Raw genomic sequence first — 57,671 nt, forward strand, 5'->3', positions numbered from 1 at the left:
GGGGGGGGGGGGCGTCACCGAGCCCTGTGTGTGTGCTTTACCCAGTGCCGCGCTACCGCGTACCTAGTCTTAGTGCGCCGGGTTCGATGTGCCGAACCAGGCCGCTGAGGCGAGGGGGTTTTAGCCCAGTGCCTCAGCCAGCTGGATGCCCTGTGCCACGCCACCGAGGGTTGCAGCAATACGGATCAGGTCGTTGACCTGCTCCTTGGTTGCGCCCTCTTCACGCAGGGTGTGCTCGTGAGCCTCAACGCAGTGGGAGCAGCCGTTGACTGCGGACACTGCCAGAGCGAACATTTCGAAGTCCAGCTTCTCAATGCCACCGTTCTTACCGATGATCTGCATACGCAGGTTTGCGCGCTGGTCATCGTATGCACCGTTCAGGAAGCCACGGGTGCGGTAGAAGATGTTGTTCATGCCCATGATGGATGCAGCGCCCAGAGCAGCCTCGTAAGCGGTGTCGCTCAGGTGCTCCTTAGCCTCTGCAGCAATCTCAACAACAACAGAGTCAACCTTGGTTGCTGCTGCGGTTGCGAGGATCGCGCCCCAGAGCTGCTGCTCGGACAGGGAGGTGATGCGGGGCAGGGAGGACAGGTTGAGGTTCATGTCCTTCGCGTAGGAAGGCAGAGCCGAACGCAGGTTATCGATGCTCATGGATTACTTCATCTCCTTGAATGCGTCGATGGTTGCTGCACCCTTCTTCCAGTTGCATGCGCACAGCTCGTCGGACTGCAGTGCGTCCAGCTGGCGGAGCACCTCGTCGGTGTTACGGCCGACGGAGTCAGCAGTAATGGAGACCGACTGGATGGTGTTGTGGGGGTCGATGATGAAGGTTGCGCGGTCTGCAACGCCATCCTTGTTCAGGATGCCCAGTGCGCTAACCAGCTCACGCTTGAGGTCGGATGCCATGACGATGGGCAGGTCCACGAGCTCTTCGTGGGAGCGGCGCCATGCGTAGTGGGTGTACTCGTTGTCAACGGAAACACCGATCACCTGGGTGTCGCGTGCCTCGAACTCGTCAGCGAGCTTGCCGAATGCTGCAATCTCGGTGGGGCAAACGAAGGTGAAGTCCTTCGGCCAGAAGAAGACGACGCGCCAGGTGTCTTCGTCCAGACCCTCGGAGGAGACGGTGGTGAAGTAGTCTTCGGGCTTGGTTGCTTCGATGTCAGCCAGCTTACCGGGGACAACGCCGGTGAGCTCGTATGCGGGGAACTGGTCGCCGATGGTCAGAACTGCCATGGTGTTCTTCTTTCTGTTTTGTGCCGCGCGGGTGTGTGCACTGCGCGTGACGATTTCAGTGTGCTGCCCGGAATCCCGGACTTGCCTCCATACTATTATGAATTACTCATAATAATCAACCCTAAACATGCACCCATCACTATGATTTAGCTCACCATTTGGGGGTGGTGTAGGGTGAAACCATGAACCTTGACCCTGCCGTGCCCAGCCAGCCCGACCAGCCCAGCCAGCCCGAACTCATCACCGAACGGCTCACCCTGCGCCACCTACGCGAAGCGGACATCCCCGACATCGTGGAATCCTGCCGCGACCCGCAGATGATTCGCTACACCCGCGTACCGCTGAACTACACGCGCGCCGACGCCGAAGACTCCCTACTCACCACCGCCCGCCAGATTGCCGCCGGGCAGATTCAACGCTGGGCGATTGACGCCTCCGGAATGTTTGCGGGGAGCATTGAACTGCGCCTGCCCGAGGGCACCCCCGAAGGCCCCGGAACCCGCGCCGAACTGGGGTTCTACACCGCCCCGAAAGCGCGCGGCAGGGGCTACATGACCGAGGCACTGCGAGCCGTCCTCGGCTACGCCTTCGACCCGCTCGGACTGGGCCTCGAACGCGTGCGCTGGACCGCCCTGGCGGGTAACGAGCCCTCAGAGCGTGTGGCGGTCAAGGCGGGTTTCACCGGCATCTACGACGATATTGACCCAAACTCCGGCCGCCCCGACGAGAACGGCCACCCGGTGCAGCACCGGGTGCGCCGCGCCGATATGACCCGCGCCCAATTCGCGGCGCTCTGGGCTAACTAAACTGCGCTAACTAAACCGCGCTCTGGACGTAACGTGCACGGGGTTGAGCGGGAGCCCATGAGAAAGCCCCGCAATCTAGCTACTTGATGCCGAAGCCGCGGAACGAGCCGGACGGCTCCTCCCACTCGACGAGCACCTCATCCACGCGGCCCGCGGTGTCATCACCCCGCAGCACATCCACCAGGCGAGCGCAGGAGGCGGCCGTCCCCTCCGCAATCACCTTGACGCGCCCGTCGTCGAGGTTCTCGGCGTACCCGGTCAGGCCCAGCGGCTTGGCGGTGCCGGCGCACCACCAGCGGAAGCCCACGCCCTGCACCTTGCCGCTCACGAAAGCGACGAGGCGGATTTCGGCGGGCTCTGCCGGGGTTCGGTCGGTGAAGAAATCAAAGAAACCCATGGGTCCTCCCGGGGTCATCTCATTGTGGGTGGTCTGATGGGGGCGAGCGCCGGTGGTGGCGCTCTGATAGCTTCTATAGCTTCAGTCTAGAGGGTGCGGGGGGCATCCGCCTGGTTGCCGCGCGCACGTGCCGTGAAGAGCTGAATAAGGGTAAAGCAACCGAAGCCGCGCCCACAAGGGGAGTAAGATGGGGTGATATTTATCAGCGGCAACGCTGAACACACAGACTGTACCCGCAACGCTCATCCGCTGGAGGATCATTGAGTTCACGTCCTAAGAAAGCGCCTCTCGTCGGTAACCCGGCGAAGACACCCTACAAGCCCTGGCCTGCTCTCTGGTCCCTGGTTGTTGGCTTCTTCATGATCCTGGTGGATGGCAATATCGTCACCATCGCCCTGCCGCACATGCTGCAGGATCTGGAGGCGTCCCTGTCGGCGGGCATGTGGGTGACGAGCGCCTACCTGCTTGCGTATGCGGTGCCGCTGCTCATTACCGGTCGTATGGGTGATCGCTTCGGTCAGAAGAACCTGTACATGATCGGTATGGGTATTTTTACGCTTGCTTCCCTGTGGTGTGGTCTGGCACCGAACGTTGAATCGCTGATTACTGCCCGCGTGGTGCAGGGTTTGGGCGCGTCGCTGATGACCCCGCAGACCATGTCTCTGATTACGCTGATGTTCCCGCCGAATGCGCGCGGTGTTGCGATGAGTATTTGGGGTGCGACGGCGGGTGTCGCCTCGCTGGTTGGCCCGATTCTGGGCGGCGTGCTCGTGGATGCCCTGAATTGGAGCTGGATTTTCTTCGTGAACATTCCGGTGGGTTTGGTCGGTCTGTTCTTGGCGTGGCGTAATGTGCCGGTGTTTGAGCAGAAGAAGCACAGCTTCGACTGGTTGGGTGTGGTGCTTTCGGCGGTCGGTCTGTTCCTGCTGGTTTTCGGTATTCAGGAAGGTGCCACCTACGACTGGGGCACTATCACTGACTCGTTTATGGGTACCGGTATTGCGGTGAGCGTGTGGGGCCTGATTATTGCCGGCATTCTGGTGCTGGGCCTGTTCATTGGGTGGCAGGCTATTAACCCGCGTGAGCCGCTGGTTCCGCTGAGCCTGTTCAGTGACCGTAACTTCTCCGTGTCGAATGTGGCTATTTCGGCTATGGGCGTGGTCGCTATTAGTATGGCGTTCCCGCTGACCCTGTACCTGCAGCAGGTGGAGGGTCTAGACCCGACCCAGGCCGCGCTGATGACCGCTCCGATGGCGTTGTTCTCGGGTGCGTTGGCGCCGGTGGTGGGCGCGCGCCTGAACCGTAACGACCCGAAGTGGATTGCGGTGATTGGCTTTACGCTGCTGGTGATTGGTTTTGCTCTGCTCCGCCCGACGATGGTTGCGGACGGCAACTTGTGGCTGATGGTTGGCCCGATGATTATTCTGGGTGCGGCGAATGCCTGCATTTGGGGTCCGCTGTCGGTGTCTGCGACCCGTAACCTGCCGCCGCAGCGTGCCGGTGCCGGTTCGGGCGTGTACAACGAGACCCGCCAGATGGCGTCGGTGCTCGGATCGGCTGCGATTACGACCATCATGGCTTCTGCGATTACCTCGCACCTGTCCGCGTTGGGCCCGGCTGCCGCAGCGGGCGGTGGCTCTCACGACGGTGCTGCTGGAGGCGTGCTTCCGCAGATTCTACGTGAACCCTACGCGGTGGCAATGGCTGATTCCATGATGCTACCCCTGGTCGCCGCGGCGGTGGGCGCCGTCGTGTGTCTGTTCTACGCCTCCATGAAGACCTCCGAGGCGAAGGGTGCCGCACGGAACGCTGAGGCAGAGCCTGAGTCAGAAAACACTAAATAGAAGGCTTATCAAAACGTTTTACGTCATAAACGGTGCATAACCTGAGATACGGTGCGAATACCGGGACAAACTAGATGCACTCTGTGTATGATGAGGCGGGTCACCGTCGAACAGAAGAGAACCAAGAACGGCTCCTTTTCCTCCATCGGAGGGTTCGGCAGTGACCCGCTGTCTTTTAAATGCCGCGCTCACTCGCGGCACGCCGGCTACATGTCGGCGGCAGCGACACACATGACCACTAAACCACGCGGTAGTCGCCTGATACTTCTACTCACCATAGAACCGGACCCGTACAACCCATACCGTGCGCAATGCCAGATGATGCAACCTCCCGCGTGGTCAAGATACGAAGAGAGATACTTTATGGCTTTCTCCCTGTCCCCCCGCCTGGTGCGTACCGCGCTCGCTTCGGCGGCCCTGCTGGTACTCGGCACGGTCGCGGCGCCCGCGGCTAACGCCTACAACCCCGACATCGACGGCGACGGCATCCCCAACACCTGGGAGATGAAGGGCTACGACGCCGACGGCGACGGCAAAATCGACGTGGACTACCCCGGCATGGGCGCCAACCCGCTGAAAAAATAGGCTATCTACCAGAAGTAGATAGCCTATTTTTTATGAGATGCTTGGGTGCTTACGCTTTCAATTTGTCAAACTTTGCTTTGACATTCGCCTTGAATTCTTCAAGCTTAGCCTTGCGTTCGGCTTTACGTTCAGCCTTCATCTGTGCACGCGCCTGGTTGTAGAGGTCTTCTTGGACTTGCAGAGCTGCTTCGATTTCGGCTACGACGGTTGCTACATCCCAACGCACGATTTGGGTGTCGTACTTGGTGAAGTAAGCATCGATGACTGCTTCGTTGTCTTCTTGCACCAAGGCAACAACGGCTGTTTCACCGTTAGTCAATTTTTGAGAAACAACGTCAATCAGGCCAGCTTCTGCCGTATCAACGGTAGCACCAGCAACCAAACCATTGAGGCTACCAATACCATAACCAAACAAGACGCCGATAGGACCACCCAAAAGCCCGATAACTGCACCGAGCAAGCCACCTTCTAGGGTTGCATCCGTCGTTGAATCTTCAAAATCATAGCGTTCTTTTTCAACGATATGACCGTTTTCATTTTTGACCAGGGCGATTTGAGCAACCTTGGTCGTCTGAGTTTGGCGGAAAGCCTTCAAATCTGCAAAGGACTGATAAGCTTCGCTTTCGGTGTTAAAGACTGAAATTACTAGGTTTTCCATAGTTGGTACCTCGTTCCTAAAGACTATATATACATTGTAATACAGTTCTCTTTTTTGGGAACTACTTTTTGCGACAATTTACCTCGGCGGCAGCCGGTAGGCTGAGTCCTAAAGCAAAGGGGCCCGGCATCCAATATGGATGCCGGGCCCCTTTCTGCCTACTGTGGCGGCCGCGCTATCGGGTAATGGTTGCGGAGGCGCTTGCACCCGCCAGATCCCGGTAGGTGTACTCGCCGTCATCGGTCAGCTGCATCGCAACGGTGCCGCTGGTGAGCTGAACGGTCGTGGTCAGGGTGTAGCTGGAGGTCACCTCGGTGAAGTACACCGGAACCTGCGAGGCCAGCACCTGTGCGTAGCGCACGGGGCCGTTGGCGGTCGCGGTCAGGAAGTCCGAGGTGCGGATATCCAGCACGCCGGTCCAGGTGTTGCCCTCGATGACCGGCTCGTAGAACTTCGCCGCGTAGGCCACGCCGTTGAAGGCGCTCACTGCCGGGTTATTGGTCTTGGCGCCGCCCTCGCTCTTGTCCAGCGCGGCCACCTCGGCGTCGTTGTCGGTGTCCCACAGCAGCGGCGCGGTGACGTCTTCGGCGGTGGGGAAAGTGAACTCGAAGGTCACCTGCAGGTGCGCCGAGCCGTACAGGTAGGTGCTGCCCTGGAACTCGCCCTTGGAATTGATGGGGGCGGAAATCCACAGGCCGGCACCGCCGTACAGGCCCGCACCGACGCTACCGCCGGGGGTGAAGGTGCCGCCGCCTGCGCTCTTCGGGCTCGTGGAGGTTGCGGTCACGTTGGGCACCTGCACGGTGTAGGAGTCCAGACCGTAGCGGGTGTCGAAATCGTTGGAGGGGTTGGAGTTGAACGCCTGAGTGAAGACACCGAACTTCAGGGTCGGGGTCTCCGGCACGTCGGTGGAGGCCGCGTAGGCGGGTACGGTTGCGGCGGTTGCGACGACCGGGGCGCTCCAGAGTGCACCCTTGACGAGGGAGCGGCGGTTTACGCCGCGCTTGCCGGAAGCGGGGGTGCTGTGACTGGTCTGCTGTTGAGACATGTAATTATTCTTTCTTCCACGGGTGAATACGGTGATGCACGTGATACGAATTACTGATACTGTAGTGTAATTCAGCTCAACTTCAAAATTGTCTCAACTTTAAAGCAGGTTTTCTGCAATCTTCGGCTAAAGCTCACGAAGTGATGCGGCGGTAGCTCACGAGGCGCCCCGCCGGCCTGCAAACGACTCGCTACCCGCACGGGTGCGAACACCGAAGAACGAACACTGCCGTCCATCCCGCGTGCCCGTCACGGGTATCGCATCCTCACACCATCACATCAAAGGACAGATTCATGGCCTCTCTGAAGCGCGCACGTATCGCGTTTGCCTCCCTGGCGGTCCTCTGCCTGGGCGCGGTCGCCGCCCCGGCAGCCAACGCCTACAACCCCGACATCGACGGTGACGGCATCCCCAACACCTGGGAGATGAAGGGTTACGACGCCGATGGCGACGGCAAGATCGACGTCGACTTCCCCGCACTGGGCGCCGACCCCAACCACAAGGACATCTTCGTCGAGATGGACTACATGCCCGGCCTGCTCCCCAGCGAAGAGGAGCTGGACCGCATCACTAAGATTTACGCCGACCTGCCCATGCGCAACCCCGACGGCACCACCGGCGTGAATATTCACCTGGACGCCGGTAGCGCCCGCAGCGCCAAGTACAACCTCGGCGGCGGTAACGAAATCACCCACCAGGAGCTCGACAGCGAGTTCAACGCCCTCAACAGGATTAAGGCCTCCGAAGGTAAGTTCAACCCCGCCCGCGAAGGCACCTTCCACTACGTCATCTGGGGCGACTACTACGACAACAGCACCTCCTCCGGCATCGCTATTTTCGGTGGCCGTAACCTCATGGTCACCGTGGGCCCGCACTTCTGGGGTAAGGCAACCAGCGATATCCGCGTGGCGGTGTTCGTGCACGAGCTCGGCCACAACCTGGCGCTGAGCCACGGCGGCTGGGACGAAATCAACTACAAGCCCAACTACCTGAGCGTCATGAACTACCAGTACACCCTCACCGGCGTGCCCATGGCCGACGGTAGCCGCTACTTTGGCTACTCCACCGCCGAGTACCGCATGCTGAACGAGGCGAAGCTCTACGAGGCGCGCGGCTTCGGTCCCCGCGCGGCCGGCTTCCTGTACAAGGGCAAGCCCGCTGACGGTCCCATCGACTTCAACGGTAACGGAAAGATTGATGCCGAGCCGGTCTCGGTGGACCTGAACGGTGACGGCATGATCTCGAACCTGGGCGCGGCGAACGACCTGAAGATGATCCGCTTCCAGGCGACCGAGCACCCCGAGCTCGAGAAGGGCCCCAAGCAGATTGAGCCGAGCGGTATTACCGCCGAGTACGCTCGTTCCCTGGGCCTGATTAACTAGGCGGTCGCCGGGGCGAAAGTCCTCGTCAGTACCGATAAACAACAGGGTGCGGATACCGAATCATCGTTCGGTATCCGCACCCTTGTTATGTATCGCGACTCCTATGCAGGGGCCGCGCCGGGGCTGTGCCGGAGTCTTGTAGGGGCCGCGCCGGCAGGGGAGGGGAGGCTAGGCCGCCTCGCGCTCCTCTTCTTGCTGCACGCGGCCGGTCTCCACCAGCACCTGCGCGATGTGGCCCAGCGCCTCCTCGTTCTGCAGCGAGGAAACGTCACCCAGGGGACGGCCCTGGTACAGCTCGCCGAGCAGACGGCGGGTAATCTTACCCGAACGGGTCTTCGGGATATCGGCAACTGCCACAACATCCTTGGGCTTGGCAATCGGGCCGATGTGCTCACGCACGTGAGCCGTCAGAGCCGCCTTCAGCTCATCCTCAGTCAGGTCCTTACCCTCATCGGTGAGCGTTACGTAGGCGACCGCCTGGTGGCCGGTCAGGTCGTCCTCCACGGGGCAGACGCCGGCCTCCACCACAGCCGGGTGGGTGACCAGGGCCGACTCAATCTCAATCGTGGACAGGCGGTGACCCGAAATGTTGATCACGTCGTCGATACGGCCGAGGATGTACACGTTGCCTTCCTCGTCTTCCTTTGCGCCGTCACCGGCCAGGAACCAGCCGCGCTCGCCGTAGTGGCGCCAGTAGGAGTCCAGGAATCGCTGCGGGTTCTTCCACACGGTGCGGGCCATGGAGGGGCCAATCTTATCGACCACGATGAAGCCCTGCTTGCCCGGCTCCACCGGGTTGCCGTGCTCATCCACCACGCGGGTGGACACGCCCGGAACGGCGCGGGTAGCGCAACCGGGCAGGGGGGTGCAGTGCGGGGTGCCCACCGGGTAGGTGCCGGCGGAGGCGAAAGCCGGGTCGTGCGGGCGCGGGGAGCACACGGTCGAGCCGGTCTCCGACTGCCACCAGGTGTCGATGAAGGATGCGGTGCCGCCGCCCACGTGCTTGCGCAGCCAGCGCCACGCCTCCGGGTTGATGGACTCACCCACCGAACCGAGCAGGCGCACGGTCGAGAAGTCGTACTTGCCGGGCTCGGGGCCGTCGGGGAACGCGCCCATGAGGGAACGAATCAGGGTGGGGGCGGTGTAGTAGTTGGTCACGCCGTAGCGTTCGATGACCTCGAAGTGGCGACCGTAGTGCGGGGTGTTCGGGGTACCCTCGTAAATCACCTCGGATACGCCGTTAACCAGCGGGCCGTAGATTTCGTAAGTGTGCGCGGTCACCCAAGCGAGGTCGGCGGTGCACCAGTGAACGGTGGACTCCACCTTCTCGGGGTCGTTGACGGCCGACAGCTCGTCGGGGCGCAGCACGCCGTTCTCATCCACGTAATCCGGCAGCAGATCGTAGAGCAAAGCGTGGGTGTACGCGGTCTGCACCAGGTAGCCGCCCATCGTGTGCACCAGGCCCTTGGGCTTGCCGGTCGTGCCGGAGGTGTAGATGATGAACAGCGGATCCTCGGCGTCGTGCAGCTCGTAGGCGTGGGTGTCGGGCTGGTCGTCCACCAGGTCGTGGTACCAGACGTCGCGGCCCTCGGTCCAGGGAACCTCAGCGTGCGCTACGGGGTCGGAGGCGCTGGTGCGGTCCACCACGATGACGTGCTCGATGTTGTTCTCGCCCGAGCAGGCCTCGTCGGCGTTGACCTTCACGGGAACAACCTTGCCGCGGCGGTTCTGGCCGTCGGTGGTGACGAGCACCTTCGCACCGGTGTCCTCAACACGGAATTTCAGTGCCTCGGCGGAGAAACCGCCGAACACGAGGGAGTGGATCGCGCCAATACGCGCGCAGGCCAGGGTAAAAATAATGGTTTCGGGAATGACGGGCAGGTAGATGACCACGCGGTCACCCTTGCGCACGCCCAGGGACAGCAGACCGTTGGCGGCCTTCGCGATGCGGCGCTGCAGCTCGGCGTAGGTGATGGCCTCGCGGTCGCCGGGCTCACCCTCGAAGTAGAGGGCGACCTTGTCGCCGCGACCCGCCTCCACGTGGCGGTCCACGCAGTTGTAAGCGACGTTGAGCTTGCCGCCCTCGAACCACTTAATCTCGGGAACAGTGAACTGCTCGATGCCGTCCTCGTCGAAGCCGAGGGACTTCGGCTTCTCGAAACGGTGCGCGGTGTGCCAGGGCTCAGCCCAGGTGAGTCGCTGCGCCTGCTTCTCCCAGAACGCAACGCGCGCCTCGTCAGATTCGAGGGCGGGGTTCGGGGTGGGGTTCAGCGGGTCGGTGAACGAGTAGGGGGTGGGCAGTCCCATTATTCTCCCATCGGTTGCTGGCATTAGCACCCTTGCTTGCCGTGCCGCTGTCTGTGTGACCGTGGGGTCTGTGTGTGCGTTGGCGAGGGGGTTGCTGCGACGTCACGGAGCCAGGTCTCTCGGTCGCTCTGGATGGTTTGCCTTCTTAGTAAAGCGCGCCGCGGGGCCCGATGCAAAGGTTCCCGTCATAAAAGGCACACTGTGTAGCGCTTCGTAATATAACGACACATTAAGAACCCCGCCCCGCGCTCACTACTGTGGGGCGCGGGGCGGGGCACATCATCATCATTCAGTAGGCGACAGGTTTCCCCGCCGACTTCTTTTTCCGGCGCGTCACGATGACTGACGCGCGGACATCTCTCCTGAAAACTCAGCGCGTGCTGAGTGTTGCGTTTAGCTGTGGTGCTAATTGCTGGTGGCGTTAGTTGCTGGGGTACTTTGCCTTGACCCAGCGCTCAAACAGGCCGACGAGGGCGTCCGTAATCTTGCCCAGGACGGCCAGCGCCACGATGGCGAGCAGCAGGCGGTCGGTGCGGCCGTTGTTCTGCGAGTCGGTCAGCAGGTAACCCAGGCCCATGGAGGCGCCCAGCAGCTCGGCGGCGACCAGGAACAGCCACGCCTGAGCGAGCGCGAGGCGCAGACCCGAGATGACGGCGGGCAGAACCGCGGGAAGCTGAACCGTGGTGAACAGGCGCAGGCCCTTCAGGCCGAAGGCGCGGGCCATCTCCACGAGCTTGGGGTCCACGTGGGCGAGGGCTGCGGAAACCGTGGTGTACACGGGGAAGAACGCGCCGATGGCCACGAGGGTCACCTTCGAGTTCTCGCCGATGCCAATCCACAGCAGAAGCAGCGGGACCCACGCGAGCGAGGGGACCGCGCGCAGAGCGCCGATAGTCGGGGCGACGAACACGCGCACCGGGGCCGACAAGCCAATCAGCGATCCCAGCACCAGTCCGAGTACCGCGCCGATGCCGAAGCCAATCAGCACGCGCTGGGTCGAAATCGCGACGTGCTTGGCCAGCTCACCGCGCTGCGCCAGCTCGATACCGGCGCCCACCACACGGTCGGGGGAGGGCAGCTGGACCTGCGTGAACACGCCGTTGGTGCTCAGAATATACCAGAGCGCAATGAGCGCCAGGGGCAGGATCAGGCCCAGGTACTGCTTGCCGGCGAAGGGGTTCGAGGGAAGCTTCGGCGTCGGGAGCTTGGCCGCGCTCTCCTGCGCGGGGGCAATGGTTGCGGCGGTCATTACTTCTCCACCGCCTTGGCAATCTTCTCGACTGCGGCGCTGTCAGCCTTCTTCGCGAACTGGTCGTCCACGATGCTGTTCAGGGCCTTGTCCACGTCGGACTGGGAGGGGACGTCGCCGGACTCGACCAGAATCGGGCCAACGCCCTTGAGTACCTCAACCTGCTTGGCGCCCGGAACCGGGTCGATGTCCAGGTGGGTGCGGTCCATGACGACCTGGGCGGTCTCGTGCTTAATGCCGGACTCTTCCTCCACGATCTTCACGGCCTCTTCGGGGTTCTTCTTGGCCCAGGCGCGAGCGTACTCGTACACGTCCACGATGACCTGCGCGGCGGTCGGGTTGGACTGAATGAACTTCTCGGTGGCGTTCAGGAAGCCGTAGGTGTTGAAGTCCAGGTTGCGGTAGAAGAGCACGTCGCCGCTCTCCACCTCGGCGGCAGCCATAATCGGGTCCAGACCGCTCCACGCGTTGACCTGGCCGTTGTCCAGGGCGGTGCGGCCGTCGGCGTGCTGCAGGTTCTGAATGTTCACGTCGGAGGCGGAAACGCCGGCCTGCTTGAGGGCCTGCAGGAGCAGGAAGTAGGGGTCGGTACCCTTGGTGACGGCCACGCTCTTACCCTTCAGGTCGGTGACCTTGGTGATGCCCGAGTCCTTGCGGGTGACGAGCGCCGACCACTCGGGCTGCGAGTAGAGGCTGATGACCTTGATGGGGGAGCCGTTCGCGCGGGCCAGCAGCGCCGCCGAGCCCGCGGTGGAGCCGACGTCGATGTTGCCGCTGCGCAGCGCCTCGTTGGCCTTGTTCGAGCCGGCGGACTTGACCCACTCAACCTTCTTGCCCTCGGCGGACAGGGCGGTCTCGAGCCAGCCCTTCTTGCGGATAATCAGCGAGAGTGGGTTGTAGGTGGCGTAGTCAATGGTCACGGTGTCCTTGCCGCCGCCGGCCGCACCGGAGGCGTTGGAGGAGCCGGAACCCTCACCGGCGCAACCGCTGAGCAGGGTTGCGAAGGCGGCGGCTGCGGCCAGGGACTTGAGGGCGGTACGGCGAGACGGAGAGAAAGTCATGATGGTTCTTTTCGCTTCTGAAGATGATGATGTGATGAGATGGGGAGCGCGGCCCGCAGGGTATAGCTAATTGGCTATATACCCTAGACAGCGCTAATACCGAGAGGGCTTGGGGCGGCTTAGGCCGCGATTTCCTCCACGCCGAGCTCGGCGAGCAGTTCGCTGCGTAACGCGGTGATTTCTGCATCCGCGCGGTCGCGGGGGTGGGCACGGTCAACGGTCACGATGCGCTGAATGGTCGCGGGGCCCTCCGGGGTGTCCTTGCCGAGCACGATGACCCGGTCGGAGAGGTAGAGCGCCTCCTCCACGTCGTGGGTGACCAGCAGGATCGTGGTCGGATCCTGACGGTGCACGTCCAGCAGCAGGTCCTGCATGTTGATGCGGGTCAGCGCGTCGAGGGCGCCGAAGGGCTCGTCGAGCAGCAGCACGCCGGGGGTGCGGGCGAGCGCTCGCGCCAGAGAGACGCGCTGCGCCATGCCGCCCGAAATTTCCTTGGGGCGGTGGTCGGCGTACTCGCTCAGGCCGACCAGGCTCAGCAGGCGGGTCACGGTCGCCTCGCCCTCGGCCTTCTTGGTGCCCTGCGGCAGGCCGAGCGCCACGTTGTCGGCGACGGTGCGCCAGGGGAGCAGACGCGGTTCCTGAAAACCAATGGCCACGCGGGGATCGAGTCCGGTCACGGCCTTCTCACCGATGCGCACGGTGCCGGCGGTGATGCGGTTCAGGCCGGCCGCAGCGCGCAGGAGGGTGGACTTGCCGCATCCCGAGGAGCCAATCACCGAGATAATTTCGCCGGGTTCGGCGGTGAAGGTGACCTCACGCAGAACCTCGTGGGTTCCGCCGGGTACCGCAAAGGACTGGCCAACGGCATCGAAGACGAGGGGCACTGCGGCACTGGATACGGCGTGCCGGTTCGCTGAGGATTCGGATGCGCCGGGAGTTACTGCACTGTTGAGTGTCATAGTCACTTCCATCGTTCCTGGCGTTAGCACCGGCGGTGGGGAAGCCGCTATCGGTTGCTGCGACGTCGTGGAGCCAGGTCTCTCGGTCGCTCTGGATGGTTTGCTCTACTCACCCTATGGGCTGTGCCACGCCTCAATCAACCCGACGGGCGCGTATGAATTTCTATGACTCTTTATTTCGCATTTATCACGAAATATTTCGGTCCCGCGTCACAAAAATATTTTTTCGTCACAAACGTGACCTCCCTCCCGCGCGCCCCGTACACTCAAACCACGAGATCATGAGTCCCGGCGCTAAGCTCTGGCTGGCCGGGCGGCAACCCTCTCCCGTAGCGGGGTGCCCCAGATGATGATCTGGCCTCAACGGAAAGAGGCAAGTACGGCGCGAACGCGCCACCTGCACGAAGGCCACCACCGAACGCAGAAGGCAAGAAGGAGGCGGCGCGCGGGGTGCAGGGCACAAACCCGATCGTCCCCCCGATTATTCGCGAAAGGAAAATCGATGGCTGAGCAGAAGAAGCGCATCGTAGTTAACGCATTCGAGATGACCTGCATCGGTCACCAGAGCTTCGACCTCTGGCGTCACCCGCGCTCCCGCGCAACCGAGTACAACACCATCAAGTACTGGACTGACCTGGCTAAGACCCTTGAGCGCGGCCTGTTTGACGCCGTGTTCATCGCTGACGTGGTCGGCATCTACGACGTGTACAAGAACTCTGCCGCTCCCGCCATTGAGGGTGCCGCTCAGGTTCCCGTGAATGACCCCGCAACCCAGATTTCTGCAATGGCTGCCGTGACCGAGCACCTCGGCTTCGGTGTGACTGCTGCCGCTACTTTCGAGCAGCCCTACACCCTGGCTCGCCGCTACGCCTCCCTCGACCACCTCACTGAGGGCCGCGTCGGCTTCAACGTGGTGACTTCTTACCTGCCGTCGGCTGCTGAGAACCAGGGCCTGCCCACCCAGATTCCGCACGATGAGCGCTACGATATCGCTGACGAGTTCCTGGACGTCTGCTACAAGCTGTGGGAAGGCTCCTGGGAGGACGGCGCAGTCATCAAGGACCGCGAGCGCGGCATCTACGCTGACCCCTCCAAGGTCCACCCGATTGGCCACAAGGGCAAGTACTTCTCCGTACCCGGCATCTCCCTGACCGAGCCGAGCCCGCAGCGCACCCCCGTGATTTTCCAGGCTGGTGCATCCAGCCGCGGTCAGAAGTTCTCCGGTAAGCACGCTGAGGCTGTGTTCATCAGCGCCCTGCGTCCCGACCTGACCCGCGTTGTGACCGACCGTATTCGCACCGCTGCCGAGGAGCAGGGCCGTAGCCGCGACGACGTCAAGATCCTCGCAATGCTCTCGGTCATCGTGGATGAGACCGAAGAGAAGGCAAAGGCAAAGTACGAGGAGTACAAGAAGTACATCAACCTCGACTCTGCACAGGCTATCATCGGCGGCTGGTCCGGTGTTGACCTGTCCCAGTTCGACGAGGACGAGGTTCTGAACTACGTGCAGACCGAGTCGATTCAGTCCTTCCTGACCCCCTTCACCCTGCAGGCGAAGGACAAGAAGTGGACCCGCAAGGCCATCGCTGAGCACACCACCCTCGGCGGCATGGGCGATGTCATTGTTGGTGACCCGGTTCAGGTTGCTGACGAGCTGGAGCGTTGGATCGATGAGGGCGGCCTGGACGGCATCAACCTGGCGTACCACGTCTCCCCGGGTTCCTTCGAGGACTTCATCGAGTACGTTGTGCCCGAGCTGCAGAAGCGCGGCCGCTACCGCACCGAGTACGAGGGCAACACCCTGCGTGAGAACATCTTCGGTAAGGGCCACACCAAGGTTGCTGACTCCCACCCGGCTGCTAAGTACCGCGGCGCATACGTGGGTAAGCCTTCGGCTGCTGACACCCCGGCTCGCGCGATCGCTGAATAAGCGTTGCCGCTGAAGCGTACCGTGTAGGTTCGCTCAAACTTAACGATTGAAAACAAGAACGCCCGTTCTGCTGAGGACATGTGTCCCCGGCGGAGCGGGCGTTTCTCTGCGCTGTGCCTTCTTGACGCTGTGCTTTCTTGACGCGGGGCTTCCTTGGTGCGGCGCGTTCCCTATACTGGGTGGCATGACTGAACTTAACCGGGCTGAACTAAACCATGATGACCGCTGCCCCTGCTCGAGCGGCGAGGTGTACGGCGCCTGCTGCGGCAGGTTCCTGGGCGAGTTTGCCGCCTCCGGTGCGCTGACCGCCCCCGCGCCGGAGCAGCTGATGCGCTCGCGTTTTACCGCCTTTGCGATTGGCGATGCGGCGTACCTGTTGGCGAGCTGGCATCCGAGTACCCGCCCGAGCACTCTGGAGCTGGAGGACGATATCCGCTGGTACCGCCTGGATATTCTGGGCTCTTCGGGCGGCCCGTTTGATGTATCCGGTACGGTGGAGTTCGTTGCGTATTACCGTTCGGTGCCGGGTGTTCCTGCGGAGGAGCGGGTGAAGGGCAGCATGCATGAGCTGTCGCGCTTTGAGAAGGTGGGCGGCGCCTGGTTCTACGTGGACGGCGACGTTCGTTAGCTTTCCCGCTCTCGCCTCCTGTGGGGCAGGCGCATCAAGAGCATATAAAGAAATGGCAGAATCATTCCGAAACCGGAATGATTCTGCCATTTCTTTGTTTTAGTTAGCTTCTGTCTTTTAGAAGATTTTCAAGATAGTTCTCTAAACGAGAGGTTACCTCCAGCTCGCGGTCAGAAATAATGCCGGTGTATTCCTGGAGCGACCTCGAAATACCGTCATGAAGGCGATATATCTGTTTTCCAGAAAGCGTCGGGATATCTCGACGCTCTTGAGAATTAAGAACTGAAGATAAAAGAATAATGTCTCGGAAATGTCGACTTTTATCGGAATCTCCATTGTTGAGCAGAGCCGATACTTTCTCGTACAGGGCGCCCAAACCATCAGGAACGTTGACTGTAAATTGGCGGTTAGCGCAGAGTACAGATGCTTTACGGGTGCGTTCAAGCCCAAACTGGGCGCCCCGAGTCTCTAGTAGGCGACCAAACCCTGGATACTCATAGGTGCGAGCGGACTCCGACTGTCCCGAAGGGATGAGGATATCTATCTGAGCTTCGCCGCGAACCCACCGGTGATTTTGGCCGGATGCATTGAACCCGGCAATTGAAAATCCGGCATTGCTAAGAGCCTCATGGAACTGACGAACATACGCCCGTGATGCGCGGATATCAAGAATAACGTCGATATCGTGAGTGGATCGAGAACCCGCATAGCTTCGCTCTGCAGCCAACAGACGCATCATGCTTCCACCTGCCAGGGACCATCCTTGCGACATAATCTCTGAGATATCAGCCAGACCAAGCCAAGAGGCGCGCTCTGCCCCAATAGCAGGAATCAAAATAGGGGATGCGGTCATGACTAAGACGCTTTCTTGAAAACAGAATCTTGAAGAATGCGCTCTGCCTCAGCGGAGCTTCGCGGATCCCCCAAATCTAGAAGATCTACCGCCACATGCAAGGGAAGAATATGGGGCGGCTCATCGCATTCACGCAAGATAATGTTCGCCGAATCTACAGACGCCGGAAGCAGGTTGTACAGAAAAATGATGTTCTCTAAATCCTGGCTTGAAACATATGCATCAACCATTGAGCCGTACACCTGAGAAATATCGCTACTAATGCCGGTAAGCGACAATGCAGGGTCTTCCAAAATTGCAGGAATTTCAGCGGGAGGAGCCTGCAGATGATGCACTTTCAGACCGCGGCGAGCTCGGTATCGCTCAACAGACGCAGGCCCTTGCACCTGAATTGCTGAGGCGCGTTCTTTTGCCCTGCGGCGTTCCTCAGCAGATAGGACAGATGACTGACCATCGCAGTAACGCGCCAAAGCGTTGAATGCATCGAAGGAAATAGGACGGCCAGCATTACTGCGGTGCGCAGCGGGAAGAGCGTCGACAACCCAGCGGCTTCCCAATTTACGACCTTGGAGCATTCCACGTTCTAAGCGGGCGCGCACGCTTCGCTCTGAAACCTTAGCTTCTTGAGCATACTCTTGAACGGACATCATGGCAGAATCATACCGAAAACGGAATGATTCTGCCATGATTTTCTTGCACCCGGAAGCGATAAGGAACATGTAAGGGCGAACCAGATACGCCAAAGGCAGGCCCTTCGACAGCTAGAAAACTTACATTCTCAGCCGCATCAGGAACCTGCCTTCAGCAAATATGTAGATTGTCGGACTTAGCTAGTCCAGCCGTTAATGATGCCCATACCGAAGTAAATCACGAACACCGCGGAGACCAGGTACATCAGCCAGTGCACATCCTTGCCGCGGCCCTGCACCAGGCGAATGAAAGTGTAGGACACGAAACCGGCACCGATACCGTTCGCAATCGAGTACGACAGCGGCATGAAGATAATGGTCAGGAACGCCGGAATACCCAGACCCCAGTCGGTCCAGTCAATATTCACGGCCTGGCGGATCATCAGGAAGCCGACCACGACCAGCGCCGGAGCAACCGCCTCGAAAGGAACGATGGTGACCAGCGGCGAAATGAAAATCGCCAGCAGGAACAGCACACCGGTCACAATGTTCGCAAAGCCGGTGCGTGCACCCGCACCAATACCGGTAGCGGACTCCACGAAAATCTGGTTGGCGGAACCGGACGCGCCACCACCGACAACGGAACCGAAAGCGTCCACGAGCAGGACCTTGTCGATGTCCTCGACCTTACCGTCCTTCATGGTGCCAGCCTCGGCGGCAAGACCAACCGAAACGCCCATCGCGTCGAAGAACACGGACAGCAGAATGGTGAACACCAGCAGTGAAGCAGCCAGCGGACCGATGTGGGTGAACGCGCCGAACAGGTCAGCGGAACCGATGAGGGAGAAGTTCGGGGTGGTGAACTTCATGTCCGCCAGGGAAGGCACGTTCAGGGACCAGCCGGTTGCCGACTCCTTCACGGAACCGGAGGGGACAACCGCCTCCAGAATCAGGGACAGCGCGGTGGAGGCGAGCACGCCCCACAGGATCGCGCCCTTCACGTTACGGATGAACAGGGCGATGGTGAAGAACAGGCCGAATAGGAAGACGAGGGTGGGCCAACCGAGCAGGTGACCGCCCGCACCGAGGCTCACCGGAACGGTGGTGCCAGCTGCGTCAGGCATGCGGCGGATAATGCCGGAGTCGACCAGACCGATAAAGGAAATGAAGAAGCCGATACCGACCACAATCGCGGTCTTGAGCGACTCGGGGACCGCCTCAAACACCGCGGTACGGAAGCCGGTGAGCACCAGAACGGTCATGATCAGACCGGCAAGAACGACCAGGCCCATGATGTCTGCCCAGGTCAGGTTCGGGGTGGTGGCAATGGTGGAGGCGAGCAGCGCGTTCACGCCCAGGCCAGCCGCCATGGCGAAGGGCTGCTTGGCGATAACACCCATGAGGATGGTCATCACGCCGGCAACCAGCGCGGTCACAGCCGCGACGGGTGCGATGCCGAGGGTGCGTTCGGAGGCGTCGGCACCGGTACCGATGACGAGGGGGTTCAGCACCACGATGTAGCTCATGGCGAAGAATGCGGCGAGGCCGCCGCGGAATTCTGCGGCAATGGAGGAGCCACGCTCGGAAATCTTGAAGTAGCGGTCGAGCGCACCGGTGGGTGCGGCCGCCTTCTGAGGTTCAGACATGTAAGGATCCGTTGATGTTGTTCGGTGTGTACTGTTGCGCCGCCGGTTTCGCGGGCGAAGCTCGCGGACTAGGCTCATAACCGGGCGTCACAATGGTTCAACCATTGTAGGCGCCGCCGAGCGACTCGTGCCGGTGAAACGCGTTGTGTGCGACGGTTCAGTCGGTGATGTGGTGTTTCCCGGCCCCAGCTAAATAGCCAGAATCGGCAACCGGGGCAGAGGGGAGAATAGCCCAGGGCGGGGCGCCGACACTCGAAGGTGCCGGTACCCCGCCCTGCCGGTGCCCGCCTCCATGTGCGGAGGCGGGCATCCGATGTGTTTAGTGCATCCAGCCGGTAATCAGGCCGTTAGCGAAGAAGATGAGGAACACTGCGGAAACCACGTACATGAGCCAGTGAACTTCCTTGCCGCGGCCCTGCACCAGGCGGATGAAGACGTAGGACAGGAAGCCTGCGCCGATACCGTCCGCGATGGAGTAGGACAGAGGCATAAAGATGATGGTCATGAACGCGGGGATACCCAGGCCCCAGTCGGTCCACTCGATGTTCACTGCCTGGCGAATCATCAGGAAGCCGACGAACACCATTGCAGGTGCAACAGCTTCGAAGGGCACGATGGTGACCAGGGGGGTCAGGAAGATCGCGACGAGGAACAGCACGCCGGTGACGATGTTTGCGAAGCCGGTGCGTGCGCCCGCGCCGATACCGGTTGCGGACTCCACGAAGATCTGGCTCGAGGAGGAGGAGGTGCCACCGCCGGCTACGGAGCCGAGGGCGTCCACGAGCAGGACCTTGTCGACGTTCTCGATCTGGCCGTCCTTCATGGTGCCTGCCTCGGTTGCGAGACCGACGGAGGTGCCCATTGCGTCGAAGAAGGCGGAAATCAGGATGGTGAAGATCAGCAGAACGGCTGCCATGCCGCCGAGGGTGCCGAAGGCGCTGAACAGGTCAGCGGAACCGAACAGCGAGAAGTCGGGCAGCTTGCTGGTGCTGGAATCCCAAACGGGGACGTTCAGGGACCAACCGGTGGGGGAGGTCTGAACGCTGCCGGAGGGCACGACCTGCTCCAGGATGATGGAGAGGGCGGTGGAGGCAATCACGCCGTAGAGGATTGCACCCTTCACGTTGCGAATGAACAGCGCAATGGTGAGGAACAGGCCGAAGAGGAAGACCAGGGTGGGCCAGCCGAGCAGGTGGCCGCTCACGCCGAAGGAGACGGGCACGGTGGTGCCTGCTGCGTCGGGCATGCGGCGGATGATACCCGCGTTAACGAGGCCGATGAAGGCGATGAAGAAACCGATACCGACGACGATTGCGACCTTGAGCGATTCGGGGACCGCGTTGAACACCGCGGTGCGGAAGCCGGTCAGCACGAGGATGGTCATCAGCACACCCGCCCAGACGACCAGACCCATGATGGCGGGCCAGGTTAGGTTGGGGGTGGAGGCGATGGTGGTTGCCAGCAGCGCGTTCACGCCGAGGCCTGCGGCCATGGCGAAGGGCTGCTTGGCGACGACGCCCATGAGGATGGTCATGACACCTGCGACCAGTGCGGTCATTGCGGCGACCTGCGGCACGCCGAGCGTGTTGCCGGATACGTCCTTGCCGAGGCCGATGATGAGGGGGTTCAGCACGACGATGTAGCTCATCGCGAAGAAGGTGGCGAGGCCGCCTCGGAATTCTGCGCCGAGGGTGGAGCCACGTTCGCTGATCTTGAAGTAACGGTCCAGTGCGCCCTTGGCTTCTGCCTTGGGGTTCTGGGGAGCCGCGGTGTTCTCAGAAGACATTCGTGAAAATCCGTAGATACTCTTAGTAGGGGCGGGCACCGGGGTTCCGAGCCCGCATAAGAAAAGCGTCACGTCCCGCAAAGTGGGGATGTGACGCTGTTGTTACCACGATATTTTACGGCTAAAGGTATTTTCTTCGCTAGTTCAGCAAACTTTCAGGTAGTTTTCAGCCGTTGGAACCGCCCTCGGAGCCCTTCTCACGGTGCCTGCGAGGGTGTCGAGGGAGGATGCGTCATAGAGGTAGTTATCTCTCGCCCCTGCGCGAACATCGACGAATTATTAGGTTAGTGAACCCTAACTACCTGTTATATTCGAAGTGAAATAACGTGTCGCCGGATGCAGGGTTCCGTGTGGTGAGCCTTTTCCGACATAGATGAGAAGGAGTCCACCGTGACTGAAACCCCGCAGGAAAACACTGCAGTCCCCGCTGAAAACCAGCCTGCCGAGAACTACCCCGCCGCAGAATCCCTGCCGGTACGCCAGCGCGCCGTCGTAGCAACCGACCGCCCCGCCCGATACATCAAGCAGCTCGGCTCCCACATGGGCCGCAAGCTCGGCACCGCAGAACTGCCCGACGGCATCCGTCTCACCTTCAACCGCGACGGCATTTTCCGCGGCTACGGTGACCTGCGCGAAACTGACGGCGCACTCGTCATGGAGGTGCGCGCCGAAAGCGACGAGCAGGCTGCCCACCTGGCGGATGTGCTGGACCGCCACCTGGTCCGCTTCGGTGAGCGCGACGAACTGACCGTGAACTTTGAGGCGGTACCCGCCTCCTAGCAACCGACCCCCTAGTCTTCGTTACCCTGCCCCGCCCTCCTGCACCTCGGAGGGCGGGGCGGTTTTCTGTGCGGAGCGGCTCGCCCGCAACCCGTCCCGCGGTTCTCCACCGAGGCCAGATTAGGTGATAGAAAATTATCCTATTTGCTGAGCTTGTCCCCTTTTCCCCGTAAAGGGGCGCTCCTGCCCGGTAAAATAGGCACGAAGTGAACACTAAGCTCACCGCGCCTTCACGCCGTACCTGGCGTTTGCCGGTGAACTTTGAAAGGAAGATATTCGTGTCTGAAGCAGCACGCCCCCTGCGCGTCGCCGTTATCGGTGCAGGTCCTGCCGGTATTTACACCGCCGACATCCTCACCAAGTCCGAAGAGGTCCGCACCGGCGCCGTTGAGGTCGCCATCGACATCTTCGACCGCTACCCCGCCCCCTTCGGCCTGATTCGTTACGGTGTGGCACCGGATCACCCCCGCATTAAGGGCATTATCACCGCACTGCACAAGGTCCTGGACCGCGGCGACATCCGTTTCTTCGGTAACGTCGAGTACGGTAAGGATCTAACCCTCGCCGACCTGCGCGAGCACTACGACGCCATTATCTTCGCGACCGGTGCCATCCACGACGCAGCGCTGAACATTGAGGGTATCGACCTGGACAGCTCCTACGGTGCAGCCGACTTCGTCTCCTGGTACGACGGCCACCCCGACTACCCCCGCACCTGGCCGCTCGAAGCTGAGCAGGTTGCGGTGCTAGGTAACGGCAACGTCGCCCTGGACGTCTCCCGCATCCTCTCCAAGCACGCTGACGACCTGCTCGTCACCGAAATCCCCGACAACGTCTACGAGGGCCTGAAGGCTTCCCCCGTGACCGACGTGCACGTCTTCGGTCGCCGCGGCCCCGCACAGATGAAGTTCACCCCGCTCGAGCTGCGAGAACTCGCACACTCCCGCGACGTGGACATCGTCCTGTACGAGGAAGACTTCCAGTTCGACGAGGCTTCCGAGGAAGCAATGGAGAAGAACGCGCAGACCAAGGTCATGATGAAGACCCTGCGCGGCTGGCTGGAAGACCAGAAGAACAACGAGCAGACCGCATCCCGCCGCCTGCACCTGCACTTCCTGCAGTCCCCGCACGAGATTCTCGGCGAAGACGGCAAGGTCGTGGGTCTGCGCATGGAGCGCAACAAACTGGACGGCAAGGGCGGCATCATCGGTACCGGCGAGTACGTGGATTACCCCGTGCAGGCCGTCTACCGCGCCATCGGCTACTTTGGTTCCGAGCTGCCCGAGGTCGGTTACGACAGCAAGCGCGGTGTAGTCACCAACGTTGAGGGTCGCGTCGTGGACGAGAATGGCGAGGTTGTTCCCGGCCTGTACGCAACCGGCTGGATCAAGCGCGGCCCCGTGGGCCTAATCGGCTCCACCAAGTCTGACGCACTCGAGACCATTACCCACCTGCTCGAGGACCGCGAGAACCTCTACACCGCGCCCGAGCCGGACGCCGAAACCTTCAGCGCCTACCTGGATTCCAAAGGCATCAAGTACACCACCTGGGAAGGCTGGCACCGCCTGGACGACCACGAGAAGGCACTGGGCGCAGCATCCAAGGACGCTGCCGGTGAGCCTCGCGCTCGCGTGAAGGTTGTGGACCGCGACGAGATGATTAACATCTCTCGTGGCGAGTAATCCTCGCGTTTAGAACGTAGAGCGTAGAAATCGACCCCGCACCGTGAGCCGGTGCGGGGTCGATTTTTGTCTCTGCAGGGATGCGGGGGATGTTAAAGAAAACCCACCCCGCATCATGAGGTAATGCGGGGTGGGCGGGGTAGGTGCCGAAGACACTCGAGGACATACCCTCCGGCTACCCTGAACGCGCGGCGAACCCATGCAGTGGCTCCACGTGCGGCGCGTCCTCTAACGGGGTCTAGAAAGCTAAAGAAACACCAAGATTAGCTCTCTAAACAAGCACGCGGTCCTACGGTGTGTAGACCGCGCACACTTATTCAAACCTGGGATGCTACTGGCGGCGCGGCATGATCGACGCGCTCAGCGAGCTAGGGACACAGTTGGAGGATCCAGGGTTGCATGCTTCGTACGGGATGGTGCCCGTGCCCCTCACGCGGTGATTCGTGGCAGGCGTTGCTGCTGACGCTGGATCCCCCATCAGATCTCTATGCGGTTTATCGGTAAATAATGTGCGGCGACTTTCGTCATTGGGACTTATCGGAAGCAGTCCCGTGAGGTCCGGAAGTGATCTCACGTCTCCTATAGTACGGTGCTCAAAGAGAGTGCTTCAAGCAATATTGGGGGCTATTTCGGGGCGGATATTATCTCGCCTTGTCAATCGCTGGAGGTTTATCAAATCTTTATATTTGTGTGTCGTCATAAATCTCAATTTAAGTGCACGGCTATAAAAATATACCTCTGACAAGCCAGTTTATTGTATTCCCTGGAGTGAATATTTGCATTATGGTGCACACTGTGAGGCAAGAGACGTAAATTTCTACCAAAAGTGCATTTTCACTCGGTGCATTGTTGGATGGGTACTTGATATGCGCGACGGGTATATCGCCATTTTTATTTAATATGCACAAAGTGCATTTTTGGTAAATGTCAAAAAGAATAAAAGTAATCCGGGTTCGCCTCGCAAATAGGGGAATATCGGTGGGGGTCTTTCGGCGGCATCGAGGGCACGGGATTGCGCGGGGGCCGAGACGATCGGGACGGTGGGGATTTTGGGTTTGCGCGAGCTCTCGCCGGCTCCTTTCTCTAGCTTTCCTGGGTTCCTCTTGCTGGCCCCTCCGCGAGTTCGCGACGGGGGAGCGCATCTTCTCGGGGTTTCTAGTTCGGGATGTCGGAGAAAGGACAATGCCGACCTCTTTGCGGAGAGTCGTTGGGGACAATTTGAGGGTGGTTTGGGAAGTGGGGAGGGGGTTTGCAACCTCAAAAGTGCACTCAAGAGGGGTTTTTGAAGAAAATTTAAAATTTTTTTGATATCCGCTTAATCCTTTCTGACCTGTTGGAATGATGGTGTTATGGGGCATAAATACCTGCATTTCGGCCTTGAAAACACCCAAAATCGAACAAAACGATTTGCGCACCCTTTTGAACCTGGCGTAGACTAGTGGAGGTTCGAACGACGGGATGAACAAAGAACCTGTTCGATCGACTAGGCCCCCATCGTCTAGCGGCCTAGGACGCCGCCCTTTCACGGCGGTAGCACGGGTTCAAATCCCGTTGGGGGTACTTGCAAATCACCTCGATTTGCAAAGCCAAGTTAGATGACGTAGGATTTACTCCTGTTGATTCCAACAAGGCCCCGTAGCGCAGTTGGTTAGCGCGCCGCCCTGTCACGGCGGAGGTCGCGGGTTCAAGTCCCGTCGGGGTCGCTCTGGCCGCGTAATTTCAGATGAGAGATCATCGAAAGACGCGGTCATTGCGTATCTAAAACAAAATACGCAAGGCTCTGTAGCTCAGTTGGTAGAGCGTACGACTGAAAATCGTAAGGTCACCGGATCGACGCCGGTCGGAGCCACGAAATCCGCCTCCAGGCTTCTACAGTGGGGCGGGTTTTGTTTTTAAAAAACTTGCGGTTGCAGATACTGCAAAACCGTCGAAAAGGCGGCATATTGGGAATAAAACCCTGAGATGCCGCCTTCTTCTATACAGTACGGACCCACCGCACTGCTGCGGATAGCTCCTGTAGATAGCTCCGCGCCGGAACCTAACCGGGTAATTCCTGCGCACAGGCACACACATACACGATGGCCAGCAGAAAGGACCACCGCACCCATGACCGCTCAGAATCCCAGCTCACAGCCTCCGGAGAGCTCACCTCAGATTCCGAGCTCAGCCCAGATTCCCTGGGCAAAAAATTCTGCCGCTGACAGCAACCCCGCAGGCGGAATCCGCTTCGAGAACATCACCAAGAACTACCCGAGCCAAACCGGCGAACCCACCACGGTACTGCAGGACCTGAACCTGCACATCCCCGCCGGGCAGATTACCGTGTTCGTCGGACCCTCCGGCTGCGGTAAAACCACTAGTCTACGCATGATTAACCGCATGGTAGAGCCCAATAGCGGCACCATCACCATTGACGGCGTGAACGTGCACGAAAAGAACCCCTACGAGCTGCGCCGCGGCATTGGCTACGTCATGCAGCAGGGTGGGCTCATGCCGCACCGCACCGTCGCGCAGAATATTGCCACCGTACCGCGCCTGCTCGGCGCCTCCCGCAAGGAGGCGCAGGCTCGCGCCCTCGAACTGCTTGAGGTCGTCGGTCTGGATTCTTCGTACGCCAAGCGCTACCCCTCCCAGCTTTCGGGCGGTCAGGTGCAGCGCGTTGGTGTGGCGCGTGCTCTCGCCGCCGATGCACCCGTCCTGCTGATGGACGAGCCGTTCTCCGCGGTGGATCCCGTGGTACGCACCGGCCTGCAGAAAGAGCTGCTGCGCCTACAGGCTCGCCTCGCCAAGACGATCGTGTTCGTCACCCACGACATTGACGAGGCGCTCCTGCTCGGCGATACAATCGCCGTCTTCGCGGAGGGCGGTCGCCTCGCGCAGTTCGGCACTCCCGAAGAGATTCTGTACAGCCCCGCCGATGATTTTGTGCGCTCCTTCGTGAGCCGCTCCGTTGCCGGTCTGCTGGACGAGCAGACGGTGCGCCAGGCGCGTGCACGCCGACTTGCCGCCTCCCGAGAAGAGCAGAATAGCGCGGCAGAAGGCGAGAAAAGCGAATGAGCCTTCTAGAAAGCAGTGTGCTGGCGGCACCACCTATTGCCGCATCACCCCTCACCGCAAGCGACATGCACTGGGAATGGGTCGCCGCCAATAGTCAGCGTATCCTCGAGCTGACCCTCAGCCACCTCTACCAGGGCGTCGTGCCCGTCGCGATTGGTGCTCTCGTCGCGCTGCCGGTCGCCTACTACGCGAGCCGTCGCCGTGACCGCGGTTCCGAACGCCGCATCGGTGCGCGAACCCTCATGCACCTCTCCTCGCTGCTGTACACCATCCCCTCAATCGCACTGTTCGTGCTCATGCCGCTCATTCTGGGAACCTCCATTATTTCCCCGCTGAACGTGCTCGTCGCCCTGAGCGTCTACTCCTTCTCGCTCATGGTGCGCTCCGGTGTGGACGCCTTCGACTCCGTACCCGATAGCGTGCACGAATCTGCACGGGCCCTCGGATACACGCCCCGACAGGCGCTGATGGAGCTCTACCTGCCCCTCGCTACGCCCGTCATTATGGCGGGAATACGCGTGGCAACCGTGGCAAATATTGCGATGGTGTCCGTGGGTGCCCTCATCGGTGTACCCTCGCTCGGCACGCTCTTCACCGACGGACTCGCGCGCAATATCCCTTCGGAAATCCTGGCTGGCGTAATCCTTAGCCTGCTGCTGGCACTGGTCCTCGACCTGCTCCTTATCCTTCTGACGAGGGCACTTACGCCCTGGCAGGCGGCTACGGTTGCGAACCGCCGCAGTCCCGAAAGGAAGGCATAACCCGTGAACGTCATAGAACGAACCTTCGCCTACCTCATGGACGGCGCCAACTGGCAGGGAAGCGGCGGAATCCTCGTGCGCCTGCTCGAACACCTGAGCGTCACCGCCCTCGCCACCGCCTGCGCGGCACTCATCGTCGTGCCTCTCGGTCTCTGGGCTGGGCACCACCGCCCGGGTTACGGCACCAACCGCCGCCGCAGCAACCTGCTCATGAGCGCCGTAGCCGCCACCCGCGCGCTACCCGCGCTCGGTCTGCTCACCATCTTGGCGCTCTGGCTGGGCGTCTCAACCCTGCCTGCTCTCATCGTGCTCATTATTATTGCGGCGGCACCCCTGCTCGCCGGAGTTCTTGAAGGCCTCGCCGCAGTACCCGAAGACCTCGTGGATGCGGCCCGCGCTCAGGGACTCACCGAATGGCAGATCCTGACCCGCCTCGAAATCCCGCTCGCCGCCAACATGATGCTCGGCGGGCTCCGCTCCGCACTCGTGCAGGTCATCGCAACCGCGACCATCGTCGCCTACCTGAGCGGCGGAACCCTCGGCAGGTACCTCTTCGACGGGCTCGCCGTGCGCGACTACCCGCGCATGCTCGTCGCAACCCTGCTCGTAGCGCTTCTCGCCTTCGCCGTGGATGCGCTCATGGGCCTTGCGCAGCGTGTGCTCACTCCCGCGGGGCTCACCATCAACCGGAAGAAGGCATGAACCCGATGAATCAGGCACCTAAAACCTTCTCGCGCCATACCGTATCTCGTCGCACTGCTCTCACCGCCGCCGGTGCACTCGGCATGGCGGGTATTCTTAGCGCCTGCGGGCTCAGCGGCGACAAAGTCTTCAGCGGCGAACACGAAGGAATCATCGTCGGCTCAGCCGCCTTCGCCGAATCCCAGATTCTCGCCGAAATCTACGCCGGAGCCCTCGCCCGGGCGGGATTCAACGCCCGCACCCAGCTAAGCATCGGCGCCCGCGAGGCGTACCTGGGGGCACTCGCCTCCGGTGCGGTGGACGTTATCCCGGACTACTCCGGCAACCTGCTGCTATACCTGGACCCGAAGGCTACAGCTAACACTGCGCAGGAGATTCTGCAGGCGCTACCCGCCGCCCTCGGCACCCTCACCACGGGTGGCTCCGGGGCTGAAATCCGCGCCCTCAACGCCTCCGAGGCGGAGGATAAGGACTCGCTCGTCGTCACCGCGCAGACCGCCCAGAAATACGGTCTGCGAAGCCTTGAAGACCTCGCCTCCCGCTGTACGAATCTGAAGCTCGGCGCCGCCCCGGAGTTTGCCGAGCGCGCCTACGGCATCCCGGGTCTGAAAGAGAAGTACGGATGCGTTCCCGCCGAGTTCGTGCCCCTCTCGGATGGCGGCGGCGCGTTGACCGTCAAGGCACTGTTGGATAACACCGTGCAGGTGGTTGACCTCTACTCGACCACCCCCGCGATTGAACAGAATCAGCTGGTGGTGCTGGAGGATCCGAAGAACATGATTTTGGCTCAGCAGGTGTTACCCATTATCAATACGTCGCGCGTTCCCGACTCCGCGGCGGAGGTTCTGAACCGTGTCTCGGCGAAGCTGACCACCGCCGATTTGCGCACCCTCAACGACCGCGTTTCGGGTACCTCTAAGCAGGAGCCCGCGCAGGCGGCGGCTACCTGGCTGAACGAGCACGGCTTCTAAGAATTTACCTGACATTCCGTATAAATTCCGCTATAGGAATGGGTATATATAAAACCGACCTGGGAATATTCTAGAAATAGAATATTGCCAGGTCAGTTTATATCATCCCGCCCCACAGGCTAGGGGAGAGGCGCGGAACCGCTTTTAGCCCTCAATCAGCAGCGCCAGAGCCTCGTAGGTACGCAAGTTCAGCGTCACCGTCTCAGCCGAATCAGACACAGCAGAATCCGCCGCAGTGGAATCGACCGCAGAATTCTTGTAATTACACACCAGCACGCGACCGGAACGAACAAACTCAGCCGGAACCTCAACCTCGGTCAGTTCGCCGTAGAAGTTCGTCAGCACCAGCAGGCGCTGCGCCGGGCTACCGTTCTCAGCTTCAGCGGGAAGCTCACGCAGGTACGCAAACACCCGCTCGTGATCCAACGCGTAGGGCGCGTACGAACCCACAGAGATGACCGGGTACTGCTTACGCAGGGCAATCAGGTTGCGGTAGTAGGGCAGAATCACGCCGTCACGTTCCTCATCCTCCACCGAAATACCGGCACCGGTCGCCGCATCACGCACCGGGGCGGGAGCCAGCCACGGCGACGTGGAACCAAAACCGGCAGTTGCCGGATCCGCGGTCCACTGCATCGGCACACGCGAATTATCGCGAGCCTTCGACGCCACAATCTCCAGGGCCTGCTGCTCGTTCAGGCCGCGCTCACGCAGCATCGCGTAGGCGTTGTGCGCCTCCACATCCACGTACTGCTCGATCGAGGAGTAGACCGGGTCAATCATGCCGATTTCCTCGCCCTGGTACACGTACGGGGTGCCGCGCAGCAGGTGAATCACGGTCGCCAGCATGGTTGCCGACTCGTCACGGTAACGCTCAACGTCACCAAAACGGTTCAGCGCGCGCGGCTGATCGTGGTTATTCCAGAACAGCGCGTTCCAGCCGCCGCCGGCCTGCATACCCAGTGCCCAATCGTTCAGAATCTGCTTCAACTCGGCAAAACGGAACGGCACCTTCGACCACTTCTCGCCGTTCTCGTAGTCCACCTTCAGGTGGTGGAAGCTGAACACCATATCCAGCTCGTGGTTTGCCGGGTTGGAGTAGCCCACGCAGTTTTCGATGCTGGTCGAGGACATTTCGCCCACGGTCACGGTGTCATCATGCTGGCCGAAGGAGGCGCGGTTCAGCTGCTGAATACGGGTGTGCACAATCGGGGTGTCGGTGTATTGTGCCTTGTCCACGGTGCCTTCGGGGGCGTCGAGCAGCTCTTCACCCTTACCGATGACGTTAATGACGTCGAAACGGAAACCGCGCACGCCCTTCTCGTACCAGAAGTTCACGACCTTAAACAGCTCGTCGCGCACAACCGGGTTGTACCAGTTCACGTCCGCCTGGGTGCGGTCGTACAGGTGCATGTAGAACAGGGGAGTGCCGTGCTCATCCGTGTACTCGCCGAAGCGGGACCAGCAGGAGCCGCCGAACTTCGACTCCCAGTTGGTCGGTTCACGCAGCTGACCGTCCTCGGTGTATTTGCCGGGGCGAATGTAGAAGTAGTCCCAGTATTCGCGCTCGTTGGCGAGCGCACGCTGGAACCATTCGTGCTCGGTCGAGACGTGGTTGAGGACCATGTCGAACATGACGCCCACACCGTGCTCGGCGAGGGCGGCGATCATCTCTTCGACATCCTCCATGGTGCCCAGGTCGGGGTTAATGGCGTAGTAGTCGGAGATGTCATAGCCGTTGTCGTTTTGCGGGGAGGCGAAGAACGGGTTGAACCACACCATGTCCACGCCCAGGGAGGCAATGTAGGGCACCTTCTCGATGACGCCGCGCAGGTCGCCGTAGGCGCCACCGGCGGAGGAGTAGAAGGACTTGGGGTACACCTGGTAGATGACGGAGGACGCGAAGTCCTTGCCGCCTGCCGGGGTGAGGGTGAGCGATGCGGTGGGTGCCTGTGTCATAGAAACCTTCTGAAATATATGCAGGGTTCAGCGTGTATAAAAGCGTGTATAAATCAGTGTGTTGGGAACGAACCGCGTCGGTGCTACATATGCGCAGCGAGGTTCGTCCGCGGCAGACACAGACGCCTGCCGCCTCCCGGCGCGTTCGCCGCTTGAATATCGCCGCCCGCAACCTGGGCTCATTCCAGATTAGGGGGCATAATGGGGTGATGTCCCCCATCTACCCCAAAGGGGGCAATTCTGCCGCAGATCCGGCACAACTCCGTGGCCTCAGCCCTCCCACCGATAGGCGGTTGCAGGCTCGTGCGCGTTTCGATGCATGAAACCAAAGTGACCCTGAGCTGAAGAGCGTTGGACGCCGCGCGTAAAATCAGTACTTGCATCACTACGGAAGGTAAAACAATGCCAGAACTGCGTTCACGTACTTCAACTCACGGCCGTAACATGGCTGGTGCCCGCGCCCTGTGGCGTGCCACCGGCATGGGCGATGACGATTTCGGTAAGCCCATTATTGCTATCGCGAACTCTTTCACCCAGTTCGTGCCCGGTCACGTGCACCTGAAGAACATGGGTGAACTGGTCGCCGGCGCTATCCGTGAGGCTGGCGGCGTCGCCAAGGAATTCAACACCATCGCCGTTGATGACGGTATCGCGATGGGCCACGACGGCATGCTGTACTCGCTGCCTTCCCGCGACCTGATTGCGGATTCGGTCGAGTACATGGTGAACGCGCACCGTGCCGACGCGCTGGTCTGCATCTCTAACTGTGACAAGATCACCCCCGGTATGCTTCTGGCGGCAATGCGCCTGAACATCCCCACTATCTTTGTGTCCGGCGGCCCGATGGAGTCCGGCGAGGGTATTGAGGGCGTTGTTGAGCACCGCCTCGACCTGATTGACGCCATGGTGATGGCTGTTAACGACAGCGTCAGCGATGAGGCGCTCGCTCAGGTTGAGAAGAATGCGTGCCCGACCTGTGGTTCCTGCGCGGGTATGTTCACCGCGAACTCCATGAACTGCCTGAACGAGGCGATTGGCCTGGCGCTGCCCGGTAACGGCACCACTCTGGCTACCCAGGTGGCTCGTAAGGAGCTGTTCCTGGACGCTGGCCGCCGCATCGTGGAGCTGGCTAAGCGCTACTACGAGCAGGATGACGAGTCGGTTCTGCCCCGCTCCATTGCGACCAAGGAGGCGTTCGAGAACGCTATGGCGCTGGACGTGGCGATGGGCGGTTCGACCAACACCGTGCTGCACACCCTGGCGATTGCTCACGAGGCGGGTGCCGACTTCACTCTGGATGACATTGACCGCATTTCGCGTCAGGTTCCCTGCCTGGCGAAGATTGCCCCGAACTCCACTAAGTACCACATTGAGCACGTGCACCGTGCCGGTGGTATCCCCGCCCTGCTGGGTGAGCTGAACCGTGCCGGCCTGCTGCACAAGAACGTTCATTCTGTTCACGCTGACTCGCTGGACGAGTGGCTGGACGAATGGGATATCCGCGGCGGCAAGGCGAGCGAGAAAGCGAAGGAACTGTTCCTGGCAGCCCCCGGTGGCGTGCGCACCACCCATGCGTTCTCCACCGCTAACAAGTACGAGTCCCACGAGACTGACTCCGAGAACGGTTGCATCCGCGCCGTAGAGCACGCCTACACCAAGGACGGCGGCCTGGCGGTCCTGTACGGCAACATCGCCCAGGACGGCGCAATCATCAAGTCCGCTGGTATTGATGAGGAGCTGTTCCACTTCAAGGGTCGCGCTTTCGTGGTCGAGTCTCAGGACGAGGCTGTGTACGAGATCCTGTCGAAGAACGTGAAGGAAGGCGACGTTGTCGTCATCCAGTACGAGGGCCCGAAGGGCGGCCCGGGTATGCAGGAGATGCTGTACCCGACCTCCTACCTGAAGGGCCTGGGCCTCGGTAAGAAGTGCGCACTGATTACTGACGGTCGTTTCTCCGGCGGTACCTCTGGTATTTCGATTGGTCACGTCTCCCCGGAGGCGGCTGCTGGCGGCGCTATCGGTCTGGTGCAGACCGGCGACGAGATTGAGATTGACGTGAACAACCGCATCCTGCGTGTGAACGTTTCGGATGAGGAGCTGGCTGCTCGCCGCGAGGCGAAGGGCGCCGCACCGTGGCGTCCGACCAAGCCGCGTGAGCGTCACGTGTCGAACGCCCTGAAGGTGTACGGCATGCTGGCCGCATCCGCCGATAAGGGCGGCGTGCGCATCCTGCCCGAGGACGCTTAGGCGCCGACTCGGTAGCCGCGAGACCGGCTCACTCTGGCCAATCCCCGACGTCGCGAGATCCCAGGCATAACGTCCGGTAAGAGCAGTGCCCTACCCCACATGCATGTGGGGTAGGGCACTGCTCTTTATGGTAGTAGCCCTCATTTTTTGGGTTCTCGGCGAGGTGCATTGCGAGGTCCCTCGGGTTGCAGTAGGGTGTAGGGGCACCCGGTTTGTATTCACCGACTCAGCACAACCACTCAAACACAACGCAATTCGCAACCCTCACGAGGACGTATTCATGGTTACCCTGCCCGCACGCGCACAGCGTGCCTTTACTTGCCGTGCCCTGGCGGCTCTTGCCTGCATCGGTGCGCTCGCTTTGAGTTCTTGCTCTGCCCAGCCGCAGGCTGATGATTCTGAAACCGCCCCGATGAAGGTGGCGACTTCTTCCGCGCCCGTGGACGCTAAGACCCTGTTCACCGCGGCGGATGGCTCCTGGAAACCGAATACCGTGCAGATTGCTGCCGGCTTGGATTCCCCTGCAACCTACGATTCGGTGGCGACCCCCACGAATGAGCCGAGCACCGACGCCGAGTACGAGGCGGCATACGCCACGGCGAGCGGCTCCGTGAGCACTATCGATCCTGGTACTCGCTGTGGCGTGACGAGTCTGCTGGGTGGTTCCGCCGGTATTTACGTGTATGACGGTTCGGATTGCGCGAAGGCTCAGGAGGCGGTGCGCCTCTTCAACAGCCGCAAGAACCAGGACGGCGCGGCGAGTGTTGAGTGGTACCAGTGCGCTACGAAGGTGCAGGGCCGCGACTACATTACGGGTGCCTGCTTCACGCAGGGTGGTAGCGTTGAGAAGCCGCGCCTGGCGCTGATTCCGGCACAGACCCGCATGCTGTCGGGTACGCTGACCTTCGCTGAAGCGTACGGTGGCGGCACTTTCGGTCAGGGTGAGCAGACGAAGACTGTTGAGGCGCTGCGTTTCACCAGCCCGGACTCTAAGGTCGCGTGTTCGGTGACCCCGTCGGGTGTGGACTGCCAGGCGCTGGTGGGCGTGACCCTGCAGGGATGGGATGCCGCAACCGGTGCCCCGCAGCAGCGAGTGCACCTGAGCAAGGACACCGCGGAGGCTTCCCTGGTGGGTCAGACCTCCAGCCCGGAGCCGGTGAATACTGAGGGTATTGTTGCCCTGTCTACCGGTCAGGTGGTGACCGCGTACGGGTACACCTGCAAGTCGGTGAATACCGGTAAGGTGCACTGCGTGAGCGAGGGCAACGGTTTCACCCTCGACTCGGTTGAGGTCGGCCTGGAGCGTCACTAGCGGGTGCGCTCGCCTTCGGGACTTAACACACGGTGCCCGGCACCCCTCAGCGGAAGGGGTGCCGGGCACCGTATGTTTAGATGCTGCTTAGCGGAAGTTGACGATACGCACGTCCAGCTCGGAGGCGAGCAGCGGCTCCCATGCGGCGACGGCCTGGGTGAAATGCTCGGTGGCCATGTGCACATCCAGTAGAGCCTGGGACTCCCAACGCTCGATGAAGGCGAACTCGGTTTCGGAGACGGCGCCGAAGTCGTAGCTGACGTTGCCCTCGTCCTTGCGGCTGGCGGTCACGAGCGGCTCAATGGTCTTGAGGAACTCCTCGACGTGCTCGGGCTTGACGGACAGTCCTGCGTAGACACCAATCATGGTTTCTCCTTTGGGTGGGGCGGCTGGTGCCGCATCGTTGATGACTCTCTTACGGTACACCTTTGGGGCGGCGGCGTGGTTCAGGCACGGCGGATGTCCACCCCGGGGGAGGGGGCGGCGGCCGGCCCTTCGCTGACTGGAAAAAATCTCACAAATGTTTGCGACTCCTCCAGCTTCGACCTATAAAAGAAAGGTAAGTCAATCCGCACGCATGAAAGGAGAAGCGGAATGGTAGTCACGGGAGGTGACCGCGTTGGTATTTTCACCGGCTCATATCAAACGATGCGCCCTGACCTGGGAAGCGCCCGACTATAGTGCTTCCTACCCGGCCGGATACACCGATCAGGGAGTTGCCGTCATTGCGGTAGCTCAGGAACACCGCCAGGCGCAGGGTTTTTGCTACTCGGCGCTGTCGACGGTGGTTTTTATTTCGAAGCAGGACGGCACCCGCGCCGTCATTAATGAGGAGCCCCTGCTCTTTCAGCACACTCATTCGCTCATGGAGTCCTGCGATGAGGTGCATCCCCGTCTGCTGGGCCGAGCCGTGTTGGCCGCCTGGGATCACATCCCGGAGCAGTACCGTTGCAACCTTGTGACGATTGCGGCCGATCGTAAGCATCTGAAGCACCTGTTCCGGGATTGCGACCACCTGAAGACGATTATGGAGTACCGCGCTTTTGAGAAGGTGCTGGACCCCTACGATAATCACTCCCTGGGTGAGGTGCACGTGAAGCTGGCCGGCACCCCCGCCTACGAGCGGATGCAGGCCGAGGTCACCCGTACGCGCGAGACCGTGGATGACATGGTGCACGACGCTCTTGCCCCCCGCCCGCTTGAACAGCTGGAGGATTACAGCGTCTTTACGGACTGCTCGTTTCGTTCCACGCACAACAAGAAGTACCAGCGCGGTGGCCGCATGGGCATCGCCGGAGTGAGCGAGGACGGCTTTTACTTTCACTCTCACTATGACGGCGTGAATATCATGACCGGAGAGCTGTCGGCCGTGCTGGCCGCATATACCGTGTTTCACAGCGGTTCGCGCCGCCTGATTATCAATACCGATTCCTTGGGCGCCATCACCTTCGTGTTGCGCCTGGCGCACAGCCGCTGGACCTTCGAGACCTGGGCCTCCGAGGGTGTGCAGGATGAACGCGTGGTCGCCCAGATGCGCTCCCTCACCGAGGCAATCCGCGAGAAGCGCGTGCTGGTTAAGCACGTTCCGGGCCATACCGGTCACGGCCTGCAGGAGAGCAGCGACTCCGTGTCGAAGATGCACCGGCACTTTCCCGGACAAATTGTTGATAAACGGCATCAAAGCGAATTTAACCAGCGCTGTGAGTCGATTATTACCGCTCTGGCAGGGTGCGCGAAGGCGGTTCGCCTGATGGCTCCCGACTGGGTGCAGATTAAACCCTCTTCAATTCACGCGGGAAACCGTTTGTGGCGTTAGAATAGAATTGGGTAGAAATGAACGCGCGATGCGTCCACCGCATAGAATCTATGCGTCGAGTGGAGGCCTCGCGTGTTTCTTATACCCTTTTTCTGCCCAGCGCTTCCGAATGGGGTGGGTGCAGGCAGGCATAGAATTGGGGGAAGAATTTCTGAATCTCCCGATTTTTAGCGGGCACGCACTTCACTTATTTTTGGGACCCTTTATGCCTTTTCAGCTTCCCGACTCTTCTCTATCTATTCCGCTGGTGGTGCTGTATGCGCTGACGGTGTTTTCGCTGGTGCTCTTTATCTGCCTCTACCTGCGGGAACGCCGTAGCGTGTTTGTCGGCTGGTTGCTGATTGCGACCGTGGGGTTGCTGGGTACGAGCTTGGGCGTAACGGCGATTGTGGCAGAGAACCAGATTTTGCTGGTGTTGGCGTTCCTCATTGTTATCGTTCCGGCGATCCTTTCGATTTTTACGCCTTTGGGTTTGACCGGTCTTTTCCTTTATAGCGGTGTGCGTCTTATTGTTCGTGAGGGTTTTTCGCTCACTAATTCTTTGGCATTGGCTGCCGGTGTTGCTCTTATTGTGGGCCCGTTCTTTGCTCCCGGTCCGGCGGAGAACACTCCGTTGGGCGGTGTGTGGGGAACAATTTATTTCTATTTTTCGCTGGTGCTGACCTATTTCACCATCTACGCGGTGGGCTTTACTGTGTCGGCAGTGTTGAACCTGGTGAATTTCCGTCAGCAGGCTGACTATGTGGTGGTGCTCGGCTCGGGTCTCATGGGGGATCAGGTGACTCCGCTGCTGGCGGGTCGTATCGATCGCGGCATTGAAATTTACCGTAAGAACCCCGGCTCGAAGCTGATTATGTCTGGCGGTCAGGGCCCGGATGAGGATGTACCCGAGGGCGTGGCGATGACTCGCTACGCTGTATCCCGTGGTATTCCCGAGACGGACATTATTGTGGAGGACCGCGCGGTGAATACCCGCGAGAACCTGCTCTTCTCTTACGCTCTGATGCCGGAGGTTGCCGAGGGCAAAACCCCGAAAGTTGCTGTGGCAACAACCAGCTACCACCTGTTCCGTGCGTTGCTGCTGGCGCGTTCGCTGGGCCTGAAATGCTGGGGTGCGGGGGCTCGTACGAAGGTGTATTTTGCGGTGAACGCTTTTATTCGCGAGTTCATCGGCTATTTGAGCATGACGCGCCGCCGCCACATCATTACTTTGAGCCTGTGCACGGTCCTCTACATTGCGGTGGTGCTCTTCGTGTGGTGGATGCACTCCGCAGGTTTGGTGGGCCCGGGCGAGCCGATCTAGCCTCCAGCGGCGGCTCTAGCTTGTAGCCCGGTGCATCCTGCGATAGCGCCTCATACAATAAAACTGCCCACCCGGGGTTATCCGGGTGGGCAGTTTTATTTAGAGGAGAGATGACCACAATCGGCAGAGGTTCTCAATCACCTTGATGCGGCGCGGACGCTCAGCCCACTGGGTGTACAGCAGCTCGGTGCACTTGCTTTCGTAATCGGCCGTGACCTCCTCAAGCATGGTGACCATGGCGCGGTCAGTAATAAAGGTGGAAACCTCCATGTTGAGCGAGAAGGAGCGCGGGTCCATATTCGAGGAGCCGATGAACGCCAGGTCGTCGTCCACGAACATGAACTTGGAGTGCAGCACGGTCGGGCTGGGGTACTGCAGGATGCGCACACCCGCCTGGAGTAGCTGCTCGTAGTAGGAACGCTGCGCCATGTTGGGCAGGAACTGATCGCCCTTTTCGCACACGATCACGGTGGTTTCGATGCCGGAGTAGGCGGCGTTGGTGAGTGCCTGAAGCAGGGTTTCCTCGGGCACGAAGTAGGGCGAGCAGATGGTGATGCGCCGGTCGGCGTTGTAGATCATGTAGTTGATGAGGCGCAGGTTGTTTTCCGTCTCGAAACCGGGGCCGGAGGGCACAACCTGGGCACGCATCCCATCACCCGCATAGGGGATATCCGTGTTAATTTCGGCGAGCAGCAGCTGGTTCGTCTCGGAGTACCAATCGGAGACGAAGACGGCGTTGAGCTCTTCGACGATGGGGCCGGTGCAGGAGAACGTGAGGTCCTTCCATTCCAGACCCTTCTTGACGTTTTCGGGCATGTCGTAGGAACGATCGATGACGTTCTGCGAGCCGGAGAAGGCGACCTGTCCATCTACGACGAGTACCTTGCGGTGGTTACGCAGGTCGGGTCGCTGCCACTTAAGCTTCCAGGGCTTGATCGGCAGCATAAGCTTCCACTGCATACCGGACTCGTTGAGCATCTTCACGAGGTGCTTGTAGGAGGGGTACTTACGCGAGCCGATGTGGTCGATCAGCACGCGTACCTGCACTCCGCGGCGGTGGGCCGCGAAAAGGGAATCCCAGAGCACGGCGCTGGATTCGTCGTAGGCGGCGATGTAGAACTCGAAGTGCACGTATTCGGTGGCCCGGTCCACGGCCTTGGACATTTCAACCATGGCCTGGTGGTTGTCGGTGTGGAGGGTGAACTGGTTACCGCCGACGAGGGGGAGAGAACCGAGGGTGTAGTTGAGCTGGCTGGCTACCTTGGCGGGGTCGGAGAGGTCGTCGGTGCGGGTGAGGGCCGGCTTGTTTTCGGTGGCTTCGCGAATCATATCGTTCATGGCGTGCTGCCGGGCGCGTCGGTACGCGGGCAGGCGTGAGGAACCGAAGACGAGGAAGACGAAGAATCCGGCGTAGGGGATGAAGAAGATAGCCATGAGCCAACCGAGGGCGACCACGGGCTTGCGATTGTAGGGCAGCCAGAAGAGAGCGATAAGTCGAATCAGGATATCGAGAATACCGAGGGCGAGGCGTAGCCAATCGGGCAGGAAATCGAGGTATGCGGGGGCAAATAGGTTCACCCGTCTATTATGCCGTGGCCGGTGAATTCTTGCGGGGGAGTGCGGTGGCGTCTTACGATTCAGGTCGGGGGTGCCGTTTGCAGGGGAGAGACGAAAGGCACAGAACGGCTAATTGCAATAGCGCAAATATTCACTTGAGCATCCCGTGCAGAGATGAAATAATTGCACTCATGCAGAAAAAGGAACTGAGCCTTCGAGAACGACGACGCGAACAGACCTGGCGCGCCCTCCACGAAGCGGCCCTCAAGCGCGTCCGCGAACACGGGATGCGCGGAACCACCGTTGAGGAAATTGCCCGTGAGGCCGGGGTCTCGCCCCGTACCTTCTTCAACTACTTCCCCTCCAAAGAAGACGCCGTCCTGGGTTTGCGCGAACCGGTCGTCAGCGAGGAAATCCTTGAAACCGATCGTCTCCACGAGGACGAAAACACGATTATTCGTGTCACCCACCTGCTGTGGCAGATTATTTTCCATAGCTTCTATTACATCAAGGTCAAGAGCAACGATTTCCAGACCCACTGTCGTGAATTCCCCGACTCGGCCAAGCGCTTCAAGATGCACCACATGCGGTGCGAGCAGGTGCTCACCGAGTATCTGAACACGATTGACTGGGTTGCCTTTGACGCCGCCGGCCGCCGCGGTCCCTTCCCACGCCGATCCCCGTCGGACCCGCTGACCGACCACCTGCAGGAGCGTGCCCGTGCCAAGGTGCAGCTGGCCTCGGCGGTGTTGCGTCAGCTGGAGTTTGCCCGCCACCTTGAGGATGAGGAAGAAATTAACCGCGGTATTCGACAGACGGTGAAAACCTACCAGTTCCTGCTTTTTGAGCAGGGTAGGCCTGCAATCTAGCGGCGGTTCACCGCCCTTGGCTACACACGGCTATACACGGGCTACAGAAACCCGCCTGTTGGAACCAGAACGTGGATTCTGGCGGGCACCCGCAACAGACACATATTGAACGTAACTAAGGATTATCGATGAGTACAGAGGAAAAGAAGCTACCTCAGCCGCCAGCAGGCGAGGCTAAGCAGGAAAGTAAAAACCGCATCCGCGCCATGTTCTTGGGCTTGGTCGTTGTGATGCTCATGTCCTCGCTGAATCAGACGATTCTGGCGCCGTCACTGCCCACAATCGTGGGTGAGCTACACGGCGTGGAGCACATGAGCTGGGTGATTACCATTTTCATCCTGCTTTCGACCATTACGATGCCGGTCTACGGTAAGCTTTCTGACCAGTTCGGACGCAAGCCCTTCCTGATTTTCGCGATTGTCGCTTTCATGGCGGGTTCCGTGGTTGGTGCGCTCGCGCAGGATATGAACTGGCTGATTTTTGCTCGTGCCCTGCAGGGTCTGGGCGGTGGTGGCCTGATGATTCTGTCGCAGGCCGTGATTGCCGATGTGATTCCTCCGCGCGACCGCGGCCGCTACATGGGTATTATCGGTGGCGTTTTTGCGTTCTCCTCGGTGGCTGGTCCGCTGATTGGTGGCTGGATTACTGAGGGTCCGGGTTGGCGCTGGGCGTTCTGGCTGAACCTGCCGCTGGCTATCCTGTCGATTCTTGCGGTGATTTTCTTGCTGCCGCACCGCCCGTTCCGTGACCGCGAGAAGCACAGCATCGACTACCTTGGCTCGCTGATTCTGATGGCGGGCACGAGTGCGCTTGTGCTTGCCACGATTTGGGGTGGCAACCAGTACGAGTGGACCTCGCCCGAGATTATTGGTCTGCTGGTCTTCTCTGCGGTTGCTGCGCTGGTGTTCATCCCGGTGGAGAACCGTGCGGCTGAGCCGGTCATGCCCATGTACCTGTTCAAGAACCGTAACTTCCTGCTGACTCTGGGCGCTTCGCTGGCGCTGGGTGTGGCGATGTTCGGTGCGGTGGAGTACATCCCGACTTATCTGCAGATGGCGCTGGGCGTGAGTGCTACGGTTGCCGGTCTGCTGATGATCCCGATGATGGGTGTCATGCTGGTGGTGTCCATTGTGACGGGTCGCGTGGTGTCGAAGACTGGTCGTTATAAGGGTTACGTGACGAGCGGTACCGCGATTGTGGCGCTGGGTCTGTTCCTGCTGTCGACCGTGACTATTGAGACTCCGACCTGGCTGTTCTGTGTGTACCTCGCGGTGATGGGCGCCGGTCTGGGTATGTCTATGCAGTTCTTGACTCTGATTGTTCAGAATGCGTTCCCGGTGAGCGTGGTTGGTACCGCGACGGCGTCGAATAACTTCTTCCGTCAGGTGGGCGCTACCGTGGGTGCCTCGCTGGTTGGTGGTCTGTTTACCTCGCGTCTGACCTCGCTGATTTCTGAGCGTATGCCGCAGCAGGCGCTGCAGTCTTCGGGTGGTCACGCGTCGTCTCTGACTCCTGAGCTGGTGGCGTCTTTGCCGGAGCCGGTGCACGGCATCATTGTGAATGCGTATAACGATGCGCTGATTCCGCTGTTCCTGTACCTGGTGCCGCTGGGTCTGGTGTCTACGCTGCTTCTGTTCTTCATTCGTGAGGACGCGCTGGCGACGACCCTGGAGACTGAGCCGGCTGTTGATATTGCTCGTGCGGCGACCGGCGCGATTCCGGTGATTACTCCGGAGATGGCTGCTAAGGATGCGCAGGCTCTGAAGAGCATGCACGGCTCTGCTCGTGCTCGTATTGATGAGTCGTTGAGCTCGGAAGCTTCGCCTGATTCGGAGCCTAACGCTAAGAGCTAGGGTCTTAGCACTAGATGCGGAGGCGTTGCCTTCCTATATAAGTGGCGCCCCGGTGCGAGTCGTGTGCTCGTGCCGGAGCGCCGTTTTTGGCTGAGTTGCCTTAAAGGGCGTGTTTAAGAGGTGTGCCTTAGCTTCTGCTACTGCTTTCTGAACTGTTGGCTTAGCCAGTGAATTAGTGGGTTTACGTGGTGTTTTACCCCGGTAATACCCCTATCGAAAGTGTCATAACGTCCTTATGTCGCAGAGAATGTTTCCGATGTAAAATTTTCGTAAAAATTATTAATTCACCCCTTTACCCCGGTAATTCCGGGGTATTTTTTTGCACAGTCTCCTTCCAGCCTCTGCACAGGGTGTTCTAAGGGGTGAAAGTGTCAAATGTGGGTTTGGTGGAAGTGTTACAGGCTATATAAGATAAAGTAAATATGCTCCTAGTGACAGTCATCACGAAGCAGTGCACTGGGACAGCATGACACACATGCCTTAACACCGACATCTACACAAGGAGGGGAACCGTCCCATGTTTAGGTACATCCTCCAGCGATCGCTGACGTACCTCGTCATGGTCTTTATTACGACCACGATGGGTTACTTTGCCGCGGTTACTGCCCTGAAGCCTGCTCTGCTGGAGCAGGAAAAGGTTCCGAAGCCCAGCCCCGAGCAGGTGAACCGTAACTTCGCATCCCTGGGTCTTGACCCCGAGATGAACCCCTGGGACCGCTACGTTCAGTGGCTGACCAATGTGGTCACCAAGTTCGATTGGGGTCGTAGCCCCAACGGCGCGTACATTAACCAGGAATTTGGCCAGCGCGTGTGGGTTTCTACCCGCCTGCTGCTGGTGGCTACCATTCTCTCGATTGTGATTGGTATTGCCCTGGGTGTGTACTCGGCAGCTCGCCAGTACAAGTTCTCTGACCGTGTTATCACCGGTTACTCCTACCTGGTCTACATCATCCCCGCTCCCGTTGCTTACTTCGTGGTGCAGCAGGGCGCGACCACTATCAACAACATTGCTGTTGCTCATGGTGGCGAGAAGATTTTCTACGTGACCGGTATTTCGACCCCGGGCCTGACGGGCTTCTGGGAGGTTACCATCGATATGGCCGCACACTACATCGTGCCGACCTTCTGTATGACCATCTTCGGTTGGGCTGGCTACCAGATTGCCCAGCGTCAGTACCTGCTCGATAACGTGAACGCAGACTTCGTGCGTACCGCTCGCGCTAAGGGCCTGACCCGTAACCAGGCTATTACCCGTCACGCTCTGCGCGTGTCCTTCATTCCCGTGGCGCAGTCCATCGCCTACCAGATTCCGCTGATCTTCGCGGGTGCATTCTTCGCCGAGAGCGTGTTCGCGTGGCCCGGTATTGGTAAGTGGTCGATTGACTCCATCTCCTCGCAGGATGTGAACGCTGCGACCGTGACCCTCGCGTACGGTTCTGCACTGTTCGCTGTAGGTGCGATTATCGCTGATATCGCGACCACCATCGTTGACCCCCGAGTGAGGATCTCATGAGCCAGGTAACTGCAACTTCCTCCGTGCCGGTGGTACAGGAGAACGGTGACTTCAAGGTCATCAACAAGAACGTCATTATTCTGCGCCGCTTCCTGCGTAACAAGGCGGCTGTCTTCGGCCTCGCGGTCTTCATCGGTATGGGTCTGTTCGGCCTGTTCGGTAAGTACCTGACTAAGTACAAGCCGAACGATATTGACTACATGGCTCTGGGTGAAGGCCCGAGTGCCGACCACTGGTTCGGTACCACCATTGCTGGTAACGACGTGTTCGCCATGATGGTGGAGGCCGTGTGGACCTCCCTCGAAATCGGTGTGATCGTTGGTCTGGCAACCGTGCTGATTTCCGCAGTGTACGGCTGTGTGATGGCCTACTTCGGTGGTTGGATCGATAAGATCATGCTCTTCATCCTGGAAACCCTCATCATGGTTCCCTCTCTGCTGATTCTGGCTATCCTGATTAACGGTCAGGTTGGTAAGCAGATTCAGAAGAGCGTGCCGACCTGGATTCTGCTCTCCGCCGTGCTGATTGCCTTCGGCTGGATGGGTAGCGCCCGTGTGATTCGTGCAATGGCACAGTCCCTCATCAGCCGCGACTTCGTGAAGGCTGCACGCTACATGGGTGTGCACCCCTTCAAGATTGTGATGCGCCACCTGGTGCCGAACATCGGCTCCCTGCTGGTTCTGAACTTCACCAGCGGCATTATGAACGCTGTGCTCTCCGAGGTTGCCTACTCCTTCATCGGCATCGGTATTAAGTACCCGAACTACTCGCTGGGTTCGCTGATTTCGGATGCTTCGCAGCAGATTAACACCCTGCCGCACATGTTCTGGTTCCCGGTTCTGTTCTTCTTCCTGCTGGTTGGTCCGCTGGCCCTCATGAACGACGGTCTGCGTGACGCCTTTGACCCGACCTCCATGTCGGTCGGTAAGATCAAGAAGTCTAAGAAGAACGAGAAGAAGGAGGCGAAGAACTAATGAGCACCTCTCCCGTTCTGAGCGTTAAGGACCTCAACGTCCGATTCAACACTGAAAACGGCGTCGTGCACGCCGTGCGCGGTGTGAACTTCGACCTGTACCCGGGCAAGACCCTGGGTATCGTGGGTGAGTCCGGTTCCGGTAAGTCGGTGGCTTCGATGGCCATCATGGGTCTGCATCCGACCACCGCGGACATCACCGGTTCGATTAAGTACAACGGCACCGAGCTGCTGGGCCTGAGCGACAAGGAAATGTGCGCCTACCGTGGCAAGCACATCTCCATGATTTTCCAGGATCCGCTGTCCTCGCTGACCCCTGTGTACACCATTGGTGACCAGATTGCCGAGGTGCTCAAGGTCCACAACAAGGGCATGAGCAAGCAGGCCATCAAGGACCGCTCCATCGAGCTGATGCGCATGGTGGGTATTCCCTCGCCGGCCGATCGTCTGCGTTCCTTCCCGCACGAGTTCTCGGGCGGTATGCGCCAGCGCATCATGATTGCTATGGCGATTGCGAACGACCCCCGCGTGCTGATTGCTGACGAGCCCACCACCGCACTGGATGTGACCATTCAGGCGCAGGTGCTGGAGGTCATGCAGAAGGCCCAGGAGGAGACCGGCGCGGCCACCATCATGATTACCCACGACCTGGGCGTCGTGGCGGGCATGGCTGACGACATCCTGGTGATGTACGCCGGTAAGCCGGTGGAGATTGCCAAGGCCGAGGACCTGTACAAGTACCCCTCGCACCCGTACACCATCGGTCTGCTGGGTGCGGTGCCTCGCGTGGACCGCTCCGAGAAGGTTTCGCTGGTTCCGATTGAGGGTACCCCGCCGAACCTGATTAAGCCCGTGACCTGCTGCTCCTTCCGTGAGCGTTGCCCGATTGCCAAGAGCGGCGGCCAGTGCTGCCAGGACTCCAACGGTGAGCCCGATCTGCAGCCGCTCGAGGGTGTGGGCGAGGGCCACTACTCCTCCTGCACCATCTCGCAGGATCTGGTGGGTAAGACCGCGGAGGAACTGTACCCGGTTCCCGAGCCTCCCGTATCCAGCTTCGACGGTATTCCGCGCGAGGAGCGCGCTCCCGTGCTGGAGGTGCGCAACGTCAAGAAGCACTTCCCGCTCATGAAGGGTGCTCTCATCAAGCGCCGCGTGGGTACCGTGAAGGCCGTGAACGGCGTGACCTTCGATATTCGCGAGGGCGAGTGCTTCTCTATCGTGGGTGAGTCCGGTTGTGGTAAGACCACCACCCTGCTGGAAATCATGGAGTTCAACAAGAACACCGACGGTGAGATTCTGATTAACGGCGTCTCCACCAAGGATGGCAAGTCCGCCGGTGAGATTCTTGCACTGCGTAAGAACCAGCAGATGGTGTTCCAGGACCCGACCGGTGCCCTGGACCCGCGCTTCACCGTCTTTGAGGTCTTGGCTGAGCCCCTGGAGAACCAGGGCATGAAGAAGTCCGAGATTAAGAAGCGCGTCGTCGAGCTGATGCGTACCGTGGGTCTGCAGCCCGACCACGTGAACCGCTTCCCGAACCAGTTCTCGGGCGGTCAGCGTCAGCGTATCGGTATCGCCCGTGCGCTGGCTGTGAACCCCAAGCTGGTGGTTCTGGATGAGCCGGTGTCGGCGCTGGATGTGTCGGTTCAGGCGGGTGTGATTAACCTGCTCGAGGAGCTGCGTGCCAACCTGGGCCTGAGCTACCTGATGGTGGCTCACGACCTTGCGGTGATTCGCCACGCCTCCGATCGCGTCGCGGTGATGTACCTGGGTCGTATTGTTGAGATTGGTGACGTCGACCGAGTGTTCGACAACCCGATTCACCCGTACACCCGTGCTCTGCTCTCGGCCATCCCGGTGCCCGATCCCGAGGTTGAGGCTAACCGCCACCGCATCATGCTGGAAGGCGACCTGCCCACCCCGGTGAACGCTCCGAAGGGTTGCGGCTTCTCGAGCCGTTGCCCGATTTTCAAGCTGCTGCCCGAGGATAAGAAGCGGCGTTGCCTGGAGGAGATGCCCGAGATTACTCACGTTGAGGGTGAGGATCACGGTTATGCTTGCTACTACCCTGAAGCCGAAGCGGCCATGGTGTAGCTCTAGAGTCGGCTGAAAAGTCGCATGTGTGCCGAGGGGCGAGTATCCATTGGATGCTCGCCCCTCGGGTTTTCTGTTCTCCACGATGTTTTGGGTCGTGGTAGCGGCCCGGGCTGTGCTTTCTTGTGTGGTTCTCGGCACTGAGGATGCACTGATGTATAAGTTAATTTCTCCTTGACAAGGCGTAACCTTTCTCAATATTCAAGATATGAATATTTATGGGAGGGCATCTGAATGGAGGGTGGGTAATAATTAACTCTAGGGGCGCGTCGCTAGGGGCGCACCCGAAGGAACACATTCATAGACCGGCACTAATTCATCGCTCACCGCACCTTTGGGTGGCGCATGAGCAGGGAATCCTTGATGCTTTCCTGCGGGATTATTGAGGGTCATACATATAAGAGGACACTCTCATGGAGAAGAATTTCATCCTGAATCGTCGTACCGTTCTCGGTGGCGCTGTAGCGCTGAGCGCTGTGGGCGTACTGGCTGCGTGCGGCTCGTCGAAGGACTCCAAGGCCACCACCCAGGGCGCAACCGCAGGCACCGATTCCAAGGAACTGTACGACATCGCTGAGACCGCTGTTTCTGAGCTGAAGGATGGCGGCACTCTGCGTCTGTCCGTGACTTCGCTCGGCCCTGACTTCAACCTCCTGGGCACCGGCGTTACCGCCTACACCCAGGCTGCTCTGAGCCCCGTATACTACAACAGCATCTGGCAGGCAGCCCCCATGGGCAAGCGTACCCTGTCTCCCGAGTTTGCCAAGAGCTTCGACGTTTCCGAGGAGAACGGCGTGCCCGTGGTCTCCATTGAGCTGAACCCCGTGGCTAAGTTCAACGACGGCACCCCCATCGACTACAAGGCTCTGCAGGCTACCTGGAACATCCTCAAGAGCACCGACGGCGACTACAAGATCGAGACCAGCGGCATTTACTCTAGCGTTGGCTCCGTGGAGCGCGACGGTGACGACTTCAAGGTTAAGGTCACCTTCGCCAAGCCGTACTACCCGGTGAACGTCCTCTTCGGTGAGATTCTGCACCCGGCTCTGCTGGACAAGAATGTTTTCAACGAGGGCTTCGTGGATAACCCGCACCCCGAGTACGCAGCAGGCCCCTTCACCATTGCAGAGGGCGGCTGGAACTCCTCCGAGAAGACCCTGACCCTGACCCGCAACGAGAAGTGGTGGGGCGAGAAGCCCGTTCTGGAGCGCATCGTCTTCCGTCAGATGGACTCCGCCGCTGAGCGTGCAGCGTTCAAGAACGACGAGATTGACGCTGCCCCCGCTACGGCTGCCGCAAGCTACAAGGAGCTGAAGGAAGTTTCTAACACCGAGATGCGTCGCGGTGTTCGCCTCTTCTCCGGCGGTATGATTATGAACCCCGCCCGTATGCAGGACGTTGCTCTGCGTCGCGCGGTTATGGCAGGCCTGAAGCGCGAAGCTATTTCTAAGGTGCGTTTCCAGGGTCTGGATTACGAAGAGAAGCAGCCTGGTTCGATGATCCACATGCCCTTCTCCGAGTACTACCAGGACGTTTACCCGACCCCGAACAACGATGCATCTGCAGCTTCCAAGATTCTGGAAGAGGCTGGCTACACCAAGAACGGTGAGTTCTACGAGAAGGACGGCAAGCAGGCCGCCTTCAAGTACTCCGTCTTCGGCGATGACCCCACCTCTAAGGCTGTGGCTCAGACCATCGTGCAGCAGCTGAAGGATGCCGGTATTAACGTTGAGATCGACGCTCGCGCCGCCAGCGAATTCGGCAAGGCAATGCAGGCTAAGGATTACGACGCTACCGCATCGGGCTACGCTCTGAGCGACCCGGACGCCACCCAGGCTACCCAGCAGTTCTACCTGCGTGAGAAGCCCGAGGATGCCGGTACCGACGAGATCAACGAGCTGATCGAGAAGATGATGCTCATCTCTGATGACAAGGCACGTAACCTGGCTTGCGACGAGATTGAGAAGAAGCACATGGCCGAGGTTGCTGTGATGGTTCCGCTGTTCAACGGCCCCGAGTACAAGTTCGTGAAGAAGGGCCTGCGCAACTACGGTGTGTCCCTGTACCAGGGCAACGGTATTCACTGGGAGAAGGTTGGTTGGGCTAAGTAAGCCCTCATCCTATCGCCTACTAGGTGATTAGCCTAGAGGTATTGAAAGTGTCCACCCGGATGATCCGGGTGGACACTTTTTGCATATCTGGAGGAATTGCTTTGGGTGTTTTTGTGTACCGACACAGGGGAGCGGCGGTATAGCTATCCAGTAAAATCCGAAAAATTCGCGCAAAAACAGCGTATGCATAGTATGAATATTCAAAAAATACGATAAATATTAAGAAATATTGTAAAAATGCTTGGTTTTCACTCTCAGGGTGCGCTACAGTGGAATCATACAAAGTTATGCAGTGCTCTGCATAAATAATCAATACTTCGGGGATACGGGATACACCCGCCCGCACAAGACAGAAGGAAACTACTCCCATGACCGCCAAGACCGCATACACCGCGAGCAGCCACGAAGCGACCAAGAACAGCTTCAGCCGCCGCGCGCTCATTGGCGGCTCCGCGGCTCTGGGAGCTGTAGGTCTGCTCAGCGCCTGCGGCAACGGCAGTGCAAGCTCTGAAAAGACCAAGGCCGCTGGCGCCGGTGCCAATATCGAAGACCTCTACAACATCAACGCTCAGGATGTGAACAGCCTGAAGAAGGGCGGCACCCTGCGCCTGCCCGCCGGATCCATCGGCCCGAACTTCAATTTCTACACCCAGAGCGGTAATACCAGCGATAACGTCAACGTTATGAGCACCATCAGCCAGGCCGGCATGTGGAACCTCGACTTTGATGGCACCTACAAGCTGAACACCGACTTCGCTGTCTCCTTCGAGCACAGCAAGAAGGATGACAAGATTCAGGTTGCCGTCAAGCTCAACCCCAAGGCTGTCTTCAACGATGGCACCCCCATCACCTACAAGGCGCTCCAGTCCACCTGGAACATCTTCAAGAGCCTGGATAACGGCTACAACATTGTCACCAGTGGCATCTACGAATTCGTCGAATCCGTAGAAAAGGGCGAAGACGACTACAGCGCAACCGTCACCTTCTCCAAGCCCTTCTACCCGCTGCAGAGCCTCTTCTCTGAGATTCTGCACCCCGCACTGGAAGACGTCGAGCTCTTCAATAACGGCTTTGTGGATGCGCCCCACCCCGAGTACTGGGCTGGCCCCTTCACTCTGGCGGATAAGGGCTGGGACTCCACCGCAAAGACCTTCAGCGTTGTACCCAACGACAAGTGGTGGGGCACCAAGCCCCTGCTGGACAAGATCGTCTTTACTCAGATGGAGTCCAGCGCTGCACGTGCTGCGTTCAAGAACGACGAAATTGACGCTATCGGCGCAAGCACCTCCTCCACCTATGCCGAGGTGAAGAGCATTGCGGGTACCGAACTGCGTAAGGGTACCCGCCTCTATGCCGGTGGTCTGGATATTAATCCGCGGCGCGTGAAGGATGCCGCCCTGCGTAAGGCAATCTTTGCCGGTACCAACCGTGAAGCACTCGCAAAGATTCAGTTCCAGGGTCTGCCCTACGAGGAAGCTATTCCCGGTTCGATGATTCACATGCCTTTCTCGCCCTACTACCAGGATTCTTACCCGACCCCGAATAACAGCGTTTCGGAGGCGCAGAAGATTCTGGAGGCCGCCGGCTACACCAAGAATGGCGACTACTACGAGAAGGCTGGCACGAAGGCTGGTTGTGCTGTGGTGGTCTTCGGTGACGATCCGACCACCAAGGGTAAAGCTCAGACCTTCACCCAGCAGATGAAGGATGTCGGCATTGAGATCCGGATTGATCAGCACGCCGATAGTGAGTTCGCCACCATCCTGGGTAACTGGGACTACGATATTTCCTTCAGTGGCTACTCGGTCTCTGCTGACGCAACCGAGGGTACCAAGCAGTTCTACTACTCCGAGAACAACGAAGGTATCGGCAGTAAGGAAATCGATGCCCTCATCGACGCCATGACCCTCATTGAGGATGACAAGGAACGTAACCTTGCCTGCAATGAGATTGAGAAGAAGCACATGGCTGAGTTTGCTTTCCTGGGTACCATTACGAACGGTCCTGACTTTGTGATGGTCAAGAAGAATCTGGCTAACTACGGTCCGCACCTGTACAAGTCGATGGACTGGGCTGCTGTGGGCTGGATGAACTCCTAAAAGGTGCCTGTCTTGCGAGCGGGTCGAATGCGTGTGTGCGCGTTCGGCCCGCTTTGCTGTGCCCGCTGGCTATTTCTGGAGGCGGGGGAGGGATGTTGCGCGAAGGGTGGTGGGGTTGTGCCGATGTGGATTTAGACCCGTTGCATTAGGGCTGGGCGTAATAATTGAGAAATATTTATCGTGTTGCGCACCTGTAGTGATTTATGTGGTGTACACTACTAAAAATATTAAATGTGGCTTAGAACATAGCTTTAGGTCACATTATTTTGCATGGCTTGACCTGCCCGCCCATCACCGCAGATAGCAGGCGCTCCTACAGGCGGAAACCCCGCCTCCAGAGCACGCGAGCCACCCACTCTACACTGCAAACACTGCATCAGCGCAGTCCACACCCACAAGGAGCCCATCATGAGCCCCCACCCCATCCCCTCCCTCTCCGGATTCAACCCGATCATGAGCCGCCGCGTACTGTTCGGCGGCGCAACCGCCGTCGCTGCTGCCGGCGTACTGAGCGCTTGTGGCTCCTCGTCCTCCAAGACCGAGCACAAGGCAAGCGAAACCCCGTTCTATGAAATCAACGAGCAGGATGCCTCGAAGCTCAAGCAGGGCGGTACCCTGAACCTGAGCACCTACTCCCTTGGTCCGGACTTCAACCGTTTCTCCCAGAATGGCTCGAGCACCTCCGTCTCCGAAACCATGGGCATTATCGCCGGTGCCGGCATCTGGCGTAGCACCTTCAAGGGTGAAGACGAGCTCGACCCCAACTACTGCCTCGGCTTCGAAGCTAAGGAAGTAGACGGCAAGATCACCGCAGAGGTTCGCCTGAACCCCAAGGCAGTCTTCAACGACGGCACCCCCATCGACATCGACGCCCTCAAGGCAACCTGGCAAATCCAGCGTGACCCCGAGGGTGAGTACAAGATTGGTGCAGCAGGTATCTACGAGTACATCGAAAGCGTTGAAGCTATCGATGGCGACCGCTACCACGCACGCGTTGTCCTCAAGACCGCACACAACCCCGTCAAGGGTCTGCTCTTCGGCGGAATCCTGCACCCGGCAATGCTCGACGTAAACCTCTTCAATGAAGGCTTCGTGGACAACCCCCACCCCGAGCTCGGTTGCGGCCCCTTCACCCTGGCACCCAACGGCTGGAACTCCTCCGAGAAGACCTTCACTGCTGTGCCCAACGACAAGTGGTGGGGTGAGAAGCCCAAGCTGGACCGCATCGTCGTGCGTGAAATGGCAGACGCCGCAGCTCGCGCCGCCTACAAGAACGGCGAGCTGGACGTCGTGGAATCACGTACCCTCAGCGCCTACAACGAGATGAAGGACGTTGCAAACTCTGAAATCCGCCGCGGTCGCCGCCTCTTCGCCGGCGGCATGAACCTGAACGCAGAGCACATCACTGATGTTGCTGTCCGTAAGGCAATCTTCCTGGGTATCGACCGTGGTGCTCTGGCAAAGATTCGCTTCCAGGGTCTGCCCTACGAAGAAGAAGTTCCCGGCTCGATGCTTCTGTTGGGTTCCTCCCAGTACTACCGCGACAACTACCCGGCACGTAACCCGGAGGAAGCACGCAAGGTCCTGGAGAAGGCAGGCTACACCAAGTCCGGCGACTTCTACGCGAAGGACGGCAAGACCATCACCTTGAAGCTGACCACCTTCGGTGATGACGCCACCACCAAGGGCCAGGCACAGACCTTCATCCAGAGCATGAAGGAAATCGGCATTAACTTCGAGCTCGATTCGCGTGCACAGTCTGAATTCTCGAAGGTTGTTGGTAACCGCGAGTACGACGTAAGCATTTCGGGCTTCGGCGTGACCTCCGAGCCGACCAGTGCAGCCGAGTACTTCTACCACTCCAAGAACTGGAACGGCGTCGGCACCCCCGAAATCGACGCTATGGTCGACGAGATGGTCACCATCCTCGATGACGCTAAGCGCGCCGAGAAGTGCAACGAAATTGAGAAGAAGCACATGAGCGAGGTTTGCCTCTTCATCCCCTTCCTCAATGGCCCGGACTTCAAGGCATGCCGCCCGAAGCTCGCTAACTACGGTGCGTTCCTCTTCAAGACCACCGACTGGTCTACCGTCGGCTGGATGGCGTAAGCCGCAGTTTTAAGCTCCCTGCCCCCTATACGTTTTCGCAGTGTCGTATAGGGGTGGGGAGCTTTTTCTTGTGGAGGGTTCAGCGCGCTTTAGTTGCCCCGACGCTGTGCTTGTAACTTGTAACGACTCTCAAAGTACCGGGTGTGACGCGCTCGCGCGCCAATGCTACATAATATTTCATTTTTTAGTTTTCGCACGCGGCTTCCGCATGATGATGCGGTTTCAGGCGCTGAACCCGTGATTTTTAGACGGTGTATAGTTCTTCCACGGATTGGACTGTGGTCTGCGTCGCTTCTTTTGGGGGTATACTGTGTTTCAACCACAAACAATGTGGGGGCTCTCACAAAGGTGATGGGCGGGAGCTTCGGCGCTCCCGAAAAATCAGCGCACAACACGGTGCGCTTATCGAATAGCACCCGAGCCCTCCGGCATGAGGAGAATACATGACTCATCTACGTATTAATCGCCGTACCCTGCTGACCGGCACCGTTGCCCTGGGTACCGTCGGCCTGCTCGCTGCATGCGGCGGCGGCTCTGACAAGAAGATCAGCGGTAAGGCTGCATCAAGCACCGAGGAAATCGTCAAGAACCTCGAAATCAACAAGCAGGACCGCTCCTCCCTCAAGCAGGGTGGCGAGTTCCGCGGTAGCGTCTCCGCAGTCGGCCCGAACTTCAACATTCTGACCCAGAGCGGCTACACCACCGAGAACCTCACCGCATTCGGCGGCGCCTGCAACATCCCCTCCGCTATCGGCTTCACCTCCCTGAGCCCTGCTGGCGAATACAGCCTCAATGACGACTACGTCTCCGATTACAAGGCAGAGACCGTTGACGGCGTGCAGACCATCACCTTCAAGCTTAACTCTAAGGCTGTCTTCAATGACGGCACCCCCGTTGACATTGAGGCAATCCGCGCCGCGTGGACCGTCTACCGCAACCCCGATGATGGCTACAACGTTATCGCCGCTCCCTTCTGGCAGCAGGTGGCGTCCATCGACCCCGTGGATGGCGACAAGACCCGCGTCAAGATCGTGATGTCCAAGCCCCTGTACCCTGCCGAAACCCTCGGCCTGCTCGGTCTGCACCCCGCACTGACCGACAAGGAGCTCTTCAACAATGGCTTCGTGAACAAGCCCATGGATCAGTACTGGTCCGGCCCCTTCAAGCTGGGCGAGTGGAACTCTTCGGCTAAGACCCTCACCCTCGTGCCCAACGACAAGTGGTGGGGTGAGAAGCCGCTGCTGGACCGCATTATCTGGCGTGAAATGGGCGACGAGGCAGAGCGCGCAGCGTTCAAGAATGGCGAGCTGGACAGCATCGGCTTTGCTGGCCTGGCAACCTACAACGCTGTCAAGGGTCAGCCCGGTGTTCAGATTCGCTCCGGCCAGAGCGTCGGCGTGATTAACCTGCAGTTCAACCCGACTCGCGTGACCGACACCGCCCTGCGCCGTGCAGTCTTCGCCGCGGTTGACCGCTCCCAGCTGGCTAAGGTCAAGTTCGGCCAGATTAACTGGGAAGAGCCCCTGACCGGCTCCCTGATTGCTATGCCCTTCCAGAAGGGCTACCAGGACGCTATGCCCACCAACCCCGGCCCCGAGGCTGCGGCAAAGATCCTGGAAGCAGCAGGCTACTCCAAGAATGGCGACTACTACGCCAAGGATGGCAAGACTGCAGGCTTCTCCATCACCTACTTCGGTTCGGATGCAACCTCTCTGGCTCAGTTCCAGAACCTCGAGCAGCAGCTCAAGGCGGCAGGTATTAAGCTCGAGCAGGACAACCAGCCGCAGTCCCAGTTCAACTCCGTGATGGGTGCTAAGCAGTACGACTGCGCCTTCTCCGGTTGGGGTATTGGTGCTGACCCCGCAGACAGTGTTCAGTACTTCTACACGAGCGAAATCAACGAGGGTGTGGGCGATCCTGAGCTGGATAAGTTCATTGCGTCCATTTACGAGAAGGAATCCCACGAGGAGCAGCTGAAGATGGCTGCTGAGGCTGAGAAGCAGCACATGGAGAAGGTCGCTATTTACTTCCCCTACGGCAACGGCCCCAGCTACGCAGCTGTGAAGGAGAAGCTGGCTAACTACGGTCCTTCCCTCTTCGCAACCAGCTACACCGACCCCAAGCGCTGGGTCAATGTGGGTTGGCAGAACTAAAGCCATAGGCTAGTTTCTGGGGTTCTAGTCGGTAGCTTCTGAATTTTTGGAGGCGCCGGCATAAGACTCCGGAAGGGTAAAGTCCCGCGGTATTCCGCCTAATGGGCGGGGCGCCGCGGGACTCTTTTGTTTCTCGGGGGAGGGTCGGCTGAAATTGAGGGAAGAAAAGTTTCTGCTGAAATATTTCCCGTAAAAGGTGAGGCGGGTCATGCCGTATGGGTTTTGTGTGTATACTAATCCCAATGCAAACGTGCGTTCCATCATAGATGTGCATCACGAGTATGCGGGGTGGGTTGTGTTCCCCCACCCTCAGATTGTCGAGATGGCGCCACGTTTCAACACTCATCCCGGGCCGGGAGCGCATGGTACCTCACGTGCGCATCCCGGTCCTCAGACAAGGACAGATCATGACCACTTTCACCCTCAACCGCCGCGCCCTGCTCACCGGCACCGTCGCCCTGGGCACCGTAGGCCTGCTCGCAGCCTGCGGCGGCAACTCCTCCAAGACCGAAACCAGCGCTCTCTCCGCGGGCGACGACCTCTCAAAGGCAGTCTCCTACAACGAGAAGGACCGCTCCGCCCTCAAGGACGGCGGCGAACTGCGCCTGAGCGCTGACGGCATCGGCCCGAACTTCAACATCCTCAACACCAACGGCTACACCGCCGGCAACCTGAACATTCAGGCAGCCATCAACTCCGCCTTCACCGGCGGCTTCTACGCCGACTTCCGCGGCGAGTCGCACATGAACGAGGACTACGTCACTGAGTACAAGGCGCAGACCGTTGACGGCGTGCAGACCGTGACCTTCAAGATCAACCCCAAGGCAGCCTTCAATGACGGTACCCCCATCGACGTGAACGCCGTCAAGAGCTACCAGACCATCTACACCGCCGCGGCATCCGGTTCGGACTACCAGATCACCCCCTCGCCCATCTGGGAACAGGTCGCAAGCGTCGAGGCTGTGGACGGCGATACCCGCCACGTGAAGGTCACGATGTCCAAGCCCTGGTACCCCATCGAAGGCAGCTTCACCTCGTTCCTGCACCCGGCATTCGCCGACCCCAAATTCTTCAACGACGGCCTGAACGACAAGCCCCTCGACCAGTACTGGGCAGGCCCCTTCAAGGTCGGCGAGTGGAACTCCTCCTCCAAGGTGCTCACCGTCGTCCGCAACGACAAGTGGTGGGGCACCAAGCCCGCCCTCGAGCGCATCACCTGGCGTGAAATGAGCTCCCAGGCAGAGCAGGCAGCCTACAAGAACAACGAAATCGACTACGTGGACGCCAGCACCCTCAGCTCCTACAACGAGCTCTCCGGCGTGGCAAACACCGACATTCGCAAGGGTAGCGCTCTCAGCGTGGGCAACTACGAAATCAACCCCGAAAAGGTGCCCCTGCCCGTCCGCCGCGCATTCGTTGCAGCCCTCAACCGTGAGCAACTGCAGAAGCTGCGCTACGAGAAGCTCGGCTGGAAGGAAACCCTGCCCGGCTCCATGTGCATGCTGCCCATGCAGGAAGGCTACCAGGACAACTACCCGACCAAGCTCGGCAAGGATGTCGCCACCAAGATCCTTGAGGATGCGGGCTACACCAAGTCCGGTGACTACTACACCAAGGACGGCGCTAAGGTCTCCTACCCGGTTATCACCTTCGGTAGCGACCCGGTTGTCAGCTCCACCGCCCAGTTCCTGGTGCAGCAGATGAAGGAGGTCGGCATCGAGCTGACCATCGAGAATCACGGTGCCTCCGAAATGTCGAGCATCATCTCCTCGAAGAACTTCGCGATTAAGACTGGCGGTTACGGCATCACCACCTCTCCGGTGGATGCAGCGAACTACTTCTACATCTCCGAGACCAACAACGGTCACGGTAAGGATCTGGACTCGCTGGCAGCAACCATGATGTCCACCGAGGACCCGAAGGAACAGCTCAAGATCATGAACGAGCTGGAGAAGCGCCACCTGGACGAGGTCGCCATCTACGTGCCCACCCACAACGGCCCGAACTTCAAGGCGTGCCGTAAGGGCCTGGCGAACTACGGCCCCATGCTCTTCGGTCTGCCCTACTACAACCCGAACGTATGGATCAACGTCGGTTGGGAGAAGTAAAAATCTAAGCGTTGAGCACCGCTCACACACTCCATAAGGGGTAAAAGCGCTACAGCGGCGTGTTACAGAAGGATTAAAACCTTCTGGAGCACGCCGCTTTCCCGTTCCTCAGAGATTTGCACGGATATACTTAAAACAAATGCGGGCATTCTGCCTGCGACCCCGGCAGAGACTGTCCTCCCGCCGGGTTGGAGTGTTAGTTGCGCACCGTTCGCGCGCCGCCTCCACAACACTGCGAATACTCTAGGAGAAATTCCATGAAGAGCATGTCTGTCTCTCGCCGTACCCTCCTGACCGGCACCGTTGCCCTCGGCACCGTTGGTCTACTGGCTGCCTGCGGCAGCTCGAAGGAAAAGGTTGGCGGTAGTGCCGCTAACAACGCTGAAGATATTCTGAAGAACCTTCAGGTCAACAAGCAGGACCGTTCCTCCCTCAAGCAGGGCGGCACCCTGACTCTCGCGGCTACCGCCCTGGGCCCGAACTTCAACCTGCAGACCCAGAGCGGCTACACCTCCAGCAACCTGGACGCACTGGCACCCTGCAACATTCCCGCCGTGATGGGCTTCTACACCATGAGCCCCGACGGCGAAGGTACCCTCAACCCCGAGTTCTGCACCGAGCACAAGACCGAGACCGTC

43 protein-coding genes, 3 tRNA genes and 2 riboswitches (1 of these 48 running past the window's edge) are annotated in these 57,671 nt (G+C 59.7%); of the genes, 30 read left to right on the top strand and 16 right to left on the bottom strand.

The window, feature by feature from the left end; all coding sequences use genetic code 11:
- Positions 1 to 120: 120 nt before the first annotated feature.
- The gene (locus HMPREF2674_RS05880; protein WP_049327399.1) at positions 121 to 651 is read right to left on the bottom strand and encodes an alkylhydroperoxidase, AhpD family; all 531 of its coding nucleotides are present in this window, start codon (positions 649 to 651) and stop codon (positions 121 to 123) included.
- A gap of 3 nt (positions 652 to 654) precedes the next feature.
- Positions 655 to 1,236 (bottom strand): peroxiredoxin, encoded by a 582-nt coding sequence (locus HMPREF2674_RS05885; RefSeq protein WP_005507262.1) that lies wholly within the window; start codon positions 1,234 to 1,236, stop codon positions 655 to 657.
- Positions 1,237 to 1,418: 182 nt separating this feature from the next.
- Between HMPREF2674_RS05885 and HMPREF2674_RS05890 the strand changes: the two genes are divergently transcribed.
- Positions 1,419 to 2,042: a GNAT family N-acetyltransferase gene (locus HMPREF2674_RS05890; protein ID WP_070825100.1), complete on the top strand. Its 624-nt coding sequence runs from the start codon at positions 1,419 to 1,421 to the stop codon at positions 2,040 to 2,042.
- Positions 2,043 to 2,121: 79 nt separating this feature from the next.
- On the opposite strand, the gene HMPREF2674_RS05895 is transcribed toward HMPREF2674_RS05890, so the two are convergent.
- A complete protein-coding gene (locus HMPREF2674_RS05895; RefSeq protein WP_070825101.1) occupies positions 2,122 to 2,439 on the bottom strand; it encodes an acylphosphatase in 318 nt (105 codons plus the stop codon).
- Between the two features lie 260 nt (positions 2,440 to 2,699).
- Between HMPREF2674_RS05895 and HMPREF2674_RS05900 the strand changes: the two genes are divergently transcribed.
- Positions 2,700 to 4,283, top strand: a complete 1,584-nt coding sequence (locus tag HMPREF2674_RS05900) for a DHA2 family efflux MFS transporter permease subunit (protein WP_070825102.1) — start codon at positions 2,700 to 2,702, stop codon at positions 4,281 to 4,283.
- 363 nt (positions 4,284 to 4,646) lie between these two features.
- Positions 4,647 to 4,868, top strand: a complete 222-nt coding sequence (locus HMPREF2674_RS05905; protein ID WP_049343580.1) for a hypothetical protein — start codon at positions 4,647 to 4,649, stop codon at positions 4,866 to 4,868.
- A 49-nt stretch (positions 4,869 to 4,917) separates the two neighbouring features.
- Here the strand turns inward: HMPREF2674_RS05905 and HMPREF2674_RS05910 are convergent, their stop codons facing one another.
- Positions 4,918 to 5,526 (bottom strand): DUF1269 domain-containing protein, encoded by a 609-nt coding sequence (locus HMPREF2674_RS05910; protein ID WP_070648388.1) that lies wholly within the window; start codon positions 5,524 to 5,526, stop codon positions 4,918 to 4,920.
- A 175-nt stretch (positions 5,527 to 5,701) separates the two neighbouring features.
- A complete protein-coding gene (locus HMPREF2674_RS05915; RefSeq protein ID WP_070825103.1) occupies positions 5,702 to 6,574 on the bottom strand; it encodes a transcriptional initiation protein Tat in 873 nt (290 codons plus the stop codon).
- A 293-nt stretch (positions 6,575 to 6,867) separates the two neighbouring features.
- Here HMPREF2674_RS05915 and HMPREF2674_RS05920 point away from each other — a divergent pair, with 293 nt between their 5' ends.
- Positions 6,868 to 7,956 (top strand): C4-dicarboxylate ABC transporter substrate-binding protein, encoded by a 1,089-nt coding sequence (locus HMPREF2674_RS05920; protein WP_049333927.1) that lies wholly within the window; start codon positions 6,868 to 6,870, stop codon positions 7,954 to 7,956.
- Between the two features lie 168 nt (positions 7,957 to 8,124).
- On the opposite strand, the gene HMPREF2674_RS05925 is transcribed toward HMPREF2674_RS05920, so the two are convergent.
- From HMPREF2674_RS05925 to HMPREF2674_RS05940, 4 genes are all read right to left on the bottom strand, one after another.
- Positions 8,125 to 10,263 (bottom strand): AMP-binding protein, encoded by a 2,139-nt coding sequence (locus tag HMPREF2674_RS05925; protein ID WP_070825104.1) that lies wholly within the window; start codon positions 10,261 to 10,263, stop codon positions 8,125 to 8,127.
- Between the two features lie 421 nt (positions 10,264 to 10,684).
- Positions 10,685 to 11,512, bottom strand: a complete 828-nt coding sequence (locus HMPREF2674_RS05930; RefSeq protein ID WP_070825105.1) for an ABC transporter permease — start codon at positions 11,510 to 11,512, stop codon at positions 10,685 to 10,687.
- Positions 11,512 to 12,573, bottom strand: coding sequence for an aliphatic sulfonate ABC transporter substrate-binding protein (locus tag HMPREF2674_RS05935; protein ID WP_005507251.1), 1,062 nt, complete (start codon positions 12,571 to 12,573; stop codon positions 11,512 to 11,514). The genes HMPREF2674_RS05930 and HMPREF2674_RS05935 overlap by 1 nt, the downstream gene beginning before the upstream one ends.
- 119 nt (positions 12,574 to 12,692) lie before the next feature.
- Complete coding sequence (locus HMPREF2674_RS05940) at positions 12,693 to 13,532, bottom strand: ABC transporter ATP-binding protein (RefSeq protein WP_070679629.1); 840 nt, start codon at positions 13,530 to 13,532, stop codon at positions 12,693 to 12,695.
- Between the two features lie 5 nt (positions 13,533 to 13,537).
- Positions 13,538 to 13,634, bottom strand: a riboswitch (SAM riboswitch).
- 175 nt (positions 13,635 to 13,809) lie between these two features.
- A riboswitch (SAM riboswitch) is annotated at positions 13,810 to 13,918 on the top strand.
- Positions 13,919 to 14,034: 116 nt separating this feature from the next.
- On the opposite strand from HMPREF2674_RS05940, the gene HMPREF2674_RS05945 reads away from it, so the two are divergent.
- Together HMPREF2674_RS05945 and HMPREF2674_RS05950 are read left to right on the top strand one after the other, a co-directional pair.
- On the top strand, positions 14,035 to 15,462 hold the full coding sequence (locus tag HMPREF2674_RS05945) for an LLM class flavin-dependent oxidoreductase (protein WP_070825106.1): 1,428 nt from the start codon (positions 14,035 to 14,037) through the stop codon (positions 15,460 to 15,462).
- A 184-nt stretch (positions 15,463 to 15,646) separates the two neighbouring features.
- A complete protein-coding gene (locus HMPREF2674_RS05950; protein WP_070825107.1) occupies positions 15,647 to 16,090 on the top strand; it encodes a YchJ family protein in 444 nt (147 codons plus the stop codon).
- 103 nt (positions 16,091 to 16,193) lie between these two features.
- On the opposite strand, the gene HMPREF2674_RS09145 is transcribed toward HMPREF2674_RS05950, so the two are convergent.
- From HMPREF2674_RS09145 to HMPREF2674_RS05965, 4 genes are all read right to left on the bottom strand, one after another.
- A complete protein-coding gene (locus HMPREF2674_RS09145) occupies positions 16,194 to 16,943 on the bottom strand; it encodes a hypothetical protein (RefSeq protein ID WP_084824437.1) in 750 nt (249 codons plus the stop codon).
- A gap of 2 nt (positions 16,944 to 16,945) precedes the next feature.
- On the bottom strand, positions 16,946 to 17,629 hold the full coding sequence (locus HMPREF2674_RS09150; protein WP_044143869.1) for a hypothetical protein: 684 nt from the start codon (positions 17,627 to 17,629) through the stop codon (positions 16,946 to 16,948).
- 140 nt (positions 17,630 to 17,769) lie between these two features.
- Positions 17,770 to 19,218 (bottom strand): NCS2 family permease, encoded by a 1,449-nt coding sequence (locus HMPREF2674_RS05960; RefSeq protein ID WP_070825109.1) that lies wholly within the window; start codon positions 19,216 to 19,218, stop codon positions 17,770 to 17,772.
- Positions 19,219 to 19,537: 319 nt separating this feature from the next.
- Positions 19,538 to 21,004 (bottom strand): NCS2 family permease, encoded by a 1,467-nt coding sequence (locus HMPREF2674_RS05965; RefSeq protein ID WP_070648373.1) that lies wholly within the window; start codon positions 21,002 to 21,004, stop codon positions 19,538 to 19,540.
- A gap of 390 nt (positions 21,005 to 21,394) precedes the next feature.
- Between HMPREF2674_RS05965 and HMPREF2674_RS05970 the strand changes: the two genes are divergently transcribed.
- The 9 genes from HMPREF2674_RS05970 to HMPREF2674_RS06010 all read left to right on the top strand — a co-directional run bounded on the left by HMPREF2674_RS05970 (position 21,395) and on the right by HMPREF2674_RS06010 (position 28,957).
- Positions 21,395 to 21,784, top strand: coding sequence for a DUF2218 domain-containing protein (locus HMPREF2674_RS05970; protein WP_049343598.1), 390 nt, complete (start codon positions 21,395 to 21,397; stop codon positions 21,782 to 21,784).
- 278 nt (positions 21,785 to 22,062) lie between these two features.
- Complete coding sequence (locus HMPREF2674_RS05975; RefSeq protein WP_070825110.1) at positions 22,063 to 23,466, top strand: FAD-dependent oxidoreductase; 1,404 nt, start codon at positions 22,063 to 22,065, stop codon at positions 23,464 to 23,466.
- Positions 23,467 to 24,953: 1,487 nt separating this feature from the next.
- Positions 24,954 to 25,026, top strand: a tRNA-Glu gene (locus tag HMPREF2674_RS05980).
- A gap of 69 nt (positions 25,027 to 25,095) precedes the next feature.
- A tRNA-Asp gene (locus HMPREF2674_RS05985) sits at positions 25,096 to 25,169 on the top strand.
- Between the two features lie 73 nt (positions 25,170 to 25,242).
- Positions 25,243 to 25,315 (top strand) — tRNA-Phe (locus HMPREF2674_RS05990).
- 257 nt (positions 25,316 to 25,572) lie between these two features.
- On the top strand, positions 25,573 to 26,523 hold the full coding sequence (locus HMPREF2674_RS05995; RefSeq protein WP_049333939.1) for an ABC transporter ATP-binding protein: 951 nt from the start codon (positions 25,573 to 25,575) through the stop codon (positions 26,521 to 26,523).
- A complete protein-coding gene (locus HMPREF2674_RS06000) occupies positions 26,520 to 27,284 on the top strand; it encodes an ABC transporter permease (RefSeq protein WP_049333940.1) in 765 nt (254 codons plus the stop codon). Before HMPREF2674_RS05995 ends, HMPREF2674_RS06000 begins: the two co-directional genes overlap by 4 nt.
- A gap of 3 nt (positions 27,285 to 27,287) precedes the next feature.
- Positions 27,288 to 27,986 carry an ABC transporter permease gene (locus HMPREF2674_RS06005; protein WP_070825111.1) on the top strand — a complete coding sequence of 233 codons (699 nt, stop codon included), beginning with the start codon at positions 27,288 to 27,290 and terminating at the stop codon, positions 27,984 to 27,986.
- Positions 27,987 to 27,991: 5 nt separating this feature from the next.
- Entirely contained in the window at positions 27,992 to 28,957 is a 966-nt protein-coding gene (locus HMPREF2674_RS06010; RefSeq protein WP_070825157.1) for an ABC transporter substrate-binding protein, read from the top strand.
- 144 nt (positions 28,958 to 29,101) lie between these two features.
- On the opposite strand, the gene HMPREF2674_RS06015 is transcribed toward HMPREF2674_RS06010, so the two are convergent.
- Positions 29,102 to 30,916 carry an alpha,alpha-phosphotrehalase gene (locus HMPREF2674_RS06015; RefSeq protein WP_070825112.1) on the bottom strand — a complete coding sequence of 605 codons (1,815 nt, stop codon included), beginning with the start codon at positions 30,914 to 30,916 and terminating at the stop codon, positions 29,102 to 29,104.
- A 402-nt stretch (positions 30,917 to 31,318) separates the two neighbouring features.
- On the opposite strand from HMPREF2674_RS06015, the gene ilvD reads away from it, so the two are divergent.
- Together ilvD and HMPREF2674_RS06025 are read left to right on the top strand one after the other, a co-directional pair.
- Entirely contained in the window at positions 31,319 to 33,163 is a 1,845-nt protein-coding gene (ilvD, locus tag HMPREF2674_RS06020; RefSeq protein ID WP_049342738.1) for a dihydroxy-acid dehydratase, read from the top strand.
- 280 nt (positions 33,164 to 33,443) lie between these two features.
- A complete protein-coding gene (locus HMPREF2674_RS06025; RefSeq protein ID WP_049342737.1) occupies positions 33,444 to 34,475 on the top strand; it encodes a hypothetical protein in 1,032 nt (343 codons plus the stop codon).
- An 87-nt stretch (positions 34,476 to 34,562) separates the two neighbouring features.
- Here the strand turns inward: HMPREF2674_RS06025 and HMPREF2674_RS06030 are convergent, their stop codons facing one another.
- Complete coding sequence (locus HMPREF2674_RS06030; RefSeq protein WP_049342736.1) at positions 34,563 to 34,841, bottom strand: putative quinol monooxygenase; 279 nt, start codon at positions 34,839 to 34,841, stop codon at positions 34,563 to 34,565.
- Between the two features lie 244 nt (positions 34,842 to 35,085).
- Between HMPREF2674_RS06030 and HMPREF2674_RS06035 the strand changes: the two genes are divergently transcribed.
- The gene (locus tag HMPREF2674_RS06035) at positions 35,086 to 36,291 is read left to right on the top strand and encodes an RNase H family protein (protein WP_246822744.1); all 1,206 of its coding nucleotides are present in this window, start codon (positions 35,086 to 35,088) and stop codon (positions 36,289 to 36,291) included.
- A gap of 205 nt (positions 36,292 to 36,496) precedes the next feature.
- Positions 36,497 to 37,594: a YdcF family protein gene (locus tag HMPREF2674_RS06040; protein WP_239663094.1), complete on the top strand. Its 1,098-nt coding sequence runs from the start codon at positions 36,497 to 36,499 to the stop codon at positions 37,592 to 37,594.
- 99 nt (positions 37,595 to 37,693) lie between these two features.
- Here the strand turns inward: HMPREF2674_RS06040 and cls are convergent, their stop codons facing one another.
- Positions 37,694 to 39,172, bottom strand: coding sequence for a cardiolipin synthase (cls, locus tag HMPREF2674_RS06045; protein WP_049342735.1), 1,479 nt, complete (start codon positions 39,170 to 39,172; stop codon positions 37,694 to 37,696).
- 170 nt (positions 39,173 to 39,342) lie between these two features.
- Between cls and HMPREF2674_RS06050 the strand changes: the two genes are divergently transcribed.
- From HMPREF2674_RS06050 to HMPREF2674_RS06100, 11 genes are all read left to right on the top strand, one after another.
- Positions 39,343 to 40,020 carry a TetR/AcrR family transcriptional regulator gene (locus tag HMPREF2674_RS06050; protein ID WP_049347283.1) on the top strand — a complete coding sequence of 226 codons (678 nt, stop codon included), beginning with the start codon at positions 39,343 to 39,345 and terminating at the stop codon, positions 40,018 to 40,020.
- A 128-nt stretch (positions 40,021 to 40,148) separates the two neighbouring features.
- Entirely contained in the window at positions 40,149 to 41,873 is a 1,725-nt protein-coding gene (locus HMPREF2674_RS06055; protein WP_049347279.1) for an MDR family MFS transporter, read from the top strand.
- 517 nt (positions 41,874 to 42,390) lie between these two features.
- Positions 42,391 to 43,386: an ABC transporter permease gene (locus HMPREF2674_RS06060; RefSeq protein WP_049342732.1), complete on the top strand. Its 996-nt coding sequence runs from the start codon at positions 42,391 to 42,393 to the stop codon at positions 43,384 to 43,386.
- On the top strand, positions 43,383 to 44,360 hold the full coding sequence (locus tag HMPREF2674_RS06065) for an ABC transporter permease (protein WP_049333950.1): 978 nt from the start codon (positions 43,383 to 43,385) through the stop codon (positions 44,358 to 44,360). Before HMPREF2674_RS06060 ends, HMPREF2674_RS06065 begins: the two co-directional genes overlap by 4 nt.
- Complete coding sequence (locus tag HMPREF2674_RS06070) at positions 44,360 to 46,453, top strand: ABC transporter ATP-binding protein (protein WP_070825113.1); 2,094 nt, start codon at positions 44,360 to 44,362, stop codon at positions 46,451 to 46,453. Before HMPREF2674_RS06065 ends, HMPREF2674_RS06070 begins: the two co-directional genes overlap by 1 nt.
- Positions 46,454 to 46,866: 413 nt before the next feature.
- Positions 46,867 to 48,564 (top strand): ABC transporter family substrate-binding protein, encoded by a 1,698-nt coding sequence (locus tag HMPREF2674_RS06075; protein ID WP_070825114.1) that lies wholly within the window; start codon positions 46,867 to 46,869, stop codon positions 48,562 to 48,564.
- A 368-nt stretch (positions 48,565 to 48,932) separates the two neighbouring features.
- Positions 48,933 to 50,663 carry an ABC transporter family substrate-binding protein gene (locus tag HMPREF2674_RS06080; RefSeq protein WP_070825115.1) on the top strand — a complete coding sequence of 577 codons (1,731 nt, stop codon included), beginning with the start codon at positions 48,933 to 48,935 and terminating at the stop codon, positions 50,661 to 50,663.
- Positions 50,664 to 51,071: 408 nt separating this feature from the next.
- A complete protein-coding gene (locus tag HMPREF2674_RS06085) occupies positions 51,072 to 52,772 on the top strand; it encodes an ABC transporter family substrate-binding protein (RefSeq protein WP_070825116.1) in 1,701 nt (566 codons plus the stop codon).
- A gap of 443 nt (positions 52,773 to 53,215) precedes the next feature.
- Positions 53,216 to 54,925, top strand: a complete 1,710-nt coding sequence (locus HMPREF2674_RS06090) for an ABC transporter family substrate-binding protein (protein WP_070825117.1) — start codon at positions 53,216 to 53,218, stop codon at positions 54,923 to 54,925.
- Positions 54,926 to 55,332: 407 nt separating this feature from the next.
- On the top strand, positions 55,333 to 57,033 hold the full coding sequence (locus tag HMPREF2674_RS06095) for an ABC transporter family substrate-binding protein (protein WP_070825118.1): 1,701 nt from the start codon (positions 55,333 to 55,335) through the stop codon (positions 57,031 to 57,033).
- Between the two features lie 257 nt (positions 57,034 to 57,290).
- Positions 57,291 to 57,671, top strand: the 5' portion of a protein-coding gene (locus tag HMPREF2674_RS06100) for an ABC transporter family substrate-binding protein (protein ID WP_070825119.1). The gene runs 1,323 nt beyond the window's last position; only the first 381 of its 1,704 coding nucleotides appear in the window; its start codon is at positions 57,291 to 57,293; its stop codon lies off the right edge, out of view.

The organism is Rothia sp. HMSC062F03 (assembly GCF_001836905.1).
GTDB classification, from domain to species: domain Bacteria; phylum Actinomycetota; class Actinomycetes; order Actinomycetales; family Micrococcaceae; genus Rothia; species Rothia mucilaginosa_A.

Coding starts and splice junctions, on each gene's coding strand:
- HMPREF2674_RS05880 (WP_049327399.1), bottom strand. CDS start 651: ATGAGCATCGATAACCTGCGTTCGGCTCTGCCTTCCTACGCGAAGGAC.
- HMPREF2674_RS05885 (WP_005507262.1), bottom strand. CDS start 1,236: ATGGCAGTTCTGACCATCGGCGACCAGTTCCCCGCATACGAGCTCACC.
- HMPREF2674_RS05890 (WP_070825100.1), top strand. CDS start 1,419: ATGAACCTTGACCCTGCCGTGCCCAGCCAGCCCGACCAGCCCAGCCAG.
- HMPREF2674_RS05895 (WP_070825101.1), bottom strand. CDS start 2,439: ATGGGTTTCTTTGATTTCTTCACCGACCGAACCCCGGCAGAGCCCGCC.
- HMPREF2674_RS05905 (WP_049343580.1), top strand. CDS start 4,647: ATGGCTTTCTCCCTGTCCCCCCGCCTGGTGCGTACCGCGCTCGCTTCG.
- HMPREF2674_RS05910 (WP_070648388.1), bottom strand. CDS start 5,526: ATGGAAAACCTAGTAATTTCAGTCTTTAACACCGAAAGCGAAGCTTAT.
- HMPREF2674_RS05915 (WP_070825103.1), bottom strand. CDS start 6,574: ATGTCTCAACAGCAGACCAGTCACAGCACCCCCGCTTCCGGCAAGCGC.
- HMPREF2674_RS05920 (WP_049333927.1), top strand. CDS start 6,868: ATGGCCTCTCTGAAGCGCGCACGTATCGCGTTTGCCTCCCTGGCGGTC.
- HMPREF2674_RS05925 (WP_070825104.1), bottom strand. CDS start 10,263: ATGGGACTGCCCACCCCCTACTCGTTCACCGACCCGCTGAACCCCACC.
- HMPREF2674_RS05930 (WP_070825105.1), bottom strand. CDS start 11,512: ATGACCGCCGCAACCATTGCCCCCGCGCAGGAGAGCGCGGCCAAGCTC.
- HMPREF2674_RS05935 (WP_005507251.1), bottom strand. CDS start 12,573: ATGACTTTCTCTCCGTCTCGCCGTACCGCCCTCAAGTCCCTGGCCGCA.
- HMPREF2674_RS05940 (WP_070679629.1), bottom strand. CDS start 13,532: ATGACACTCAACAGTGCAGTAACTCCCGGCGCATCCGAATCCTCAGCG.
- HMPREF2674_RS05945 (WP_070825106.1), top strand. CDS start 14,035: ATGGCTGAGCAGAAGAAGCGCATCGTAGTTAACGCATTCGAGATGACC.
- HMPREF2674_RS05950 (WP_070825107.1), top strand. CDS start 15,647: ATGACTGAACTTAACCGGGCTGAACTAAACCATGATGACCGCTGCCCC.
- HMPREF2674_RS09145 (WP_084824437.1), bottom strand. CDS start 16,943: ATGACCGCATCCCCTATTTTGATTCCTGCTATTGGGGCAGAGCGCGCC.
- HMPREF2674_RS09150 (WP_044143869.1), bottom strand. CDS start 17,629: ATGGCAGAATCATTCCGTTTTCGGTATGATTCTGCCATGATGTCCGTT.
- HMPREF2674_RS05960 (WP_070825109.1), bottom strand. CDS start 19,218: ATGTCTGAACCTCAGAAGGCGGCCGCACCCACCGGTGCGCTCGACCGC.
- HMPREF2674_RS05965 (WP_070648373.1), bottom strand. CDS start 21,004: ATGTCTTCTGAGAACACCGCGGCTCCCCAGAACCCCAAGGCAGAAGCC.
- HMPREF2674_RS05995 (WP_049333939.1), top strand. CDS start 25,573: ATGACCGCTCAGAATCCCAGCTCACAGCCTCCGGAGAGCTCACCTCAG.
- HMPREF2674_RS06000 (WP_049333940.1), top strand. CDS start 26,520: ATGAGCCTTCTAGAAAGCAGTGTGCTGGCGGCACCACCTATTGCCGCA.
- HMPREF2674_RS06010 (WP_070825157.1), top strand. CDS start 27,992: ATGAATCAGGCACCTAAAACCTTCTCGCGCCATACCGTATCTCGTCGC.
- HMPREF2674_RS06015 (WP_070825112.1), bottom strand. CDS start 30,916: ATGACACAGGCACCCACCGCATCGCTCACCCTCACCCCGGCAGGCGGC.
- ilvD (WP_049342738.1), top strand. CDS start 31,319: ATGCCAGAACTGCGTTCACGTACTTCAACTCACGGCCGTAACATGGCT.
- HMPREF2674_RS06025 (WP_049342737.1), top strand. CDS start 33,444: ATGGTTACCCTGCCCGCACGCGCACAGCGTGCCTTTACTTGCCGTGCC.
- HMPREF2674_RS06030 (WP_049342736.1), bottom strand. CDS start 34,841: ATGATTGGTGTCTACGCAGGACTGTCCGTCAAGCCCGAGCACGTCGAG.
- HMPREF2674_RS06040 (WP_239663094.1), top strand. CDS start 36,497: ATGCCTTTTCAGCTTCCCGACTCTTCTCTATCTATTCCGCTGGTGGTG.
- HMPREF2674_RS06050 (WP_049347283.1), top strand. CDS start 39,343: ATGCAGAAAAAGGAACTGAGCCTTCGAGAACGACGACGCGAACAGACC.
- HMPREF2674_RS06055 (WP_049347279.1), top strand. CDS start 40,149: ATGAGTACAGAGGAAAAGAAGCTACCTCAGCCGCCAGCAGGCGAGGCT.
- HMPREF2674_RS06060 (WP_049342732.1), top strand. CDS start 42,391: ATGTTTAGGTACATCCTCCAGCGATCGCTGACGTACCTCGTCATGGTC.
- HMPREF2674_RS06065 (WP_049333950.1), top strand. CDS start 43,383: ATGAGCCAGGTAACTGCAACTTCCTCCGTGCCGGTGGTACAGGAGAAC.
- HMPREF2674_RS06070 (WP_070825113.1), top strand. CDS start 44,360: ATGAGCACCTCTCCCGTTCTGAGCGTTAAGGACCTCAACGTCCGATTC.
- HMPREF2674_RS06075 (WP_070825114.1), top strand. CDS start 46,867: ATGGAGAAGAATTTCATCCTGAATCGTCGTACCGTTCTCGGTGGCGCT.
- HMPREF2674_RS06080 (WP_070825115.1), top strand. CDS start 48,933: ATGACCGCCAAGACCGCATACACCGCGAGCAGCCACGAAGCGACCAAG.
- HMPREF2674_RS06085 (WP_070825116.1), top strand. CDS start 51,072: ATGAGCCCCCACCCCATCCCCTCCCTCTCCGGATTCAACCCGATCATG.
- HMPREF2674_RS06090 (WP_070825117.1), top strand. CDS start 53,216: ATGACTCATCTACGTATTAATCGCCGTACCCTGCTGACCGGCACCGTT.
- HMPREF2674_RS06095 (WP_070825118.1), top strand. CDS start 55,333: ATGACCACTTTCACCCTCAACCGCCGCGCCCTGCTCACCGGCACCGTC.